We start from the raw sequence: 57,412 nt of genomic DNA on the forward strand, positions 1-57,412 counted from the left end.
GGTCGTCGTCGCTCAGCGTGGCCTTTCCGTGCTCGACGCGTCCGTACGGCTCGCGCCGCCGCCCGCCCGCACCGACCTGGGCCCCCGCCGACTCCCCAGCTACTGAGCGCTCGCCGCCCCCCGTGAGCCCCGTAGGATGGACCGCATGGCGAAGACCGGTACGACGACCCAGGGGCTGCGCTCGGCGATCGAGCGCAGCGGCTACTACCCGGCCCTTGTGGCCGAGGCGGTGGAGGCCGCTGTCGGTGGCGAGCAGATTGCGTCGTACCTGGTGCACCAAGAGACCACGTTCGACGCCAACGAGGTGCGCCGCCATGTCACCGTCCTCGTTCTGACGGCCAACCGCTTCATCGTCAGCCACACCGACGAGCAGGCCGCCGACTCCAGCTCCCCGACGCCGTACGCCACCACCTCGACCGAATCGGTCAAGCTCGGCCGGATCTCGTCGGTCGTGGTCAGCCGCGTCGTCGCCAACCCGGAGTCGTACACCCCCGGCACCCTGCCCCGCGAGGTCGTCCTCACCATCGGCTGGGGCGCCGTCTCCCGCATCGACCTGGAGCCCGCGGCCTGCGGCGACCCCAACTGCGAGGCGGACCACGGCTACACCGGGAGCTCCACCGCTGACGACCTGAGCCTGCGCGTCAGCGAGGCCGGCGACGGCCCGGACGCGGTCCGGCAGACGCTCGCCTTCGCGCAGGCGCTCTCCGAAGCCACGGCAGCCACGCGCTGATGGCTCAGCCCGCAGTCTGGCCGGACGAACCCGTCCCGCTCGCCCTCTCCACCGCGCCCGTCCCCGAGTACGGCACCGGATCGCTCGCCGATCTGCTCCCGACGCTCGCCGCCGGCCAGGGCGTACCGGGCCTGACGCAGAGCATCCCCGAGCTGACCCCCGCCGACCGGAACTGCATCTTCCTGATCGACGGCCTCGGCTGGGAGCAGATCAAGAACCACCCCGAGGAGGCCCCGTACCTCACCTCGCTGCTGGCCACCTCGCGCGGCGGCACGGGGCGGCCCATAACCGCCGGTTTCCCGGCCACCACAGCCACCTCGCTGGCCTCCGTCGGCACCGGCCTGCCGCCAGGCGCGCACGGTCTGCCCGGCTACACCGCGCGCAATCCGGAGACCGGCGAGCTGATGAACCAGCTGCGCTGGAAGCCCTGGACGCCTCCGCACATCTGGCAGCCCTACCCCACGGTCTTCCAGCTCGCCGACGCGGCGGGCGTGCACACCGCGCAGGTGTCGTCGCCGACCTTCCAGCACACCCCGCTGACCAAGATCGCACTCAGCGGTGGCAGCTTCCTCGGCCGGCTCTCGGGTGAGGAACGTATGGACCTGGCGGCCGAGCAACTGGCGCTGGGGGACAGGTCGCTGGTCTACACGTACTACAGCGATGTGGACGGCAAGGGCCACCGCTTCGGTGTGGATTCCGACGCCTGGCGCGGCCAGCTGATGTACGTCGACCGGCTGGTGCAGCGTCTCGCCGAGCAACTCCCGCCCCGCGCCGCCCTGTACGTCACCGCCGACCACGGCATGATCGACATCCCCTTCGACGAGCAGTCGCGCATCGACTTCGACGAGGACTGGGAGCTGCGCGCCGGCGTCGCCCTGCTGGGCGGCGAGGGCCGCGCCCGCCACATCTACGCCGTGCCGGGTGCCGAGTCCGATGTGCTCGCGGTCTGGCGCGAGGTCCTCGGCGAGCAGTTCTGGGTGGCGAGCCGGGATGAGGCGATCGCCGCGGGATGGTTCGGCGACCGGGTGGACGAGCGGGTGTACGCGCGGATCGGCGATGTCGTCGCCGCGGCCTGCGACGACGTGGTGATCACCGCCTCCGTCAATGAGCCGAACGAGTCGGCGATGGTCGGGATGCACGGCTCCATGACCCCCGTCGAGCAGCTCGTCCCGCTCTTCGAAGTACGCTCATAACAGCCTCCCTCGTCCAGACCCGAAAGGTCCTCAACTCCCCATGCCCGAGCTGGTGTTCTTCTCCGGAACCATGGACTGCGGAAAGAGCACCCTCGCTCTTCAGATCGAGCACAACCGGTCCGCGCGCGGCCTCCAGGGCATGATCTTCACCCGCGACGACCGTGCCGGTGAGGGCAAGCTGTCCTCCCGGCTCGGCCTGGTCACCGACGCGGTCGAGGCGGCGGAGGGCTTCGACTTCTACGCGTATCTCGTCGCCCATCTCTCCCAGGGCGGCCGCTGCGACTATGTGATCGCCGACGAGGCGCAGTTCCTCGCTCCCGAGCAGATCGACCAGCTCGCCCGTGTCGTCGACGACCTCGACCTGGACGTCTTCGCCTTCGGTATCACCACCGACTTCCGCTCCAAGCTCTTCCCCGGCTCGCAGCGGCTCGTCGAGCTCGCCGACCGGGTCGAGGTACTGCAGGTCGAGGCGCTGTGCTGGTGCGGCGCGCGGGCCACGCACAACGCCCGTACCGTCGGCGGGATCATGGTCCTCGAGGGCGCGCAGGTCGTCGTGGGCGACGTCGACCAGTCGCCCGACGAGATCGGCTACGAGGTGCTCTGCCGACGCCACCACCGGCGGCGGATGACGGCGGCCACCGCTTGCGCGGCCGCTCTCTCCCCGGACGTCCTGCCCGTCGAGGTCAGCGAGAGGCCGTCCGTACGATCGTGAAGACCGCGCCCTCCGGGTCCGCGACGGTCGCGAGCCGGCCGCTGCTGCCGTCCCTCGGCGGCTGCAGCACCTGCCCGCCGAGCTCCACCACCTGGCGTGCCGCCTCTTCGGTGTCCTCGACCTCGAAGTGGGTCATCCAGTGCGTGCCCCTGCGCGGAAGGGCCTGACCCACACCGTGGAGGGCCGCCACCGGGCGTCCGGCCAGGTGCAGCGTCAGATAGTCGAAGTCGGCCGAGACGACTGCCTCCACCTCATAGCCGAAGACCGCCTCGTAGAACTTGCCCACGAACGACGTCTCCGGGGTCACCAGCTCGTTCCAGACGGGCGTGCCATGCGTGCCGTACACGGCGGTGCCGCGGTGGGCTGCCGTCTGCCAGATGCCGAAGACCGCGCCCCCGGGGTCGGTCGCGATGGCCAGCCGGCCCGCGGGGCCCGCGTCCAGCGGGCCTACGCCGACCGTCCCGCCGCGGCTCCTGATCGTCTCGGCGGTCACATCCGCGTCGTCGGTCGCCAGATACGGCGTCCAGGCGATCGGCAGTTGCCGGCTGCTCGGGATCCTGCCGATGCCTGCGACCTCCTTGCCGTCGATCAGCGCACGGACGTACGGACCCAACTGCTGGGGGCCGGGGGAGAACTCCCAGCCGAACAGCGCTCCGTAGAAATCCTTCGTCGCGTCAAGGCCGTGCACCATCAAGCTCACCCAGCAGGGTGTGCCGGGTGTGTGCCGAGTCGCCTCGGTCATCGTCACTCTCTCCTCGGACCATCGTGGTGGCCGTGCGGGGGGACCGGGATCCGTTGTGCGGAATGGCTGTGCCCCGTGCAGATGCTTGCACCACAGGGCGGCCTGCGTGCCCCGGCCGCGCCGGATTTGGCGGGTTCTCGCCGGAGGATGCCCTTTTTGGCACGTCTCATCCGCTCCGGCGGCATTACGGGCCGGCCGGTCACTGCGCGAGGATGGCTCTCATGAACCCCACCATCTCCGCCACGGAACTCGCGAGCGAGCTGACCGGATCCCGCCGTCCGGTTCTTCTGGACGTCCGCTGGCAGCTCGGCGGACCGCACGGGCGGCCCGCGTTCGAGGCCGGGCACATCCCCGGAGCGGTCTTCGTCGACCTGGATGCGGAACTGGCCGGTCCGCCGGGTGCGGGAGGCCGCCATCCGCTGCCCGAGCCGGATGCCTTCGGCGCGGTGATGCGCCGCGCCGGAGTATCGCCCGGTGCGCCGGTGGTGGCGTACGACGGCGGCCAGGGCTGGGCGGCGGCCCGTGCCTGGTGGCTGCTGCGCTGGACGGGCCACGAGGATGTGCGGGTCCTGGACGGCGGCCTCGCCGCCTGGACCGGGCCGTTGGAGACCGGGATCCCCTCTCCCGAGGAGGGCACGTTCGCCCCGAAGCCGGGGGCGCTCCCGCTGCTGGACGCGGACGCCGCCGCGGCACTCGCCCGCTCCGGCCTGCTGCTCGACGCGCGCGCGGCGGAGCGCTATCGCGGCGATGTGGAGCCGATCGACCGCATCGGCGGTCACATCCCGGGCGCGGTCTCGGCCCCGACAGCCGAGAACGTGGCCGCGGACGGTCGCTTCCTTCCGCCCGAGGCTCTTGCTGCCCGCTTCTCCGCACTGGGAGCCTCCGCGCAGGGGGATCCGGTCGGCGTCTACTGCGGCTCGGGCGTTTCCGCCGCACATGAGGCCCTGGCCCTGGAGATCGCGGGCTTCGAGCCGGCCCTGTACGCAGGCTCCTGGTCGGAGTGGTCCAACGACCCCCACCGCCCGGTGGCGAAGGGCCCACAACCGGCCTGACGGTCCCGGCGGGAGGAGTGAGACCGGGCCGGGGGCACGCCGTACACCTGCTTCGGGGGCGGGTGGGCGGAAGAGACCCCTGAGCGCGCGCAAGGAAGGGTCCGGCACGGGATACCGTGCCGGACCCTCTGGGTAACCGGAGCCTCCGGGCAATGGGACGTGTGCCCGCTAGTCCTGCTTCTTGCGCCGGGTGCCGAAGACGATCTCGTCCCAGCTCGGGACCGCCGCGCGGCGGCCGGGGCGGACGCCGTCCGCCTCAGCCTGGCGGTCCGTGGTGCCCGTCAGACGGTCGCGGTGACCGGCCACCGAACGCGGCATCAGCACATCGGCGTACGCCGACCCCGCACCCGCCGAGGCCGCAGGGGCCACCGGCTCCTCCGCCTCGGGCTCCTGGACCGGCTCGGTGTCCGTCGGCTCCGGTGGTGCCGGGCGCTCGGGGACGACCATGTCGCCGCGGAAACTCGGCACCGCCTCCAGCAGACTCGTCAGGGAGTCCCGCTCCCCGCCGCTCTCCTCCGGTTCGGCCGACGGCGCGGTCGGCCGCTCCAACTGCCGGTCGAGGGCCCGGTCCAGCGGCCTGTCGCGCGGCAGCCGTGCGATGCGCGGTACGAACGGAAAGCTCGGCTCCTGCGTCGCCGCGATCGTGTCGTCGGTCTCGCCGATCAGCGCACGCGCCTCGTCGTCGACGGCCTGGACGAGCCGCCGCGGCGGGTCGTACGTCCAGCTCGCCGAGTGCGGCTCGCCCGCCACCCGGTAGACCAGCAGGACCTCCCAGGTGCCGTCGTCGCGGCGCCAGGAGTCCCACAGCACGGTGTCCTTCTCGGCGCCGCGCAGCGTCAGCCGCTCCTGCACCGCCTCGCCGAGCTGAGGCCCGGTGTTCTCGCCGGGACGGCGTACGGGCGTCTTGCGGGCCCGCTCCGCCATGAAAGCGCGCTCCGCGAGCACAGGCCCCTCGAAGCGGCGCACCCGGTCGACAGGAATTCCGGCGAACTGGGCGACCTCTTCCGCGGAGGCACCGGCACGTATACGGGCCTGGATGTCGCGGGGGCGGAGATGGCTCTCCACCTCGATCTCGATCTGGCCGAGGCGGGCGCGGTCATTGCGTACGGCAGCGCGCAGCCGCTCATCGATCGGAAGCGTGTATTCCGTGCTGTCCGCAGCCTTGAGCACCAGTCGTGTGCCGTCGTTGGAGACGGCCACGACACGCAGTTCGGGCATGGGGACCTCCCGGGTGGTGCCTGCCGACGTCACGTGCGTCGCTGCTTCCGCTAGTCGAGTGTGGCCTGCCCGGGTGCAGCCTGCCACAACCTTGCCGAGTTGCCCGGCGTGTCGGGCACAGGCCCTGGAACGCCGTTATGGCACGGTTACCTGTTTGCGACTCTGAGTGACTGGCCTGTCACTCTCCGCATCGGGTACCCGTGCGGTGCCGCGGCGCCGCCGGATCGAGCGCCGCTTTCGGCCCCCTACCTGGGGTCCCACCACCCGAGAGGGAGGCCGGGCCCAGGGCTCGCCACAGTACTCCATTCGGGCCACGGGGGTGGACCGCCGCGCCGCCGAACTTCTCCAGGGGTGCGGGGGGTTGGGCCTCCGGGGCATGCGTGACCAGGTGTTCTGATTCACAGAATCTGCCCAAAGGGAACTATTCGCTTCGCTCAAATGTCCCTACTGGGTGCACGGCGGGTCAGATGGGCGAGCATGGGTCGAAAGATGGATCAGAAGCGTGTCAGCGCGACAAAGCAGAAGGAACTGAACGAAGAAAGGAAAAGAGCGGAAAGCGGCTGGATCTGAGCCTCCCGCAGGTCGCGGGCAGTGCGCCGGCGGCGATCGCGGCGGCGGTGCCGGCAGGAATCCGGCCGGGGCCGGAGCCAGGACAACGACCCGACCCCCAACACCCGTACCGGCAACGGCCGGTCCGCGGATCCCGGCTCCGGGCAGGGCGATGGCGGCACATCCGCAGTCCCCACGCCCGACCCTTCGAAGTCCAGCGGCGACGACCCGACGGCGACACCCGCCCCGACGCCGTCCGGCTCCGTCGGCACGACCCCGGTCCCTCGGCCCACGCCGGAGCCGGTACGACGACCGGACAGTGAACGGTCGTCAGTCGCCCAGCACCCGGCGGAGATAGTCGTTGCCGAACAGGCGTTCCGGATCCAGCCGGTCCCGCAGTGCCGTGAACTCACCGAACCGCGGATACACCCCGGCGAAGTACTCCGCGTCCCGCGTGTGCACCTTGCCCCAGTGCGGCCGGCCGCCGTGCGAGGTCATGATCCTCTCCACCGCCGTGAAGTACGACTGGTACGGCGTGCCCTTGTAGAGGTGCACGGCGATGTACGCGGTCTCCCGGCCCGACGCCGTGGAGAGCGCGATGTCGTCCGCCGGGGCCGTACGCACCTCAACCGGGAAGCTCACACGCAGCGGTGAGCGCTCGATCATCGCCTTGACCTCGCGCAGCGCCCCGACCGCCGCCTCACGCGGAAGCGCGTACTCCATCTCCACGAACCGCACCCGGCGCGGAGAGGTGAAAACCTTGTACGGGATGTCCGTGTACGTACGGGCGGAGAGAGCGCGGCTGGATATCTTGGCGATTGCCGGAATCGTCACGGGCACGGCCCGGCCGAGCGAACAGGCAAGCTGGAACACGCCGTTGGAGAGCAGCTCGTCCTCGATCCAGCCGCTGATCTGTCCGGGCGGAGCGGCGGGACCCGCGCTGCGGTTGTTGCGCTTGGTATTGCAGTTGCCAGTGTGCGGGAACCAGTAGAACTCGAAGTGCTCGTTCTCCGCGAAGAGCGCGTCGAATTCGGCCGTGACCCTGTCGAAGGCCATCGGTTCCTCACGAGCCGTCAGCAGGAAGACCGGCTCCACGGCGAAGGTGATCGCGGCGATGACGCCGAGTGCGCCGAGCCCGATCCGGGCCGCCGCGAAGATCTCCGGATTCTCCTTCTCGGAGCAGGTCAGCAGCGAGCCGTCCGCCGTGACCAGCTCAAGTGCCTTGATCTGCGCCGCGATCGAGGCCGATTCGCGGCCTGTGCCGTGCGTGCCGGTCGAGGTCGCGCCCGCGACCGTCTGATCCATGATGTCGCCCATATTCGTGAGCGACAGGCCCTCGCGGGCGAGGGCCGCGTTCAGCCGCTTGAGCGGAGTGCCGGCCTCGACGGTCACGGTCATCGCCGTGCGGTCGATCTCCCGGATCCCGGTCAGCAGATCCGGCCGTATCAGCACCCCGTCGGTGGCGGCAGCGGCGGTGAAGGAGTGGCCCGTTCCGACGGCCTTCACCCTCAACCCGTCCTCGGCCGCCTGACGGACGGCGTCGGCGAGCTCCCGGGTGGAGGCGGGCGAGACCTCCCGTACCGGACGGGCGGTGACATTCCCCGCCCAGTTACGCCACGTGCTGCGCCCCGTCCTCGTAATCCCGCTCACGCTGCCCCTCCCGCGTCGGCACCGGCTTGGCCAGCCGGCGGTACCCCAGGAACGCCACCACGGCCGCGATTGCTCCCGCCACGGCGGGCACCACGTAACCCGCGCCCGCCCCGGACGCGTCGACCGTCCAGCCTGCGGCCGACGAGCCGAGCGCCACTCCGACCGCGAGCCCGGTACTGGTCCAGGTCATGCCCTCGGTCAGCTTGGTGCGCGGTACGTGCGCTTCGACGAGGGCCATCGTGGTCACCATCGTGGGTGCGATGGACAGGCCCGCGACAAAGAGCGCCACGGCCAGGAAGGGAAGGTTCCCGGCCAGTTGGAGGGGGATCATACTCACGGCCATCGCACACACTCCCACCAGCCACCTTCGGGAGGCCGGGCCCTGGAGGTGCAGCAGTCCGAACACAGCGCCGGCGAGGCAGGACCCGAGCGCGTACACCGCGAGGACCAGGCTCGCCGCGGCTTTGTGGCCCTGCTCCTCGGCGAAGGCGACCGTGACGACGTCGACCGCGCCGAAGATCGCGCCGGTGGCGACGAAGGTGGCCACCAGGACCTGCAGTCCGGGGGAGCGGAGGGCGGAGCCGCCGGTGTGGTGGTCGCGCGGATGCGGCACAGGCTCGGTGGCGCGCTGAGCGGTCAGCCAGAAGACGCCGACGAGCAGGAACGCGGCTGCGAGCAGCGGGCCCGCCTCGGGGAACCAGGCGGTGGAGAGCCCGATGGAGATGATCGGTCCGACGATGAAGCAGATCTCGTCGACGATCGACTCCCACGAGTACGCGGTGTGCAGCGCACGCGGCAGCCCCCGGTAGATCTCGGCCCAGCGGGCCCGGATCATCGAGCCCACGCTCGGCACACAGCCGGCGGCCGCGGCGAAGACGAACAGCGTCCAGTCCGGGGCCTCTTGGTGGGCGCAGATCAGCAGACCGGTGACCGCCGCCACCGAGACGAGCGTGGCGGGGCGCAGCACGCGCGCCTGACCGTGCCGGTCGACGAGCCGGGAGATCTGCGGACCGACCGCTGCGGCCGACATCGCCAGGGTCGCGGAGAGCGCGCCCGCAAGCCCGTAACGCCCAGTGAGCTGCGAAACCATCGTCACAATCCCGATGGCCATCATCGACAGCGGCATACGACCGAAGAAGCCGGCGGCGGAGAACCCCTTGCTGCCGGGGGCGGCGAAGATGGCGCGGTACGGACTGGGCAAGGGGCGCTCCGGTAAGGCGTATGAGTGGCGTTCACAGATTACGTCCGGATGGCAGTCCGGCGCACGGCGGTTTTTCCGCGGTCAGCGGCGGGTGGCAGGATCGGTCCCATGTCCGATCAGCGCGATCCAGCCCCTTACGACGCCCTGCTGCTCCTCTCCTTCGGAGGCCCCGAAGGCCCGGACGACGTCGTCCCGTTCCTGGAGAACGTGACGCGCGGCCGCGGCATCCCCAAGGAACGGCTCAAGGAGGTGGGTCAGCACTACTTCCTGTTCGGCGGGGTCAGCCCCATCAACGAACAGAACCGCGCTCTGCTGGACGCCCTGCGCAAGGACTTCGCCGAGCACGGCCTGGACCTGCCTGTGCACTGGGGCAACCGGAACTGGGCGCCGTATCTGACCGACACCCTGCGCGAGATGGTCGTGCAGGGCCACCGGCGCATCGCCGTCCTCGCCACCAGTGCGTACGCCTCGTACTCGGGCTGCCGGCAGTACCGCGAGAACCTCGCGGACGCGCTGGCCACGCTGGAGGCGGAAGGCCTCGAGCTGCCGCGCGTGGACAAGCTGCGGCACTACTTCAACCACCCCGGTTTTGTACGGCCCATGATGGAAGGCGTCCTGGAGTCCCTCGCGGACCTCCCCGACGAGGTGCGGGCAGGCGCCCGGCTGGCCTTCACCACCCACTCCATCCCGATGTCCGCCGCCGACGCGTCGGGCACGGCTGAGGAGCACGGCGAGGGCGGTGCGTACGTACGACAGCACCTGGACGTGGCCCGGCTGATCGCGGACGCCGTGCGCGAGGAGACGGGTGTCGAGCACCCCTGGGAGCTCGTCTATCAGTCCCGCAGTGGTGCCCCGCACATCCCGTGGCTGGAGCCGGACATCTGCGAGCACCTGGAGGAGCTGCATGCCGCGGGCGCGCCTGCCGTGGTGATGGTGCCCATCGGCTTCGTCTCGGACCATATGGAGGTCCTCTACGACCTCGATACGGAGGCCACCGCCAAGGCCGCCGAGCTGGGTCTGCCCGTGCGGCGGGCGTCGACGGTGGGCGCCGACCCGCGGTTCGCCGCGGCCGTACGGGACCTGGTCCTGGAGCGTGCGGCGACCGAACGGGGCGTGCGCGCCGAACGGTGCGCGGTGGGAAGCCTCGGCCCCTCCCACGACCTCTGTCCGGTCGGCTGCTGTCCGGCCCGGGCGCCGAAGCCCGCGGCCGCCGGTGCCGACAGCCCCTACGCGTAAGGAACACCTGTGACCGACCCCCTCCTGTCCGAACTTCTCGACCTGGCTCTTGAGGCCGCCCGCCGGGCCGGGGAGCTGCTGCGCGACGGACGCCCCGCCGACCTGGGCGTCGCCGCGGTCAAGTCCAGCCCCATCGACATCGTCACCGAGATGGACATCGCGGCGGAGAAGCTGATCACGGGGTTCCTGGCAGCTCGCCGCCCGGAAGACGGGATCCTCGGCGAGGAAGGTGCCTCCACCACCGGCACCAGCGGTGTGCGCTGGGTCATCGACCCGCTCGACGGCACGGTCAACTACCTCTACGGTCTGCCGACCTGGGCGGTCTCCATCGGTGTCGAGCGAGAGGGCGAGACGGTCGTCGGTGTCGTCGAGGCCCCGATGCGCCGTGAGACCTACCGCGCGGTGCTCGGCGGCGGCGCGTACGCCAACGACAGGCCCCTGCGCTGCCGTCCCGCGCCTCCGCTGGACCAGGCCCTGGTCTCCACCGGCTTCAACTACGTCGCGACCGTACGCACCCACCAGGCGGACGTCGCCCGGCAGCTCATTCCGCGACTGCGCGACATCCGCCGCAGCGGCTCCGCGGCAGTCGACCTCTGTGACGTCGCCGCCGGCCGCCTCGACGGCTACTACGAGCGCGGCCTCAGCCCCTGGGACCTGTCGGCGGGCGACCTGATCGCGCGCGAGGCGGGGGCGCTGACCGGTGGCCGACCGGGCGATACGGCGAACGGCGATCTGGCGGTCGCGGCGAGCCCTGGCGTATTCGAGCCGCTGCAGTCCCTGCTGGAGGAGTTCGGCGCCTGGCACGACTAGATCGGCCCGGCACCGCGCACAAGTGGGCCCCGACACCGTCCTGCGGCGTCGGGGCCCACTCGTATCGGAGGTATACGGCTTGCGTCAGGCGGCGCTGACCTCCACGCCGTGCTCTGCCGCCAGGCGGCGCAGGTCGTCCAGCTCTGCCTGCTCGACATCCGCGAGGAAGTCGTCGCCCGTCTCACGGGCCAGCGTGAGGTCGGTCTCGGCGGCCTTTATGCGCTGCAGCAATCCTGTGGTGAATGCGTCCATGGTGCCCCCTCGTCGTGGGTCGGTGGCACGGGGGTGTGCCGACGGTGGGTGGATCAACCCGGAAACAGGTCGTGATATGCCACAAACAGGGCGTGATCTCTGGGTGTGCAGTCGTCCTCCCCCAGCCTTCCCTCAGAGAAACCTCAACTGGCCGGGGAATCCGGTGAATTCCCGGGGCCGGTGATCCGCGCGATCCGCCTTACAGCCGGTTTACGCGCGTAACGGGCAGGATGGAGGCGCACAGTCAGTGCTCACACACCTGCCCTGATCACGCTTGACGGGCACAGAGGAAGGACAGCGACGTGCGCGTACTCGTCGTCGAGGACGAGCAGCTGCTCGCCGATGCGGTGGCCACCGGACTGCGCCGGGAGGCCATGGCGGTCGACGTCGTGTACGACGGCGCTTCCGCTCTGGAACGTATCGGGGTCAATGACTACGACGTGGTCGTGCTGGACCGTGACCTTCCTCTGGTCCACGGCGACGATGTCTGCCGCAAGATCGTCGAGCTGGGCATGCCCACCCGGGTGCTGATGCTGACCGCCTCCGGAGACGTCAGCGACCGCGTCGAAGGGCTTGAGCTGGGCGCGGACGACTACCTTCCCAAGCCCTTCGCCTTCAGCGAGCTCACCGCCCGGGTCCGTGCGCTCGGCCGCCGTACGACCGTGCCGCTGCCGCCCGTCCTCGAGCGCGCCGGCATCAAGCTGGACCCCAACCGCCGCGAGGTCTTCCGCGACGGCAAGGAGATCCAGCTCGCGCCCAAGGAGTTCGCGGTGCTGGAGGTGCTGATGCGCAGCGAGGGCGCGGTCGTGTCGGCCGAGCAGCTCCTCGAGAAGGCGTGGGACGAGAACACCGACCCGTTCACCAATGTTGTCCGCGTGACGGTGATGACTCTGCGCCGCAAGCTCAGCGAGCCACCAGTGATCGTCACCGTTCCCGGCTCCGGCTACCGGATCTGACCCATGGCCACTGCCCCGGCGCCACCGCAGGCGCCTCCGAAGCCGACGTGGGATCCGCGCGATCCCGTACGCCCCTGGCTGCGTCCGACGATCCGTATACGGCTGACCCTGCTGTACGGCGGCATGTTCCTGATCGCGGGCATCCTGCTGCTCTCGATCATCTATCTGCTCGCGGCGCAGGCCATCCACCAGGGCAGTGAGCTGGTCCTGAAGGTCACGGGTGTGAACGTGAACCTCGACAGCCCCACCTGCCCGGAGCTCAACGGCGCGATCAACAACGAACAGCTCAACGCGGCGCTCAAGACATGCATGTCCGTGCAGCGCCAGCACGCCCTGGACGATCTCCTGCGCCGCTCGCTCTTCGCACTGCTCGGCCTCAGCATCATCGCGTTCGCCTTCGGTTACGCGATGGCGGGACGTGTCCTCTCGCCGCTCGGAAAGATCACCCGCACCGCCCGTCAGGTGGCCGGCTCCGATCTCTCCCGGCGGATCGAGCTGGACGGCCCCGACGACGAGCTCAAGGAGCTCGCGGACACCTTCGACGAGATGCTGGACCGTCTGGAGCGGGCCTTCACCGCTCAGCAGCGGTTCGTGGCGAACGCCTCGCACGAGCTGCGTACGCCGCTGGCGATCAACCGCACGCTGCTGGAGGTCCATCTCTCCGATCCCGGGGTGCCCGCGGAGCTCCAGCAGCTCGGCAAGACGCTCCTGACCACCAATGAACGCAGCGAGCAGCTGGTCGAAGGCCTGCTGCTGCTGGCGCGCAGCGACAACCAGATCGTCGAGCGGAAACCGGTGGACCTCGCCGAGGTCGCCACGCGTGCCGTCGACCAGACCCGGGCCGAGGCCGAGGCGAACGGCGTGGAGATCCGCGGTGAGCGCGCGCTCGCCGTCGTGCAGGGCAATGGCGTCCTGCTGGAGCGGATCGCCCTGAACCTGGTGCAGAACGGCGTGCGGTACAACATCCCGGAAGGCGGGTGGGTGGATGTCGCCACCGAGGTCCGGCAGGGCGAGGCGGTCCTGGTGGTATCGAACACGGGACCGGTCGTTCCCGCCTACGAGATCGACAATCTCTTCGAGCCCTTCCGGCGGCTGCGGCAGGAGCGGACCGGCAGCGACAAGGGTGTCGGACTGGGGCTCTCGATCGCCCGCTCGGTCGCCCGGGCCCACGGAGGCCGTATCATCGCGGAGCCTCGTGAGGGCGGTGGTCTCGTGATGCGTGTCACCCTCCCGGTCTGAGATGCTGATCGACGCGAATCGTTTCTCTCAGTCCGTTCGCTTTACGCTGAATTTTCGGGACCCGTGCCCGAGGGGTCGGTGTGCGATCGATCACAGAGGCGAATTTCAGGCCATCTACTCTCCGTGATCAAGACTCTTGCCGGAAAGCCGGGAAAAGTCCGGGTTTCCGGGGGGTGAGATCACGGGAAGTACACGGGGTGGCGCCCGTGCAGTGCGACATTCGGACCGTGTACGGTCCCGATCGCCACCCAACCCCAGCACTCTTGAGGGATCCGGTTGGGTGTCGATTGAGTAACAGACCTTGATGTGAGGCAAAATCTCCGCCTCAGGTCGGGCACAAGTCCGGCCTCTCGCGCGTTACGTGCGCTGAGACACCGAAGACACCCAGAGGGGGAGAGGCACACATGGCAACGGACTACGACACCCCACGCAAGACCGATGACGACGTCGACTCGGACAGCCTTGAGGAACTGAAGGCCCGCCGGAACGACAAGACGACCTCGGCCGTCGACGTTGACGAGTTCGAGCAGGCTGAAGGCCTGGAGCTGCCCGGAGCGGACCTTTCCAACGAGGAACTGTCCGTCCGCGTGCTGCCCCGGCAGGCCGATGAGTTCACCTGCATGAGCTGCTTCCTCGTGCACCACCGGAGCCAGCTGGCGCGCGAGAAGAACGGTCAGCCGATCTGCCGCGACTGCGACTGAGGTCCGGCCGGCCGTGGCAGGCGAAACACCGTCCAGGAAGCGGCGCTTCCGGCGTCAGAAGCCGTCGGAGGCGCTCCAGGGCGGTACGGGTCCGGCAGAAGGCGCCACGGCGTCTGCCGAGCACTCGGCCGCGCTCCTGCCCCACGGTGCAGGAGACGACGACGGGCGGGGCCCGAGGGCCTCGCTCGAAGGGCTCGGAACCGAGGATCAGGCGGGGCCCCCGACCAGGGCCCCACGCCTGGCCGCGGTCAGGAACGGCGTGCGGAAGAGCGGCGCGAACGCCAAAGCGGCGCTCGCATACGTCGCCGACCGGCTCATCGAGAACGCACCACGCGTTCCGGTGCGCGATCTCGCCACGCTGCGCAAGCAGTTCCCCGGCCTCGCTCCCGAGCAGCTGGCGGACAAGCTGGTCGCGGGCGCGGCGAATGCCACTTCCACAGTGGGTGCGGGCATCGGCGCGGCCGCGATGCTGCCCGTACCGCCGGCGATGCCGGCCGAGCTGGCCACGGAGATCGTCAGTGTCGCCGCGATCGAGCTCAAGCTCATCGCCGAGCTCCACGAGGTCTACGGGATACGGCCGCACGGCTCCCTCAAGGAGCGCAGTACCGCGTATCTGACCTCCTGGTCTCAGGAGCGCGGGATCCAGGTGACCAAACCGGCGACGATCGACGCCGCACTCGGCGGCCAGCTCAAACGCGAGCTGCGGCAGCAGATCATGAAGCGCACGGTCCGCAATCTGCCGAATCTCATGCCGTTCCTGGTCGGCGCGGCCGTCGGCGCGGTGATGAACCGCCGGGACACCAGAAAGCTCGCGAAGCGGATCCGTAAGGACTTGAGAAGCCGACAGGTCCCCTGGGACGCGCTGACCGCGCTACCGCCGCTGGAGCAGCCCAAGGACCCCCTGGAGACGGTGTACATCCCCAGAGAGCTCGGGCGCTGACCCAAGTCCCCGTCAGGCCGTGCGTACGGCCGCGAGAGCGGCAGCCAGCGCCTTCGGGTCGCGGGTTGAGAGATAGAGGTACGGCGTCGGGTCGGCCGGGTCCGTGACCTCGACCCGCAGGGCCGTCGGCACATAGCTGCGCAGCAGCATGAACGCCCGTGTATCGGCTTTGTACGAGCGCCAGGCGCGCGCTTCCTCCGCGTCCAGCACCTCGGCCTTGCCGAGCGCGGACAGCGGGATCCGCGCGTCGCCCGCGACCAGTGAGCCGGCCACTACCCGGATACGGGCCGAGCCGTACGAACTCACCACGACCGCCGCGACCGCGGTGGCGGCGATCAGGCCCCCGAGCAGCGCCGGCGGACCGAACGGCAGCAGGATGAGGCCGCCCGCGACACCCACGAGGGCAGCGATGAGCCACCACGAACGGGGCGCGGTGAGACGTTCTTCGTAGTGCGGGGCGGAAGGCTGCATGAAACCAAGCTTGGCACGGTGCGACCTGCGGGTACCCGCGCGGGTAAGGTCAGCGCCTGTGAGTACTGCGAAATCCCGGGGGGCGGCCCCCGGTTCCTCGGCCCGCGCCGCGGCTCTGACCCCTCCGGCCGACGCCATACCGCCGGTTCGGCACCCCGACGCCCCGGCCCCGGGTGAGCTTCTCGGCTCGCACTACGAGCACTGCTTCGGCTGCGGCGAGGGCCAGCCCCACGGGCTGCACCTCCAGGCACGGGCCGGGGAAGGTGTCCGCATCACCGCCGAATTCACCGTCAGGCCGGCCCACCAGGGCGCGCCCGGCCTCGCGCACGGCGGCGTCCTCGCCACGGCCCTGGACGAGACCCTCGGCTCGCTGAACTGGCTGCTGCGGGTGATCGCGGTGACCGGCCGGCTCGAGACCGATTTCGTACGGCCCGTGCCCGTGGACACCGTGCTGCATCTGGAGGCCGAGGTGACCGCGGTCGCCGGCCGCAAGATCTACTCCACCGCCGTGGGCCGGATCGGCGGCCCCGGCGGGCCCGTCGCCGTCCGTGCCGAAGCCCTTTTCATCGAGGTCAAGGTCGACCACTTCATCGACAACGGCCGCCCGGAGGAGATCCAGGCAGCCATGGCCGACCCCGACCGGATCAGGCGCACCCGCGCCTTCGAGGTGAACCCCTGATGCGTAACCCTGTCGATGTCCTCATCCGCCGGGTCGACCCGGAGGTGCCGCTGCCGGCGTACGCGCACGCAGGCGACGCCGGAGCCGATCTGGTCACCTGCGAGGCTGCCGAACTCGCGCCGGGCGAGCGGGCTGTGCTGCCCACCGGAGTGTCCATCGCCCTCCCCGACGGTTACGCCGCCTTCGTGCACCCCCGCTCCGGTCTCGCGGCCCGCTGCGGAGTAGCCCTCGTGAATGCCCCGGGGACGGTGGATGCCGGGTACCGTGGGGAGATCAAGGTGATCGTGGTCAATCTCGACCCGCGCGAGAGTGTGCGGTTCGATCGGTTCGACCGGATTGCCCAACTGGTCGTCCAGCAGGTCGAGAAGGTGCGCTTCCACGAGGTGGCGGAGCTTCCCGGCTCGGCGCGGGCCGAGGGGGGCTTCGGGTCCACCGGCGGTCATGCCGCTGTGGACGGCTCAACGGGTGGGAATCGATACGCTTCGGTCGTATCCGACCGGGAAGGACAGTGACGTGTTCGGACGTCGCAAGAAGAGTGGTTCCGCCGAGGACGCGGCGGACGCAGCGGGCGAGGCCGAGCAGGTCGTCGACGAGCGCGACACGGAGTACGCCGATGAGGAAGGCTCGCCCCGCCGGGTGAACCTTCCGCCGGCGCCCCGGCCCGACGGCCCCTGGGACGTCTCCGAGGTATCCAAGCCCGGCGAGGGCCGGGTCGACCTGGGCGGACTTTTCGTGCCCGGAGTCGACGGCATGGAGCTGCGCGTCGAGGTCGCGGGTGACGCGATCGTCGCCGCCACCGTCGTACTGCGCGACAGCGCCGTACAGCTGCAGGCCTTCGCAGCGCCCAAGAAGGAAGGCATCTGGAGCGAGGTCCGCGAGGAGATCGCTTCCGGCATCACCCAGCAGGGCGGCATCATCGACGAGGTCGAGGGTCCGCTGGGCTGGGAGCTGCGGGCCCAGGTGCCCGTACAGCTTCCGGACGGCACCGGCGGCGTGCAGCTGGTGCGATTCATCGGCGTCGACGGGCCGCGGTGGTTCCTGCGCGGAGTGATCTCCGGACAGGGCGCGGTGCAGCCGGAGGCCGCCGGACTCCTGGAGACGATCTTCCGGGACACCGTCGTCGTACGTGGCGAGGGGCCGATGGCGCCGCGCGACCCGATCGTCCTCAAGCTGCCGGAAGACGCCCAGATGGTGCCCGAGGGCGTCCAGCAGGAGGAGCAGGAAGGCTCGCGCTTCTCCGGAGGCATGGGCCAGTTGCAGCGCGGACCTGAGATCACCGAGGTGCGCTGACTCCTCGACCTGAAATCGACCCGGCCGGTGGGCCGTACTCCCCTGAAGGGAGTACGGCCCACCGGTCTTTTTGCAGGTCACGCCGGGCCGGCGCGGATTCCGTATGAGAGTCGTCAAGGAGACGCCCATGGCCGTAAGGGAGCCGTCAACGGTGGCGGAAAAGAGGTCAGGAGGAGGTTTCCTCGAGAGGTCCGAGAATCCGTACCTCATCTAGGAGCACACGATGGCCGACGTGGCCTTCGTCGTCACGACGATCGCGGTTTTCGCGCTGGTGGCGTTCATCGCCAGGGGGGTGGCGAAGCTGTGACTGCCGAGAACATTGTCGGGCTGGTCGTGGCCGTCGCCCTGCTGGGTTACCTCGTCCTCGCCCTTGTGTACCCGGAGAGGTTCTGAGTACAGCTATGAGCCCCCTCCTCGCCGGTGTGCTCCAGATGCTCGCGCTGATCGCCGCGCTCGCTCTCGCATACCGTCCGCTCGGCGACTACATGGCCGGTGTCTACTCCTCCACGAAGCATCTGCGGGTGGAGAAGTGGATCTACAAGGCCATCGGCGCCAACCCCTCGGCCGAGATGCGCTGGCCCGCCTATCTGCGCGGTGTCCTCGCCTTCTCGGCAGTGAGCGTCCTGTTCCTCTATCTGCTGCAGCGGCTGCAGGGCAGCCTGCCCGGCTCGCTCGGCTTCTCCTCGATCGACCCTGATCAGGCGTTCAATACCGCCGCGTCGTTCGTGTCGAACACCAACTGGCAGTCGTACTACGGCGAGCAGGCCATGGGTCACGTCGTGCAGACCGGCGGCCTGGCGGTACAGAACTTCGTCTCCGCCGCCGTCGGTATCGCCGTCGCGGTGGCCCTGGTACGCGGTTTCGCCCGCTCCCGCACCGGTGAGCTGGGCAACTTCTGGGCGGACCTGGTGCACGGCACCGTCCGGATCCTGATCCCCATCTCCGTGATCGGCGCGATCGTGCTGGTCGCGTGCGGCGCGATCCAGAACTTCGCAGGGATCCACGAGGTCGGCCAGTTCATGGGCGGCTCGCAGCAGTGGAACGGCGGCGCGGTGGCCTCGCAGGAGGCGGTCAAGGAGGTGGGCACGAACGGCGGCGGTTACTTCAACGCCAACTCGGCCCACCCCTTCGAGAACCCCAACGGGATCTCGAACCTCTTCGAGATCTTCCTGCTCCTGTTGATCCCCTTCGCGCTGACCCGCACCTTCGGCCGCATGGTCGGCAGCCTCAAGCAGGGTTACGCGATCCTCGCGACGATGGCGACGATCTGGATCGGGTTCACGGCGCTGATGATGTGGACCGAGTTCCACCACGGCGGCCCGGCGTTCGACATCGCCGGTGGTGCGATGGAGGGCAAGGAGACCCGGTTCGGAGTCGAGGGTTCCTCGATCTTCGCGGTGGCCACGACGCTCACCTCGACGGGAGCGGTGAACAGCTTCCACTCCTCGTTCACCGGCTTCGGCGGCGGCATCACGCTGCTGGGCATGCAGCTCGGCGAGATCGCGCCTGGTGGTACCGGTTCCGGCCTCTACGGCATGCTGATCCTCGCGATCATCGCGGTGTTCATCGCGGGCCTGATGGTGGGGCGTACGCCCGAGTATCTCGGCAAGAAGATCGGCACCCGCGAGATCAAGCTGGCGGCCTGCTACATCCTCATCACGCCGGCGCTGGTGCTCTGCTTCACCGCCGCCGACATGGCCCTGCCCACCCCGGTGCACTCGATGACCAACTCGGGTGCGCACGGCTTCTCCGAGATCCTCTACGCGTACACCTCGGGCGCCAACAACAACGGCAGCGCGTTTGCCGGCCTGAACGCGGACACGCAGTGGTTCAACACCACCATCGGTCTCGCGATGCTGCTCGGCCGCTTCCTGCCGATGGTGTTCGTGCTGGCGCTGGCCGGCTCGCTCGCCGAGCAGAAGCCTGTCCCGGCCACCGCGGGCACGCTGCGTACCGAGAAGCCGCTCTTCACCGGTCTGCTGGTCGGCACGATCCTGATCATCACCGGTCTGACCTACTTCCCGGCCCTGGCGCTGGGCCCGCTCGCCGAAGGGCTGGCGTCATGACCATCGACGTAAAGAAGCAAGACGACTCCATGTCCACTGCAACGCCCACGCCCACGCCCGCACCGCACTCGGACGTGCCCACGGGCCACAAGACGGACGCCGGTCGGGTCGGCGCGGGGTTGTTCGACCCCAAGCAGCTGATCAAGTCCTTCCCGGACGCGATCAGGAAGCTCGACCCGCGGGTGATGGTGAAGTCCCCGGTGATGTTCGTGGTCCTGGTCGGCTCCGTGCTGACCACGATCTTCGCGATCAAGGACCCGACCGACTGGTTCGGCTGGGCGATCGCCGCCTGGCTCTGGCTGACCACGATCTTCGCCAATCTGGCGGAGGCGGTGGCCGAGGGCCGCGGCAAGGCCCAGGCAGACACCCTGCGCAAGGCGAAGACCGACACCGTCGCGCGGCGGCTCGCCGGCAGGACCGAGGAGCGGGTGCCCGGCACCGAGCTTCGTATCGGCGATCTGGTGGTCTGCGAGGCCGGCGACACCATTCCCGGCGACGGTGACGTCGTCGAAGGTGTGGCGTCGGTGGACGAGTCGGCCATCACCGGTGAATCGGCCCCGGTCATCCGCGAGTCGGGCGGCGACCGGTCCGCGGTCACCGGCGGCACCAAGGTGCTCTCCGACCGGATCGTCATCAAGATCACGACGAAGCCGGGCGAGACGTTCATCGACCGGATGATCGCCCTGGTCGAGGGCGCCGCCCGGCAGAAGACGCCCAACGAGATCGCGCTGAACATCCTGCTCGCGTCCCTCACGATCGTCTTCCTGCTCGCCGTCGTCACGCTGCAGCCGTTCGCCAAGTACGCCCACGCCGAGCAGACCATGATCGTGCTGACCGCCCTGCTGGTCTGCCTGATCCCGACCACGATCGGCGCCTTGCTCTCCGCGATCGGCATCGCCGGCATGGACCGCCTGGTGCAGCGCAATGTGCTCGCGATGTCCGGCCGTGCGGTCGAGGCCGCCGGCGACGTCTCCACGCTGCTGCTCGACAAGACCGGCACGATCACCCTCGGCAACCGGCAGGCCGCCGAGTTCGTCCCGGTCGAGGGAGTCACCGAGGCAGAGCTGGCGGACGCCGCCCAGCTCTCCTCGCTCGCCGACGAGACCCCCGAGGGCCGCTCCATCGTCGTGCTGGCGAAGGAGAAGTACAGCCTGCGCGAGCGACACCAGGGCGAGCTGAGCGGCGCCGAGTGGGTCGCGTTCACCGCCCGGACCCGTATGTCCGGCGTCGACCTCATCGAGAACGGAACGGGCCGAAAGGTCCGCAAGGGCGCGGCCGGCTCGGTCATCACCTGGGTCACCGAGCACGGTGGCCAGGTGGCCGAGGACGCCGACGTCACCGCCAACAAGATCTCGCAAGCGGGCGGTACGCCGCTGCTGGTCGCCGTCGAGGACGACAAGGGCGCCCGGGTACTGGGCGTCATCCACCTCAAGGACGTCGTCAAGGAAGGCATGCGGGAGCGGTTCGACGAGCTGCGCCGTATGGGCATCAAAACGGTCATGATCACGGGCGACAACCCGCTGACCGCGAAGGCGATCGCCGAGGAGGCCGGTGTCGACGACTTCCTCGCCGAGGCCACCCCCGAGGACAAGATGGCGCTGATCAAGCGGGAGCAGGCCGGCGGCAAGCTTGTCGCGATGACCGGTGACGGCACCAATGACGCCCCGGCGCTGGCCCAGGCGGACGTCGGGGTCGCCATGAACACCGGTACCTCGGCCGCCAAGGAGGCCGGGAACATGGTGGACCTGGACTCCAACCCGACCAAGCTGATCGAGATCGTCGAGATCGGAAAGCAGCTCCTCATCACCCGGGGCGCGCTCACCACGTTCTCGATCGCCAACGACGTCGCGAAGTACTTCGCGATCATCCCGGCGATGTTCGCGGTGGTCTACCCGGGCCTGGACAAGCTCAACATCATGAACCTGTCCTCCCCGGAGTCGGCGATCCTGTCGGCCGTCATCTTCAACGCGCTGATCATCATCGCGCTGGTGCCACTCGCCCTGAAGGGCGTGCGGTACAGGCCGACCAGCGCGGACAGGATGCTCCGGCGCAACCTGGGGATCTACGGCCTCGGCGGCCTGATAGCGCCCTTCATCGGCATCAAGATCATCGACCTGCTCATCTCCCTCATCCCTGGCATCGGGTGACGACCATGAACAACTCTGTAGGAAACACAGCACGGTTGATCTGGGCCGGGCTGCGTGCCCTGCTCGTCCTGACCGTCGTCTGCGGCGTCATCTACCCGCTCGCCATCACCGGGGTGGCCCAAGCCCTCTTCCACGACAAGGCCAACGGCTCCGAGATCAGGGCGGACGGCAAGGTCGTCGGCTCCGAGCTCATCGGGCAGACCTACAACCTGCCGCCGAAGAAGGGCCAGAAGACCCCCGCGCCCGACCTGAAGTGGTTCCAGCCCCGCCCCTCCAACGGTCTCGGCGTCAACAGCGTCAACACCCAGTACAGGCTCATCCTCTCCGGCGCGACCAACCGCTCCGGCGACAACCCGGAACTCATCAAGTGGGTCACCGACGCCAAGGCCGCCGTCGTCAAGGACAACTCGGTGGGTGGCTACAAGGTCAAGCCCTCGGACGTGCCGGCCGACGCCGTCACCTCCTCGGGCTCCGGCCTGGACCCGCAGATCTCACCCGAGTACGCAAAGCTCCAGGTGCACCGGGTCGCCGAGAAGAACCACCTCTCCGTGGCCCAGGTGGACAAGCTCGTCCAGGACCACACCGACGGCCGCACCCTCGGCTTCATCGGCGAGCCGCGCGTCAACGTCCTCACACTCAACATCGCACTGAAGGAGCTCGCCGCGAAGGGCTGATCCGCGGGCACACGGCTGCGGCCCGCTCCATCCGGCGGACCGTGCCCCCGAAACGCCGGGGGTGGGCGTCAGAATCGCGTCAATACGCGGCTGAGGCCCGTCCCCGGCCCGATGCGACCGGATCTCCGGCCGTAGGGTCGACGCAGCGTACACAGCTGTTCCTGAAAGACAATGAGGCCATGGGACGCGGCAAGCTACGGATATATCTCGGGGCTGCACCGGGCGTCGGCAAGACGTACTCGATGCTGTCGGAGGCGCACCGACGTGTGGAGCGTGGCACCGACTGCGTCGTCGCCTTCGTGGAGCACCACGGACGCTCCCGCACCGAAGTGATGCTGCACGGCCTGGAGCAGATCCGGCGCCGCGAGATCGAGTACCGCGGCACCGTCTTCACCGAGATGGACGTCGACGCCGTCCTCGAACGGCATCCCACCGTCGCCCTCGTCGACGAATTGGCCCACACCAACGTGCCCGGCTCCCGCAACGCCAAGCGCTGGCAGGACATCGAGGTACTGATCGCGGCCGGTATCGATGTCATCTCCACTGTCAACATCCAGCACCTCGAGTCCCTCGGCGACGTCGTCGAGTCGATCACCGGCGTACGCCAGCGGGAGACCGTCCCCGACGAGGTCGTCCGCCGCGCGGACCAGATCGAGCTCGTCGACATGTCCCCACAGGCGCTGCGCCGCCGCATGGCCCACGGCAACATCTACACGTCCGACAAGGTCGACGCGGCCCTCTCGAACTACTTCCGCCCCGGAAACCTCACCGCCCTGCGTGAGCTCGCCCTGCTCTGGGTCGCCGACCGGGTCGACGAATACCTCCAGCAGTACCGCGGTGAGCACGACATACGCTCCACCTGGCAGGCCCGCGAGCGCATCGTGGTCGGCCTCACGGGCGGGCCCGAGGGGCGCACCCTCATCCGCCGCGCGTCCCGGATGGCCGCCAAGGGCTCCGGCGGCGAGATCCTCGCCGTCTACATCGCCCGCAGCGACGGTCTGACCTCCGCCTCGCCCAAGGAGCTGGCCGCCCAGAGGACCCTGGTCGAAGATCTCGGCGGCACCTTCCACCACGTCATCGGCGACGACGTCCCGTCCTCGCTGATGGAGTTCGCGCGTGGGGTCAATGCCACTCAGATCGTCCTCGGCTCCAGCCGCCGCAAGGCCTGGCAGTACATCTTCGGCCCCGGCGTCGGCGCGACCGTCGCCCGCGAATCCGGCCCCGACCTCGACGTCCACATCGTCACTCACGACGAGGCCGGCAAGGGCCGCGGACTGCCGGTGGCCCGCGGCGCACGCCTGGGCCGCTCCCGCATCATCGCCGGCTGGCTCGTCGGAGTCGCCGGTCCCGTCCTGCTCTCACTGATACTGACCGGCCTCGACGACAGTCCGGGACTCGCCAACGACGTTCTGCTCTTCCTCTTCCTGACCGTGGTGTCGGCGCTGCTCGGCGGACTGCTGCCGGCGCTGGCCTCGGCCGCCGTCGGCTCACTGCTGCTGAACTACTACTTCACCCCGCCCACCCACACTCTGACGATCAGCGACCCGAAGAACATCGTCGCCATAGTGATCTTCTTCGCGGTGGCCGTCGCGGTCGCGTCCGTGGTGGATCTGGCCGCCCGCCGCACCCACCAGGCCGCCAGGCTGCGCGCCGAGTCGGAGATCCTCTCCTTCCTTGCCGGCAGTGTGCTGCGCGGCGAGACCACGCTGGACGCCCTGTTGGAGCGGGTCCGCGAGACCTTCGCCATGGAGTCGGTGGCGCTGCTCGAGCGGGAGAGTGACGTCGCGCCCTGGACCTGCGCGGGCAGCGTCGGCCCCAGTTCCGTCGTACGTCCCGAGGACGCGGATGTGGACATGCCGGTCGGCGACCACATGGCACTGGCCCTCTCCGGCCGCGTACTGCCAGCCGAGGACCGCCGGGTGCTGGCCGCCTTCGCGGCCCAGGCCGCAGTCGTACTGGACCGGCAGCGGCTGGTCGGACAGGCGGAGGAGGCCCGTCGGCTGGCCGAGGGCAACCGCATCCGTACGGCGCTGCTCGCCGCCGTCAGCCATGATCTGCGGACCCCGCTGGCCGCCATCAAGGCCGCCGTCTCCTCGCTCAGGGCCGACGACGTGGCCTGGTCCGAGGAGGACGAGGCCGAACTGCTCGAAGCCATCGAGGACGGCGCCGACCGCCTCGACCATCTCGTCGGCAACCTCCTCGACATGTCCCGGCTGCAGACCGGCACCGTCGCTCCGCTGATCCGGGTGACCGACCTCGACGAGGTCGTTCCGATGGCGCTCGTCGGAGTGCCCGTGGAGAGCGTCGAGCTGGACATCCCGGAGACGCTGCCGATGGTGTCCGTCGACCGGGGACTGCTGGAGCGGTCGGTCGCCAACATCGTCGAGAACGCCGTCAAGTACAGCCCCGACGCCACGCCGGTCACCGTCGCGGCGAGCGCGCTCGGCGACCGCGTCGAGGTGCGGGTCGCGGACCGCGGCCCCGGCGTCCCCGATGACGAGAAGGACCGGATTTTCGAGCCGTTCCAGCGTTACGGTGACGCTCCACGCGGTGCCGGAGTGGGCCTCGGTCTCGCGGTCGCCCGCGGCTTCGTCGAGGCCATGGGCGGCACGCTCACCGCCGAGGACACCCCCGGCGGTGGCATGACCATGGTCCTCACCCTCAGGGCGGCGCCGGGGGTCGTTCCGGTCGCCTCCGACCTTCCCGCCCAGGTGACCTCATGACCGGGACGGCAGCGCGGAGACGGGTGGCAGTACGGACGCCGACGGCAGTACAGACGCAGGCAGCAGTACAGACGCAGACGGCAGTACGGACCCAGACGGCAGCGCAAGGACAACAGTGCGGAAAGGCAGGCCGGCGAAAATGACCCGGGTGCTCGTGGTCGACGACGAGCCGCAGATCGTACGTGCCCTCGTGATCAATCTGAAGGCGCGCAAGTACGAGGTGGACGCGGCCTCCGACGGGGCGACCGCGCTTCAGCTTGCCGCGGCCCGTCACCCCGACGTCGTCGTCCTCGACCTCGGTCTGCCCGACATGGACGGCGTCGAGGTGATCAAGGGTCTGCGTGGCTGGACGCGCGTCCCGATCCTGGTGCTCTCCGCCCGTCACACCTCCGACGAGAAGGTCGAGGCGCTGGACGCCGGCGCCGACGACTATGTCACCAAGCCCTTCGGCATGGACGAGCTGCTGGCCCGGCTGCGTGCCGCGGTCCGGCGGGCCGAGCCGGTCGGCGGCGGGGACGACGATCTCGTGATGGTAGAGACGGAGGGCTTCACCGTCGATCTCGCCGCGAAGAAGGTCCAGCGGGACGGCCGTGATGTCCGGTTGACCCCGACCGAGTGGCATCTGCTGGAAGTTCTCGTACGCAACACGGGCCGGCTGGTAAGCCAGAAGCAGCTGCTCCAGGAGGTCTGGGGCCCCTCCTACGGCACGGAGACCAACTATCTGCGGGTCTATATGGCCCAGCTGCGCCGCAAGCTCGAGGCCGATCCCTCGCACCCCAGGCATTTCGTCACCGAGCCGGGCATGGGATACCGCTTCGAGCGTTGATCCGGCGCTGTTCGTGGCCGGTAGGCTTTCTGTATGAGTGCCGTACCCCGTTCCGAGAAGGCCGAGAGGCCGGCGAAGCCCGCCGGCCGCTTCCGCCGCATGCTCGACCGGCTGTCCACCTCCCAGGAGGAGCTCGAGTCGGAGGAGCTGCAGGAGGACGCGCAGGCATCGGGGTGCACCCGCATCGCCGAATGCAACGACCGCCAGATAGTACGGGTGACTGGTACCTTGCGCACGGTCACCCTGCGTCCGCGGGCCGGAGTGCCCGCGCTGGAGGCGGAGCTCTTCGACGGCACGGCCCCGCTGGACGTCGTCTGGCTCGGCCGCCGTTCCATCGTGGGCATAGAGCCGGGCCGGAAGCTCATCGCCTCGGGCCGGATCTCCATGAGCCACGGCCGCCGGGTGCTGTTCAACCCCAAATACGAACTCCGACCGCTCGGACAGGAGTAGCCGGTGACGTCTTTCGACAAGCCGACCACCACGACGAACGACCAGCAGGACAGTGACGCCAAAGCCGTCACGGAGGCCGCACTCTTCGAGGCCTTCGGCGGCGTACGCGGCATGGTCGAGACGGTCCTGCCCGGGCTGCTCTTCGTCACGATCTTCACGGTCAACAAGGACCTCCACATCGCGGCCATCGCGGCCCTGGCGGTCTCGCTGCTGCTCGTCGCGGTCCGGCTGATCCGCAGGGACACCCTCAAGCACGCCTTCAGCGGGGTCTTCGGAGTGGCTTTCGGCGTCGTCTTCGCGATGATGACCGGCAATGCGAAGGACTTCTATCTGCCGGGCATGATCTACACGCTCGGCCTGGCGGTGGCGTACATCGCGACGACGATCGCGGGCGTCCCGCTGATCGGCCTGATCCTCGGCCCCGTCTTCAAGGAGAACCTCTCCTGGCGGACCCGTAACCCCGGCCGCAAAAAGGCGTACTCCAAGGCCAGCTGGGCCTGGGGCCTGATCCTGCTCGCCAAGTGCGCGATCCTCTTCCCGCTCTACTGGTGGGCCGACACCGCTCAGCTCGGCTGGGTGCTGGTGGCGCTGAAGATCCCGCCGTTCCTGCTCGCGGTGTACCTGACCTGGGTCTTCCTGGCCAAAGCGCCGCCGCCGATCGACGTCTTCGCGGAGATGGAGGCGGAGGAGCAGGCCGAGAAGGAGCGCCGGGACACCGGGGAGCGGCTCGGCGAGGCGGTGCAGAGCCTCGCGGACGGCGCCGATTCCCAGCGCCTGACCGACGGTCCGGCCAAGCACCGCAAGCCGTAGCTCTTCCCGCTCGTACGCGGATGGGGCGCCCGGATCATTCCGGGCGCCCCATCCGCGTACTGCCTGCGAGACCGTACTGCTTGCGAGACTCAGCTCGAAGCGTCCTCCCGGCGTACCGAGAGCAGGTCCTCCAGCTGCTCCTCACGCGCCTGTGCGGCCACGAACAGCAGCTCGTCGCCCGCCTCCAGAGTCTCCTCGGAGCCCGGCGTCAGCACCCGCGAGCCGCGGATGATCGTGACCAGCGAGGTGTCCTCGGGCCAGGCCACATCGCTGACCTGGGTGCCGGCCAGCGCCGACTCCGGGGGCAGCGTGAGCTCGACCAGGTTGGCGTCGCCATGGCTGAAGCGCAGCAGCCGTACGAGATCGCCGACGCTCACCGCCTCCTCGACCAGGGCCGACATCAGACGCGGCGTGGAGACCGCGACGTCGACACCCCAGGACTCGTTGAACAGCCACTCGTTCTTGGGGTTGTTGACCCGGGCGACCACCCGCGGCACCCCGTACTCGGTCTTCGCCAGCAGCGAGACGACCAGATTGACCTTGTCGTCACCGGTCGCCGCGATCACGACGTTGCAGCGCTGAAGCGCCGCCTCGTCGAGCGAGGTGATCTCGCAGGCGTCGGCCAGCAGCCACTCCGCCTGCGGCACCCGCTCCACCGAGATGGCGGTCGGCGCCTTGTCGATCAGGAGGACCTCGTGCCCGTTCTCCAGCAGCTCGCCCGCGATGGAACGGCCCACCGCGCCGGCGCCCGCAATAGCGACGCGCATCAGTGACCGCCCTCCTCAGGGCCCTCGGCGAAGGCCGCCTCGACCTTCTCGATCTCGTCCGTACGCATCATCACGTGGACGAGATCGCCCTCCTGCAGAACCGTCTGCGACGTCGGCAGAATCGCCTCGCCCAGCCGGGTGAGGAAGGCGACGCGCACGCCGGTCTCTTCCTGCAGGGTGCTGACCTTGTGGCCTATCCAGGAGGCCGAGGTGTGCACCTCGGCGAGCTGCACCCCGCCGCTGGGGTCGCGCCACAGCGGCTCCGAGCCGGACGGCAGCAGCCGCCGCAGCATCTGGTCGGCGGTCCAGCGGACCGTGGCGACGGTCGGAATGCCCAGGCGCTGGTACACCTCGGCGCGCCGAGGGTCGTAGATACGGGCCGCGACGTTCTCGATGCCGAACATCTCGCGCGCCACCCTCGCGGCGATGATGTTGGAGTTGTCGCCGCTGCTGACAGCGGCGAACGCGCCGGCGTCCTCGATCCCCGCTTCGCGCAGGGTGTCCTGGTCGAAACCGACTCCGGTGACGCGGCGGCCGCCGAACCCGGAGCCCAAGCGGCGGAAGGCCGTGGGGTCCTGGTCGACCACGGCGACCGTGTGCCCCTGCTGCTCCAGGGTCTGCGCGAGAGCGGCTCCCACTCGCCCGCATCCCATGATGACGATGTGCACGACCGTCCTTCCGGCTGTCAATGGTTTTCTGCTCAGGCTTAACACGGTCAGGGTCTCAGACCGCGGCCCAAGCTACACACGCGCAGTCCGCCCAGGGACCCCTTGGGCGAGGGGAGCGGAAGATTCCGCATCGGTAGGGGGTGGGCGGGTGAGCGCCGTTCATACGGAGCGCTTACGATCCTCTGCGTGCCCAAACTGACCGACGTGCCCAAGCGGATCCTGATCGGGCGGGCGCTGCGAAGCGACCGACTGGGAGAAACGCTCCTCCCCAAACGCATCGCGCTTCCCGTCTTCGCCTCCGACCCGCTGTCCTCGGTGGCGTACGCACCGGGCGAAGTTCTCCTGGTGCTCTCCATCGCGGGTGTGTCGGCCTACCACTTCAGCCCCTGGATCGCGGTCGCGGTCGTGGTGCTGATGTTCACCGTCGTCGCCTCCTACCGCCAGAACGTGCACGCCTACCCGAGCGGCGGCGGCGACTACGAGGTCGCCAACACCAACCTCGGGCCCAGGGCCGGCCTCACCGTCGCCAGCGCCCTGCTGGTGGACTACGTCCTCACGGTCGCGGTCTCGATCGCCTCCGGAGTGGAGAACCTCGGCTCGGCGATCCCCTTCGTCGTCGAGCACAAGGTTTTCTGCGCCATCGCGATCATCATCCTGCTGACGCTGATGAACCTGCGCGGTGTGAAGGAGTCGGGCAAGCTCTTCGCCATCCCGACGTACGTCTTCGTCGCCGGCGTCTTCATCATGATCGCCTGGGGCGCCTTCAAGGGCCTGGTGCTCGACGACACCATGAAGGCTCCCACCGCCGATTTCGAGATCAAGGCCGAGCACCAGGGACTGGCCGGCTTCGCCCTCGTCTTCCTGCTGCTGCGGGCCTTCTCCTCCGGCTGTGCCGCGCTCACCGGCGTCGAGGCGATCAGCAACGGCGTGCCCGCCTTCCGCAAGCCGAAGAGCAAGAACGCCGCGACCACGCTGGCCCTGATGGGCGGTCTCGCCGTCACCATGTTCTGCGGCATCATCGCCCTGGCCATGGCCACCGACGTGAAGATGGCCGAGCAGCCCGCGCAGGACCTGCTGAGCAACGGCAGTCCGGTCGGCGAGAGCTATGTCCAGAACCCGGTGATCTCGCAGGTCGCGGCCGCCGTCTTCGGCGACGGCACATTCTTCTTCGTGGTGCTCGCCGCGGCGACCGCGCTGGTCCTGTTCCTGGCCGCCAACACCGCGTACAACGGCTTCCCGCTGCTCGGCTCGATCCTGGCCCAGGACCGCTATCTGCCGCGCCAGCTGCACACCCGCGGCGACCGGCTCGCCTTCTCCAACGGCATCGTGCTGCTGGCGGGCGCTGCGGTACTCCTGATCTGGCTGTACGGCGCCGACTCGACCAAACTCATCCAGCTCTACATTGTCGGCGTCTTCGTCTCCTTCACGCTCAGCCAGACCGGCATGGTGCGGCACTGGAACCGTCATCTGAAGACCGAGAAGGACCAGGCCAAGCGCCGCCGTATGATCCGCTCCCGCGCGATCAACACCTTCGGTGCGTTCTTCACCGGTCTGGTGCTGGTCGTCGTGCTCGCCACCAAGTTCACGCACGGCGCGTGGGTCGCGCTGCTCGGCATGGTGATCTTCTACGGGACGATGACCGCGATCCGTAGGCACTACGACCGGGTCTCCGAGGAGATCGCGGCCGCGGAGGAGCGTCCCGACGACTATGTGCGCCCCTCGCGCGTGCACTCCATCGTCCTGGTCTCCAAGATCCACAAGCCGACCCTGCGCGCCCTCGCGTACGCCAAGCTGATGCGCTCCGACAAGCTCGAGGCCATCAGCATCAGCGTCGACCCGGCGGAGACCAAGGCACTCAAGGAGGAGTGGGAGCGGCGTGGCATCAATGTGCCGCTGAAGATCCTCGACTCGCCGTACCGCGAGATCACCCGGCCTGCCATCGAATACGTCAAGGGGCTGCGGCGCGAGAGCCCGCGGGACGTGGTCAGCGTCATCATTCCCGAGTATGTGGTGGGGCACTGGTACGAGCACCTGCTGCACAACCAGAGCGCGCTGCGGCTGAAGGGCCGGCTGCTGTTCACGCCCGGAGTGATGGTGACCTCGGTGCCGTACCAGCTGGTGTCCTCGGAGGCCGCGAAGAAGCGGGCGAGGAAGCGCCAGGAGTGGAACGCGCCCGGTTCGGTACGGCGCGGGCCCGTGGACGAGCGGCCCAAGGAGCCCACCGGGAAGAGCTGAGGCTCGCGCCCTCGCGGCTTCGGGGGACTCGCGTCGTCGACGCCTCCGGTCTTCGGGCTTCGCACTGGAGCCGAGGTTCCGCTCGAACGTTCGTGGCAAGCGGCCGGTCGACACCCACGTACAGTGGTGGGTTGTTGTCCGGCCGTTTTCCTTTGATCCTCTGGAGTCACCCCACCATGCAGAACGCACCTGAGTCTTCGCTGGTCGGGGAGGAGTACGAGGTCGAGGTCGGTCCCGTCGCACACGGCGGCCACTGCATCGCGCGCACCGAGGAGGGGCGGGTGCTGTTCGTACGGCACACGCTGCCCGGTGAGAAGATCGTGGCCCGTATCACCGAGGGCGAGGAGGACTCCCGCTTCCTGCGCGCCGACGCCGTCAAGATCCTCGAGGCGTCCAAGGACCGCGTCGAGGCGCCGTGCCCGTACTCCGGCCCCGGGAACTGCGGCGGCTGCGACTGGCAGCACGCCAAGCCGGGCGCCCAGCGTCGGCTCAAGGGCGAGGTGATCACCGAGCAGCTGCAGCGGCTCGCGGGCCTCACCCCTGAGGAGGCCGGCTGGGACGGCACGGTCATGCCCGCGGAGGGCGACAAGCTGCCGAAGGGCGAGGTGCCGGCCTGGCGCACGCGCGTGCAGTACGCGATTGACACGGAGGGCCGCGCGGGGCTGCGCAAGCACCGCTCGCACGATGTCCAGCCGATCGACCACTGCATGATCGCCGCCCCGGGGGTCACCGAGCTCGGCATCGAGAAGCAGGACTGGGCCCAGATGGCCACGGTCGAGGCGATCGCGGCGACGGGATCCAGCGACCGCCAGGTCATCCTCACCCCGCTGCCCGGCGGCAGGCTGCCGCTGGTCGAGCTGGACAAGCCCGTCTCGGTGCTGCGCGTCGACGAGCGCGACGGCGGAGTGCACCGGGTGCACGGCCGCGCCTTCGTCCGGGAGCGCGCCGACGGGCGCACCTACCGCGTCGGCATGGGCGGCTTCTGGCAGGTGCATCCGCAGGCCGCGGACACCCTGGTCAAGGCCGTGATGCAGGGTCTGATGCCGCGCAAGGGTGAGATGGCGCTCGATCTGTACTGCGGCGTCGGCCTGTTCGCCGGCGCGATCGCGGAACGGATCGGCGACAGCGGCGCGGTGCTCGGTATCGAGTCCACCAAGCGCGCCGTCGAGGACGCCCGGCACAACCTCCAGGATCTGGAGCGGGTACGGATCGAACACGGCAAGGTCGATCAGATCCTGCCGCGCACCGGCATCACCGAGGCGGACCTGATCGTCCTCGACCCGCCGCGCGCGGGGGCGGGCAAGCAGACGGTGAAGCGCCTGGCGGGCCTGGGCGCGCGGCGTATCGCGTACGTGGCCTGTGACCCGGCGGCGCTCGCGCGCGACCTGGCGTACTTCCGCGAGGGCGGCTACAAGCCGCGCACGCTGCGGGCGTTCGACCTCTTTCCGATGACGCATCACGTGGAGTGCGTGGCGATCCTGGAGCCTGCGGACAAGGGTGCCTGAACTGCGGTTTCGCGACGTGTGGTAGTCGTGTGACCTGTTTCCCTCCGGGCATGCGATCGGGCGGCCAGTTCGGCCCGAGAACCCGTTCCGCCCTGGGGATTCGCGGTCGGACGCACGATGGGGACGGCGTCGGTGGCGGGGTTTGTTCACGATTCTTGACGCTCGAATGACGCTTGCGGGTAAGCCGGAATCGGTGGAGTTCCGGCGCCCGGAGGTGAGCTCCGTGCACCACTGACAGGGCCAAAATTCGCGGAGTGTTGACCCGCGGACTGTCCGACCGCGGTTTGCCGCGACCGCATTGTTGGGCAGTGTTGCCGCGCGCACCCGTACATCTGACGTCCCGGCCATGTCGGCGGGCGGCAGCGGGCAGTTCTCGTGGGCGCGGCATCGCGGTTGCGGCGGGGGCGACATGCCGTAGGCCCCGACGGGGAGGCGCATCGCATCTGTTGGATGGTCTGCGACGGTGTGCGGCGGGTAGTGCACGCGCTCATCGGCCCGCGCGGTGGTGGCCGCGACCATGCCGTTTCGGACCTGCCCGCGGGAGCCGAGATACTGACGGGATACATAGGCCGTGGCGTGCCCGGACTTACGGTCACCGGAGTCGTCCGGGAACAACGCCCCGCCGTCGTGGGGCGCGGTCGGAAACAGGAAGGCGCTGATTCATGGCTGCCCACCGGTCCGATGAAGGGCCGCACCCTCACCCTGCCTCGACAGGTCGAGACCCGGAACACCATCCACCGATCACGGCAAACCACCGCGGGTCGACCGGACGCGGTGGGCGTGTGACCGGTCGGCCGGCGCCCGCGGTGCTGCCCCCATCGCCGCGCGCGTGGCTCGGGCCGATCGCGGCCCTCGCCGCGCTGGTGGTCGTCGTGCTCGGGGTCCTGTACGCCGGCCACAGCGAGCCCGGCAGGGTGGACCGGTGGATCATCCAGCCGACGGCGGACAGTGTGCGGGCGCCGTGGCGGCACGTCGCTCTGGCCATGGATTTCTTGGGGGAGCCCGCCGGATCGGCGATGTTGGTCGTGACCGCCGTGGCAGGCTGCCTGCTGCTTCGGCGTCCTCGCGCGGCAGTGCTCATCGTTGCCGGCGTCGTCATGACCGTGGCGACGACGACGCTGCTCAAGTCCCTGGTGGGACGCACCATCCACGGCGACGACAACCTGTCCTACCCGAGCGGGCACACCGCCTTCTTCACCGCGCTCGCCCTCGTGGTGGCGCTGCTCGCGACCGGTCGGCTCGGCCTGGGCAGGACGGCCGGCACGTCGTTCGTGCTCGCCGCGGCGCTGGTTGCCGGCACCGCCATGGGCTGGGCGCAGGTCGCCCTGGGCGCGCACTACCCGACCGACGTCCTCGGCGGCTGGTGCACCGCGCTGGCGGTGATACCGGCGACCGCGTGGCTGGTCGACCGGCTGGCCGACCGGCTGGTCGACCAGCTGGCCGACGCCGGTCGGCGGGAGCGTCGCTGACGTCACGTCACGTCAGGCCAAGCGGCGGAATACGGGCTTCACCGGCCGCCCGGCCAGCCAGGGCGTGGGGTCAGCGGCGTCAAGTGCCTTCCGGTACACCGCACATGCCTGGGCCACCACGTCGACGGTGCGGTCGATGTCGGCGTCGTCGAGCGCGCTGCTCACCACGAACGACGGGGCCAGCACTCCACCCGCGAGGAGCCGGCGCAGGAACAGGGTGCGGTACGGCTGCGACGGCTGCCGGTTCTCGTCGAGGGTGGCGAAGACCAGGTTGCTGGCCCGGCCCCGGACGACGATGTGGTCGCCGACGCCCATGCCTGCCGCGGCGTCGCGCACACCGGCGGCCAACCGCTCGCCGAGGGCATGCAGCCGTGCGGTGACGCCCTCCTCGACGTAGGTGGTCTGCACGGCCATCGCGGCTGCCAGGGAGTGCGTTTCCGCACCGTGCGTGGTGGACAGCAGGAACACCCGGTCGCCGGAGTGACGCAGCCCGCCCCGCTCCATCAGTTCGCGGCGCCCGGCCAGCGCGGAGACGGCGAACCCGTTGCCCAGCGCCTTGCCGAATGTGGAGAGGTCGGGGACGACGCCGTACAGGCCCTGGGCGCCCGCCTCGGACCAGCGCAAGCCGGTGATCATCTCATCGAAGATCAGTACGCAGCCGTGCCGGTCGGCCAGCTCGCGCAGGCCGGCGAGGTACCCGGGCGGCGGCTCGGTGTGGCCGGCGGGTTCGAGGATCAGGCAGGCGACCTCGTCCTGGTACCGGGTCAGCAGCTCCTCCGTGGCGGCCAGGTCCCCGTAGGGGAACGCCACGGTGAGCTCGGTGGTCGCCGCCGGAATGCCGGCGGACATCGGCGTGGTGCCGATGAACCAGTCGTCGACGGAGAAGAACGGATGGTCGCCGCAGATGGCCACCCGCGGGCGCCCGGTGACTGCGCGGGCGAGGCGCACCGCGGCGGTGGTGACGTCGGAGCCGTTCTTCGCGAACTTCACCATCTCCGCGGTCGGCACGGTGGCAAGGAAGCGTTCCGCGGCCTCGACCTCCACGATGGACGGCCGGACGAAGTTGCTGCCGCGGTCGAGTTCCCGCCGCACCGCCTCGATCACGCGTGGGTGGGCGTGGCCGAGGCTGACCGACCGCAGGCCGGAGCCGTACTCGATGTAGCGGTTGCCGTCGATGTCCCACACATGGGCACCGCGGCCGTGGCTGATGACCGGGGCCAGGTTCTCGGGGTACTGGTCGTCGCCCTTGGCGTAGGTGTGCGCGCCCCCGGGGATCATGGCGTGCAGCCGCTCGTTCGCCAGCCGCGAGCGGGGCAGGAGGAACTCTTCGGTGTCTTCGGTGTGCACGCCGACCTCAACTCTCCTGTTGTTTAAGGACCTCGGCGAGGCTCGGCGCCTCCCGGTCCCGCTGGGACATCGATATGACCGGCAGCGGCCAGGGAATGGCGAGTTCCGGGTCGTCGAAGGCGATCGTCACGTCCTCGGCCGGATCGTGCGGGCGGTCTATCCGGTACGAGGTGTCGGCGGTTTCGGTCAGCGCCTGGAAGCCGTGCGCGCACCCCGCCGGGATGTACAGGGTCACCTGCGTCTCGCCGAACAGCTCGAAGAAGGCCCGGTTGCGGTAGGTCGGTGAGTCCGGCCGCAGGTCCACGACGACGTCGAAGATCTTCCCGTACGAGCAGCGCACCAGCTTGGCCTCGCCGGCGCCGGAGCGCAGGTGCAGGCCGCGCAGCACGCCCCGGACCGAGCGGGACAGGCTGTCCTGGACGAAGGCGTCCGGGTCGAGGCCCACCGAGCGGACCACGTCGGCGTCGAAGGTGCGGCAGAAGAAGCCGCGTTCGTCGGCGTACGGCGTCGGCTCGAAGAGGTACGCGCCGGTGATCTCCGGTACTTCGGTCGCCTTCATGGAGCCTTCCGCAAGGTGTGGGCGTGGTCGGCCGCGGGGAACAGGGCCGCGGTCAAGGAGTTGAACTGGTGCTCGAGTCGCCGGGCGGCTGCCAGGTTCCGCTCGCTGAGGGTCTGCCGCAGCTCGGCCGAACGCTTCTCCAGCGCACGGAACTGCTCGAGCAGCCGGTCGGCGTCGATCTCGCGCGCCGGGTGGCAGTACGCGCCGAGGCCCATCTCCGCCATGAGCGCGTCGCTCTTCGCCGCGTAGCAGAGAGCGAGCACCGGCGTACCGGTCTTCAGCGCACAGATCAGGTTGTGGTACCGGATCGCCACCACGGTGTCGGCAGCCGACATCTCCTTCATCAGGTCGGCCAGTGAGGACGGCTCGGCAGCGGTGACCAGCGGCGAGTCCACCGCGTCGAGGATCGCGGCGACCACCGACGCGTCGCACTCGTCACCGGTGAGCAGCCGGACTGCCCTGCCCTCCTCGACCAGCGCGCGGACGAACCGGACCGTCCCGTCGAGGTAGCGCCGGTATATCTCATCGGCCCGGGCGCGATCGTCGTTGCCGCCGTGGAAGTCCATGACGCCGACGCAGACCGGGCCCGGCGGGGCCGACGGGACTGAGAGCTTGTCGGGTCCGCTCGCCCGCGGCGCCGGCAGGGCGAACGCGAGGTCCGGGTAGACCTCGTCGCGCGCGGTGTCCACGCCCATCGTCCGCATCGCGTCGCGGGACTGCGCGTCCCGGTACGACCGGTAGGCGGCCAGCCGCGCCGACCAGCGCACCAGGGCCCGGGTCGGCCGGTTGCCGATCGTCGCGGCGCCGACGCCGACCAGCGCCACCCGGGTGCGCAGCAGCCGGCCGCTCGCGCAGAGCAGGAACAGCGAGTACGGGAAGCCCCACGGCCGCAGCGGCAGGGTCGCCTCCAGGACGCCCATGCCCGGCACGATCACCACGTCGTGCCGGCGCACCCAGGCGGCGGTGCGGAAGACGTCGACGAGTTTGCCCAGACCCTTCGCCGCGATCGCGCCCGTACGCGACGCGGTCCGGTACTCCCCGCGGTACCAGTGCAGCCGCGTCGCGGGGATCCCGAACCGGGTCGTCACGGCCTCGGGTCCGCCGCACAGCGCGTCCACGACCGCCTCCGGGTGTTCGGCGCGGAGGTACCCGAGTACGGCTTCGAGCGATCCGTCGTTGCCGAGGTTTCCGGAGCCGAGCAGGCCGAACACCCCGACGCGCACCGGAGTTTCGTCGGCGGACGTCATGCCTGCCTCCCCTCACGGCCGGCGACAAGGGCGTCGACGGAGACCGTGAGCAGGGCCGGGTCGACCGGGGCGCGGTCCTCGATCCGCTCGCCGGCGCCCGGCCGGACCCGGCTGGTCATCCACGCGGCCAAGTGGCGGTAGCACGCGCGCCGGTCGGCCGGGGACAGCGGCGCCCGCCGGATCGCCGAGGCGAAGCCCCAGATGTACTCGGCGAGCAGCCGGGGCGTCGGGTGCAGCAAGCCGGCCCGGCGCGGGTCCAGGTTGACGCACCGGGAGCGCTTGGACGGGTTCGCGCGCTCGGCGCGGGTGGGGTGGTCTCGGCGGAAGTACAGCAGCTCCGGCACCTGGTGGAAGGGCCCGTGCAGGGTGATCTCGGCGACGTACGTGCGGTCCGCGTGGTGGTAGCTGTCCATCGGTTTCACCCGGCGCAGCATGTCGGCCCGCATCACCCCGTAGAAGTCGTCGCCACCCGGCTCGAACAACAGACTGCGGAAGCGCTCCGGCGCGTGCGGGGAGTCGGTGGCGAGCCCGTACTCGTAGGGGACCTTCACCTGGCCGTCGCCGTCGATGACCGCCTGGCCGGTGTGCGCGAGGATCACGTCCGGCCGCTCGTCCAGCGCCTGGACGCAGCGCCGCAGCAGGTCTCGGCCGTACAGGTCGTCGTGCGAGGCCCACTTGAACAGCTCGCCGCGGGACTCGGCCAACACATGGTTGTGGTTCGGCGTGGCGCCGATGTTCCGGGGCAGCCGGAGATACCGGATGCGCGAGTCCCGCGCGGCGTACTTGCGGCAGATCTCCTGGGTCCGGTCGGTCGAGGCGTTGTCGGAGATGACCAGCTCGAAGTCCTCGTAGGTCTGGCCGAGCAGGGCGTCGAGGGACTCGGCCAGGTACTCCTCGCCGTTGTACACGGGCAGGCCGATGCTCAGCCTGGGTTGGGCGGTCATGAGGTCCTCACTTCGGGGATGGGATCGCGATGGCGCTCGCGCAGGGCGGACCGCAGTTGCAGCCACCAGACGGCCGAGCCGCTGACGGTCGCGGCGGCGACGCCCCAGGCCGAGCCGACCGTGCCGGCGGCGGCCGCCCCGCCGAGCCCGCCGCCGACATAGCAGGCGGAGGCGAACAGCTGGCAGCGCAGGCTGCGCCGGGCCGCGCCGAGCGCGCGCAGCCCGGCCGCCGCGCCGGTGCCGAGGCCCGCGCCCGCGACGCCGAGGGTGATCGGCACGATGAGCTGCGAGGCGGAGTGCCAGACGCCGCCGAGGACGAGCTCGCCTAGCCGGTCCGGCACCAGCAGCAGCGCCGTGCCCCAGAGCAGCGCGGCGGCGGCCTGCCCGCCGCCCAGCAGGAGGCAGAACCTGCCCAGCCGGTGCGGGGCCTGCCGCAGCACCCGTGCCGCCTCCGGGACGGTGACCAGCGAAAGCCCCATGAGCACCGCCAGGAACGGGCCGAGCAGGAGCTCGGCGCCCCGCACCGCACCCACCGCTCCGAGCCCGACGATCGCGCCGAGTCCGTATGCCCGCAGCTGGCTCGCGCCGCTGAGGCTGACGTTCTCGACCAGGTACCGGTAGCCGAGATCGCGCTGCTCGCGAAGCCACCCGCGCGCCTCGGTCATCCGGGGCCGGATGCCGGACTGGATGCAGCCGTACGCCCCCGCCACCGTGGCGGACGCGCCCCAGGCGAGCACGAAAGCGGCCACGCTGCCCACATGGGCCGCCACCACCATGACCGGGACGAGCGCGACACCCCACACGACGTCGTTGACGAACGCCTTTCGCCCTGCGCCGGCGGCGAAGAACGAGAACCGCCAGGCGTCCTGGAGCAGCAGCCCCGGCAGCATGACACCAAGGGCGGCGAACGCGGGCCCCACGCGGCCGCCGAGGCCGAGCCCGGCCACCAGACACGCGGCGCCGAGTGCGGCACCGACGCCGAGTGCGGTACCCGTCGACCGGGCCACCGCCCCGCGCCAGGACGCGTCCGGCACGCCGCTGAAGCGCACCACGAGCGGATCGGTGGCCAGCCCGCGGGAGACGTTGAGCGCCACGCCGTAGGTCACCCAGGCGAGACTGAACACACCGAACGCGGTCACCCCCAGCGAGCGGGCCACGTAGATGCCCACCACGAAGTTGCTCACGCTGGAGGCCGCCTGGTCGGCCAGTCCCCAGGACAGCCGGCCGACGAGGGCCCGCCTGGCGGTCGCCGCCTTTGGCCTCGCCTTCTCCCCCTCGGTGGTCATCGGCGTCATGCCTTGATCAATTCGGCGCCGCACAGGGCGCCGGCCGCGGCGGCGACGGTGTCGAACGGCAGCCCGGACCGCTCGGCGACGTCCAGCAGACTGTGCTCGCCGTCGGAGAGGCTTAGCACCCAGAGCATGGCCATCTGGGCCTGCTTCGCGTCGCTGCGGCCGCCGAGCGAGTCGTACAACCCACGCCGCCCCAGCTGTGGTTCGCCGTAGGGGCTGAGATTGAGGTACCGCCGGTTGCGGTCAAGGACGACGAATGCCTCGCGGCAGACGGCGAGCGTGTCCGCCATCGCCTCCGGGGAGACGAAGTCCGGGTTGTCCGCCGAGGTGTGGTACTCGGGGTAGCCGGCGTACGGGGTCCGGCTGAGCGAGCCCACGCCGAGATCGAACCCGGGCGAGCAGAACTGCCGCTCGTCGTAGCCGTACGGAGTGAACTCGGCGACGTGGTGCGGGCGTTCGGAGGCGGCAAGAACATGCCGCATCACCCGGTCGATCTCCGCGTCGCCGCGCCTGCTCTGCTTGTACGTCAGTTGGCCCGGGTCGCCGGCACAGGCCAGCACCAGCCCGTGCTTGACCCGGTCCACCCGCTCCGCGTTGCGGGCCAGCCAGGTGATCGCCCCGATGGTGCCGGGCGCGTAGATGAACCGGTAGGTGTAATACGGCGTCTCCTGCGCCAGCGCGCGGGCCAGGAACGTCGCCACCGCGATGCCTGCCAAGTTGTCGTTGGCCAGTGACGGGTGGCAGACGTGGCAGGAGACGATCACCTCGTCGGCGACCTGCCCGGGGACCACGTGCTCGGCGTAGGTGAGGTGGCCGTCGGCGAGTGTGGAGTCGATGCGCACCTCGTACTCGCCGTCCGGCAGCGCGTCCAAGGTCTCCTGGGCCAGGCAGAACCCCCATTCCGGCGTGTAGTAGCTGGTGCGGTACGGCACCCAGGCCGGGTGGTCCGGAAGGGTGTGCAGGTGTTCACGCAGCTCGGCCAGCGGCATGGTCGCCGACACCGGCACGCTGTAGCCGAGCACGTGCAGGCTGGACGCGGCGAAGTCGACGACCCGGTTGCCGGCGGTGTCGGCGACGTACGCGTCCCGGATGTTCCACTCCTGCGGCACCGTCCAGTCGAGCACCTGAGTCCCGGTCGGCACCTCGTGCACCTGCAGTGGAACGTATTCGCCGATGATCTCCAGGGTGGCGCGCACACCGTCGCCGGTGATGCTCCGGCACAGCGGATACAACCGCTCCACCAGCGCGTACATCTCTTCGCCGGCCGCCGTCATCGGCGCCACCGCAGGGTGTCGTCGACGGAGCCGGCGTCGGACGCCGCGCGCAGCACGGCCAGCCGGGTGAAGCGTCGCTCGAAGTCCTCCCGGGTCAGCCCGTATTCCCGGTAGGCGTCGGCGAGTTCGAGCGCGCCTCGCTTCACCGTCCACTCGCAGTCGAAGCCGGGCACCGCGGCGCGGAACCGGGAGAAGTCCACCCGGTACGACCGCGGATCGGCACCGGACTCCCCGGTGATGACCACCCGCGAGCCGGGTACCACCTCGGCGACCTGCTCGGCGATCTCGGCGACCGTGACGTTGTTGATCTCGCTGCCGATGTTGAACGCCCGGTCGTGCACCGATTCCCGCGGCGCGGTCAGCGCGGCCGCGAAGGCCCGTGCGATGTCCGCGGCGTGCACCAGCGGGCGCCAGGGGGTGCCGTCGGAGAGCACCAGCACCTCGCCGGACAGGAGCGCGTGGCCCACCAGGTTGTTCAGCACGATGTCGGCGCGCAGCCGGGGTGAGTAGCCGAAGGCGGTGGCATTGCGCATGAACACCGGGGTGAAGTCGCCGTCGGCCAGCGCGTGCAGGTCGTCCTCCACCCGCACCTTGGACTCCGCGTACGGCGTCACCGGGCGCAGCGGGGCGTCCTCGGTCACCAGGTCGTCACCGCCTGCGGCACCGTAGACCGAGCAGGTCGACGCGTACAGGAAGCGCCGCACTCCGGCGTCGCGGGCCAGCCGGGCGAGCCGTACGGAGGCATGGTGGTTGATGTCGTAGGTGAGGTCCGGCGCCAGCGATCCCAGCGGGTCGTTGGACAGCGCGGCCAGGTGGATCACGGCGTCGACCCCGGCCACGTGGTCGGCCGTGACGTCGCGCAGGTCCACCCGCTGCCCCGGCGGGTCCGCGGGCGGCGGGCCAAGGACGCAGTCGGAGAACAGGCCGGCGTCAAGACCGACGACCTCGTGCCCGGCGGCCGCGAGGACCGGGGCCATCACGGTGCCCAGGTAGCCCTGATGTCCGGTCAGCAGTACGCGCATGGTTCATTCCCCCAGATTGAGAGTGAGTTTGGTGACGGCGAACGCCTCGGCGTAGCGCGCATGGCATTCGATGCCGCGGATCCGCGCAAGACCGAGGAAGGCCTCCCGGTCGTACCAGGGCCGGTGCCGTTGCGAGGGGTAGTGCTCCTGCAACAGCCGCACTTTCTGTTCGGCGATCTCCGGCGACAACGGCTGGTACGCCGCCGGACGGCCGAGATCGCCGTCCCACTTGACGATCTCGTAGCGGAGCACGAGGTGGTCGCGGAATGCGGTGGTCATCAGCTTCGCCAGGCCGCGGTGATCCTGGTGCGCGTCATCGGTACGCGGCGCCAGCACCAGATCCGGTTCGCTCTGCAGGCGCAGTTCCTCGACCGCGGCTTTGGCCTCCTCCCAGTGCGCGGGCAGTCGGCCGTCCGGCAACTTGAGCACGGTCAGCCGCAGTTCGGCGCCCGGGCAGAAGGCGGCGAGCGCGGCCCGCTCCTCCTGCTCCCGCTCGCTGCCACCGCCGGAGAGCACCAGCGCGTCGATACGGATACCCGGCCGAGCGAGGCACATCGTCAGCAGCGTGCCGCCGGCGCCGATGGCGATGTCGTCGCAGTGCGCGCCCACCGCGACGATCCGGTCCAGGGGTCCGGCCCCGAGCCGGATCACGCCCTCGCTCCGGCGCCGTCCCTGCCGGCGGTCGCGCTTGCCCCCGCGCCGTCCCGTTCCCACACGGCCCACGGGCGGTCGCCCCGGGTGTAGGCGTCGTCGAGCGCGGCCCGCTCCTTCACGGTGTCGGTCGGCTTCCAGAAGCCGCGGTGCTGGTGCGCCACCAGCCGTCCCTGCTTGGCCAGTTGGGCGCATCCGTCGGCGACCAGGTCCCCGTTCTCCGGAATGTGGTCGAAGACCTCCTGGCGGAGCACGAAGTAGCCGCCGTTCTCCCACAGCGGCATGTCGCTCACCGCGGTGATGCCCCCCACCAGGCCGTCCTCGCCCAGGTCCACGCAGTGGAACGACGACTGCGGCGGCACCACCATCATCGACGCACCGGCGTCACGCCGGGCGAACCGGTCGATCATCTCCGGCAGCGGGGCGTCGGTGAGCACGTCGGCGTAGTTGGCGAGGAACATCTCGTCGCCGTCCAGGTGGTGCCGCACCCGGCGCAGCCGCTCCCCGATCGGCGACTCGATGCCGGTCTGCACGAACGTGATCGTCCAGGAGGCGATGTCGGTGGACAGCAGCTCGGTCCGCCCGCCCCGCAGCACGAAGTCGTTGGACGTCGTCTCCTCGTAGTTGAGGAAGAAGTTCTTGATGTGGTGCGCCCCGTACCCGAGGCAGAGGATGAACTCCGTGTGCCCGAAGTACGCGTAGTAGCGCATGACATGCCAGATCAGCGGCCGCGGGCCGACCATCGCCATCGGCTTGGGCATGTCGTCGGAGGCTCCGCTGCGCATCCGCAGCCCGTAACCGCCGCAGAACAGAACGACCTTCACGACTTGACCTCGACAATGCTCAGTTCCGGGATGGGAAAGACCAGGCGGCCCCCCCAGTCGTGCACGAAGGACAGCTGCTCGACCAGCTCGGCCCGCAGGTTCCACGGGAGAACGAGGACGTAGTCCGGCTTGTCGGCGGCTATCTGCTCGGGCGGCAGGATCGGGATGCGGGTGCCCGGGGTGTACCTGCCGTGCTTGTAGGGGTTGCGGTCGACCGTGTACGGGAGCAGGTCGGGCCGGATGCCGCAGTGGTTGAGCAGGGTGTTGCCCTTGCCCGGGGCGCCGTAGCCGACGACCGTCTCGCCGCGCTCGGCCGCCTCGATGAGGAACCGCAGGAGGTCCCGGCGCACCTTGGCCACCCGGGCGGAGAACTCGCTGTACCCGGACAGCTCCTGCAGCCCGGCGGCCTTCTCCCGGGCGAGCACGTCGGCCACCCCCTGCGTCGGCTCGCCGGCCACCTCGGCCGGCCGGGCCCACAGCCGGATGGAGCCGCCGTGCGTGGGCAGCAGCTCGACGTCCACGAGCGTGAGTCCGCCGCTCGCCAGTGCCCGGATCGCGGACGCGACCGTGTAGTACTGGAAGTGCTCGTGGTAGATCGTGTCGTACTGGTTCTCCTCGATCAGGGTCAGCAGGTGCTGCACCTCGATGGAGACCCAGCCGTCGTCGGCGACCAGGGCGCGCAGCCCCTTGGTGAACCCGACCACGTCGGGGATGTGCGCGTACACGTTGTTGGCCACGACCAGGTCCGCCGGGCCGTGCTCGGTGCGGACGGCCGAGCCGGTGTCCGGGTCCAGGAACGCCGTGAGCGTGGGCACGCCCGCGTCCCGTGCCGCGGCGCCGACGTTCACCGACGGCTCGATGCCGAGGCAACGGATTCCCCGGTCCACCACATGCCTCAGCAGGTACCCGTCGTTGCTCGCGACCTCGACCACGAAGGCGTCGGGGCCGAGCCCCACCCGCTGTACGGCGTCGCCGACGAACGTGCGCGCGTGCTCCACCCAGGAGGTCGAGTAGGAGGAGAAGTACGCGTACTCGCTGAACGTCTCCTCCGGCGTGATCAGCGGAGGGATCTGCGCGAGCCAGCAGTCGGTGCAGACCCGCAGGTGCAGCGGGTACGCCGGTTCCGGCTGGTCCAGTTGGTCCGCGGCGAGAAAGCTCTCACACGGCGGGGTCGCCCCCAGATCGACGACGCTCCCCAACGCCGCCGAGCCGCAGAGTCGGCATCGTGTCATTTACTGCCCCCATCCCTGCTCGCGCGGGTGCCCCGCCGCGAGCCAGTGTTTCCATTACCTACCGACGGCACGGTGTCCCCGCCGCCGGACCGAACCGCGATCGCGGTGCGGTACCCCTCCACCAGGCGTTCGAGGCCGACGGCCGGGCTGAAGCCCTGCTCGTATCGGCGCCGGGCCGCCTGGCCCATCTCCTGGTTGCGGTGCGGATCGTTCGCGATCCGGCGCACGCAGGACGCGAGCGAGGCGGGGTCGCCCGGCTGGTGCAACAGCCCGGCCACCCCGTCCTCGACGAGTTCGACGAAGGCGCCGTGACCGGCGGCGACGGCCGGGACCCCCGCCGCCATCGCCTCCACGACCACCAGGCCGAACGCCTCCAGCCACGTCGAGGGAGCCACCACGGCGACCGAGCGCGCGATGGCCTGCCGACACTGGGCGGGGTCGTACAGGCCGACGTACCGCACGTCGTCCCGGCCCGCCGCCCAGGCGGTCACCTCCGGCTCCAGCGGCCCCGCGCCGGCGATCACCAGCGGCACGCCCACACCGCCGCTCGCTGCGATCTCGTCCCACGCGGCCATGAGCAGCCGCACGCCCTTGGCCTCCGCGAGCCGGCCGAGATAGAGCAGCTGCTCGCCGGCCCCCGCTCGGCGGGCGTCCGGGTCGGGCACGAAGTTGTGCTTCACCGCCAGCCGCTCGGCCGGCATGCCGGACCGCACCAGGACGTCGCGCTGCGCCGCGGAGATACAGAAGAACCGCTCCACGCCGGACCACCACCGCCGCCGGTTGACCGACAGGCTGACCGCGAGCGGCACCGTCGCAAGGCGGGAGTTCCGGTAGCAGCCGTGCCGGACGGCGGGCAGCGGCGCGGACCCGACGCACTCGGTGCACGGCCGGCCGTCCCGCTGCAGCGTGCCGGGCGGGCAGACCTGGGTGTAGTTGTGCAGTGTGGCGACGGCGGGCACGTCGGCGTCGGCGCAGGCGGCAAGGACCGCGGGGGACAGGAGCGGGAAGACGTTGTGCACGTGCACGACGTCCGGTCGCTCGGCGCGAAGCCGGCCGGCGAGCTCCGTGCGGACCGCCGGGTTCCACGGCACGAGGAGCGGCACCGCGGCCTTGGAAAGCAGGGACCGGGCGGCGATGTCGTCGCTGCGTCGCTCGAACACCTCGACCCGGTGGCCGGCCTCGCGCAGCAGCGCCACCTCCTGGTCGACGACGTTGTTCTCCCCGCTCGGCTGCGCCGAGGCGTAGCGGTTGTGGACTACGAGGATGTGCATGCTCAGGTCACCTCCGATCGACGGGCCCATTGCGGTATGCGCCGTCGAGGGACTTCGGGCTTCGAGAGGGGAGCGGCCGCGGCAGGTGCCGCCAGCAGCGAGGCGGCCAGGGCCAGATGCAGCAGATACGGCGAGGCGTCGCCAAGGCCGGCCTCGGTGTACGACGCGATCGCGCAGTAGCTGATCAGGAAGATCGCGCAGGCCCTCGGAAGGGACGGTGGCCGCAGCAACGCGACGCCGCCCAGCACGATGATGATCGCCGCCACCAGGGCGACGCCGGTCAGACCCTGCTCGTGGTAAACGGCCAGCCAGCTGTTGTCGATCGGCAGCCCGCCGAACGACTTGTCGCCCAGGCCCGCGCCGAACAGGTACTCCGAGGTGGTCCGGGGGGCTGCCAGCAGGGCGTCCCAGACCTTGGCCCGACCGGTGAGGTTGGAGAAGTTCTCCTTGCTCTGTCCGCGCAGGAACCACGCCTGCAGCGCGGTGCTGAACGCCACCGCGGCCACGGCGGCGCACAGCACCGCCCGGGCGAAGAACCGGCGGGCGGCGGCGCTGCTCAGGATGAGCGAGCCGATCGCCAGCACCAGCCCAATGAGCAGGCCGAGCGTGGCAGTCCTGGTATGGGTCAGCGCGAGCAGGACGAGTGCCGGCACGATGACGACCGCCGCGCTGCCCCTGGTGGTCCGGCGGCCCAGGAGGAGCAGCACGGTGAGCCCGATGATCACTGCGGCGTACTGTCCGATCTGCGGCGGGGTGAGCGGCCACAACGCGCCGACCAGGCGCCCGCCGTAGAGCTCGGGCATGGCGGCGCCCGGTGAGATGACCAGGCCGGCGGCCACTGACCCGAGCACCGCGAAGTACATCCGGATGTGGTGCCGGACGAATGTCAGGCTGCCGTCCCACCAGCGGCTGAGCAGCCACAGCGTGCCGACGAAGAGAGCCAGCCGGGCGCAGCGGAACAGCGCGCCGAACCCGGACTCCAGGTTCACGCTGGAGATCACGCTCGGAACGAGCAGCAGGGTGAGCAGGAACACGAAGGCGCTGGCCCGGATGCGCAGCCGGGGATTGACGGCGAGTGCCAGCACGAACGCGGCGACCAGCGCGCCCATGGTGGCCATCTGGATGAGGGATCGGGGCAGCGGAATGATGGTCTTCGCGCCGGCGGAGCCGAGCGTGTTGAGGATCAGCAGCCCCCAGGCCGTCCCGACGATCTTCGATGTGTGGTCCGCGGCCATCTCAACCACCGTCCCGTGCGCGGAAGGTGCTGCCCGCGTCCTGCTGGTACGGCGCGCCCTGCCACTGCCCGACGTCGAGCTCCCGGCTCGGGTCGTGGGCGATGAAGCTCCATGGTCCCCGGTACTCGTTGTCGTGCCAGCGGTTGTGCTGCTTGTGGGTGATCGCCTCGGCCACCTGTTCGCCCGGGTAGGGCGACCAGTCCGGATAGGTGCCGTAGTTGGCAAGGACCGCCATGCGGCCGCACTTCACGGTGCAGCCGACGACGGAAGTGTCCAGCACGAAGCGGTTCTTGTGGATGTCCACCCGCTGGGTCTTCCACCGGCAGTCGGCGTAGAGCGGTGCGGTGGCGATCCCCGGCTGTGCGCAGCGCTCCGTCTTCTTCACCAGCAGCGTGCAGTCTCCGGACGAGGTGTTGGCCGGGCTGTGGCAGAACCGGTCGGCGTTCTCCCACAGGGTGATGCCGGACCAGTTGTTCTCCAGTACGTTCCGGTAGATCTCGATCTTGTCCGTGCGGGCCTGGATGCGTGGTTCGCCGCCGGACTCGGACAGGTAGATGGTCGCGAACGGGAAGGTGTCGCCGCGGTCGGCGTACTTGCGGCCCTCGACCCAGTTGTTCCGCCGGATCGTGTTCTTCCGGATGACCGCGTTGTAGCTGGTCTCGTAGATCAGCGCGGCACCGTCGTTGGCCTCGATGACGTTGTCCTCGATGCGGAAGTCGTTGTTGTTGGTGTCCGCCCACAACCCGGCTCCGTGGTTGGCGTGCACCCAGTTGCCGCGTATGTCGGCGCCGTTGACGGCCCAGAACTTGACGCCTCCACTGCAGCCGCAGCCCGGCCGCCGCCGCTCCCAGTCGTCGTTGTTGTTGCCCACGATCTCGTTGCCCTCGAGCACCAGGTCACTGATGGGGTCGCCGGCCTTGTACGCGTTCATTCCGTACTGTCCGTTGCCGCGCAGGCAGCTGGCGCGGACCTGCTGGCGGGCACCGGCCATCAGCCCGGCGCCGGAGTTGTGCTGGATCGTCGCGTGCTCGATCACCCACCCGTCGGCCGAGTCGTGGTTGACCACGCCCTCGTTCTGCGGCGCGACGAAACCCTGCACCGTCAGGTAGTGGATGGTGACGTCGCGGGCGGCACCACCGAACGCGTACTGGTTGGTCTTCCGGCCGTCGAGCACCGCGCCCGGCGCGCCGAGGTAGGTGTTCCCCTTCTTGGGGATTATCTGGGCGTAACGGTCCGATTCGAGCCTGTGCTTCCCGGGCCGCAGCCAGAACGTGGTGTTCGGCGGGCTCTTCTTGGTCTTCGCAGCCAGGTCACCGACCACCGCGGGGTCGACCGTCACCGCACCCGCCGGCGCCTTCGCCGGCCCGGCCGCGGGCTTGGCGCACACCCGGGCCAGGGACCGGGCGACGGACGTGGATGGCGCAACGGTCGGCTCCGCCGGGGCGCTCGGTGCGCTCACGCAGCCGGTCGCCGCCAGCAGGACCAGCACCAGCGGTGCCGTCGGCAACGCCAAGTGCCGTTTCTTGATCACCACGCGTCCTCCCTAGCCGCGGAACCTGAGCACGGTGGTGAACCCCTCCACGCCGTCGGCGAAACCGGTGCCGACCAGCGTGGTGGAGGGTTCCTTGCGTCCGAATCCGGCGGAGTACCAGCCCAGCGGCGGGTCACTCTCGCCGCGATGCGCGCGCCAGCGCAGCTGCCCGGGCAGGTCGAGCACCGCGGAGCGGTCCTCGCCGTCCCGGGTCCAGGTGAGCACGGCCCGGTTCTCCGCCAGATCCGCGGTGATCGCCGGGCCGAGGTGGAACGCGAGGCGCATGTCCCGGCGCGGGCCGCGCACCTCGTCGACCACCCGCAACTCCTTGCTCGTGGCGGTCAGTTCCACCCGGCGGCGGTGCACGGAGCCCTGGTAGCCGTCGTGTTCGGCGCACCAGCGGGCCGTCCCCCCGTCGGATGTGTCCGCGACCAGTACGCGGCTGCGGGCATGGCGGGTCCACAGGAACGGGCCGCCGGATGCGGACTGGTCACCGCCGTCCAGCTGCAGGGTGTTGTGGCCGAGGGTGGACCGGAAGTACTCACGCCACTCGGGCTGTCCGTGGTAGCAGTACGTCCCCGGGTCGGCGAGCACGTCGACTCCGTCGTGCCGGACCTCTATGGACAGCGCGTCCGCGTGGGCATGCGCGGCGATGGACAGGAATCCGTGCGGGCCACCGTCGCAGCGGCACCAGATCTCCTCCGGACCGCGCAGGATGGTCATGCCCGCGTCAGCCAAGTGGGCCGGTCGGCTTGCCGGGCGGGTCACGGCCGGTGCAGTTCCATTCTTCGAGTACGGCCGGATGAGCGCGGCAAGCAGCGGGGTGCGCACATCGGTGCCGGTCACTGCCGGCCACCAGTCGAGCCGGCCGAACACGGCGTCCCCGGTGGCCAGTAACGAGCCCCAGCGGTCGGTGCCCGCGCCGTCCACGATCAGACCGTGCCCGTCGTCCGCGTCTCCCTGGCGCGGCGGCCGCAGCCGGTTGTCCACGATGGCCGCGAGGGCGTCGGTCATCCGCAGCAGCACCAGCCGGAGCGATGCGGGGACCGGCACGTCGGCGGCATCCGCCTCGGCCACCGCGGCCAGGCCGAGCTCCAGCACGAGTCCGTGATACTCGGTGGCCAACTCGCGGTTGAGGCCCGAGTGGAAGGTGTTGCCGCGCAGCTGCCGCTCCAGCGATCGCAGCGCGCCCGCTCGCCAACGCGCCGAGGAGGGGAACCAGCCGAACGCGCAGGCTGCGGCTAACTGCCCGGCGGCCTCGGCGATGACGTGGTTGTTCGCAGAGGACCCCCGGCTGGGGAAGGCGGCCAGCCAGCGCTGGTGGTGCCAGATCTGGTTCAGCGCCACCGGGTTGTCCTCGAACAGCCCGGCCGCGCCCGGCCAGCCGTCGAGCAGCCGGCGGATCCACACCCAGGACAGGAGCCGGATGCCCAGCTCGATGCCGCTGACCCAGTGCACTCCGCGCAGCGGCGCGTTGGCCGCCCACCACAACCGCAGGTGCTCGGCCACCCGCTCGGCGTACCGCTCGTCCCCGGTGATCGCGTAGGCGGCGGCGAGCACGGTGAGGTACTGATGCCGGGACGGCTCCCAGATCTGCTTGATGTCCCCGACCGCGTCCTCGTTCCGGTACGGCACGTCGAAGGCGTACCCCCACGGAGCCCGGCGCCCGGTCTTCGGGTCGTACCACCAGTCGGGGTTGACCATGTCGTCGCGGTCCACCCCGAAGTACTCGGCGTGCCCGGCCATCAGCCGGTCCGCCTCGGCGATGAGGCGTTTCGCTGCGTCCGGCGGCACTGCGGCGATCGTCCCGGCGGGCAGTACCGCGGTGAACCGGGCGCCGTTCACGCTCGGGCAGTCCGGCGGCGCAGACCGCCACCGCCGCCTGCGCACCGCGTCGCCCACGCGGCCGCCGACCTCCCGCGGTCCCATCCGGGACAACCGCCGCAGGTACCAGCCCGCGCTCATGGTCATCGTGCCCTCGCCAGCGTCACCGGCGTGCTGCCGGCCAGGCCTGCCTGTACGGCGAGGGTGGCCGCGGTGGTGGCGACCAGCGACTCCAGCGGCACCGGCATCGGCCCGCCGGTCCGCACGGCCTTGATGAACGCGGCCAGCTCGGCGGACTGGCCCTTGTCCCGGGCCTTGGGCAGCCGCGAACTGACCCACCGCTTGCGGCGGCCGTCGTAAACAGCGGCACGGACGAAGTCGTCGAGCCGCAGCACCTTGCCGTCCGCGACGAGGTCCAGCGTCTCCTTGGGGAAGCTGGGCGCGCCGGTGGTGACGTAACTGATGGTGGCGGTGGACCCGTCCGGGTAGCGCAGCACGACCTGCAGGTCCTCGTTGCCGGCCGTGGCGGTCGCGTACACCGAGACCGGGTCGGCCTCGAGCAGCCAGCTCGCCGTGTCGATGAAGTGTCCGCCCTCGCCGGCGAAGCGCGAGCCCTCGGTGCCCTGTTGGAGGTACCAGCTGCCGTGCTGCAGCCGGCCCGCGTTGACCAGGTAGCGCAGGCTCGCCGGACCGGTCCTGGCGCCGAACCGCTTCCTGGCCTCCTGCAACAGCGGCGCGAACCGGCGGTTGAAGCCGACCTGTAGCCGGTCGTTGCCGGACTCCTCCACCGCCGCGAGCACACCGGCCAGGTCGTCCTCGGTGAGCGCCAGGGGCTTCTCCACGAACACCGCCTTGCCGGCCAGGAGCGCCCTTCGGGTCAGTTCGGCGTGCGAGCTGTGGCGGGTGACCACGAACACCGCGTCGATGGACTTGTCGCCGAGTACGGCGTCGAGATCGGTGGTCGCCTCGGCGAAGCCGAACTTCCGCTTGGCGTTGGCCGCGGACAGCGCCGTCGTGGTGACGACCGTGGACAACTCGACGCCGTCGCGCTGTGCCAGGTGCGGCAGCAGCATCGACGTCGCGTAGTTTCCCGCGCCGACGAACGCCAGCCGCACCGGTGCCTTGGCGGAGCGGGCCGGGGTGGACGCTCTGCCACCGCGTCGCACCGCGGGCACCGCGACCGCCGGGGCCTCCGCTTCCTCCTTCTGTTCGGGGTACCGGAACAGCACGGCCACCGCCTTCAGGTCGCCGTCCTTCAGGCTCTGGTACGTCTCGACGGCGTCGTCGAAGTCGGCGATGTGGGAGACCAGGGGCTCCACGTCGACGCTGCCGCGGGCGAGGAGATCGAGGAAGCACGCCAGGTTGCGGCGCTCGGTCCAGCGCACGTAGCCGATCGGGTAGTCCCGCCCCTCGAGCTCGTACTCCGGGTCATAGCGCCCGGGGCCGTAACTGCGCGAGAACCGGACGTCGAGCTCTTTCTCGTAGTACGCGTTCCACGGCAGGTCCAGGCGGCACTTGCCGATGTCGACGACCCGGCCACGGTCCCGGCACAACCGGGCGGCCAGCTCGACGGGCTGGTTGCTGCCGCCGCCGGCGGCCAGGTACACCTGGTCCACGCCGTGACCGCCGGTGAGTTCGGCGACGGCGGCTTCCACGACCGCGGACGCGGGATCGCCGCAGGCCGCGGCGCCCAGGCCCTCGGCGAGCTCGCAGCGCACCGGGTCGGGGTCGACCCCGACGACGCGGACCCCCGAAGCGGCGAGGAGCTGCACCACCAGTTGCCCGATCAGCCCGAGGCCGATGACCAGCGCCGCGTCGCCGAGTTGCGGCTCGCCTCGGCGCACGCCCTGCATCGCGATCGACCCGACGGTGCCGAAGGCCGCGTGCCGCGGCGCGAGGCCGTCAGGCACCGGGGCGTAGAGGTTCTTCGGCACCCAGTTCAGCTCGGCGTGCAACGCGTGCTCGTTGCCGGCGCAGGCCACGAGGTCGCCGACCTTCACATCGTCGATCCCGGCGCCGACCTGCTCGACCACCCCGCACAGCGAGTAGCCCAGCGGCGTGTAGGAGTCCAGCTTGCCCATCACCTTGCGGTACGTGGCGGGCACCCCGTTGGTGGCCACGCTCTGCATGACCTTGGCCACTTGATCGGGACGGGAGCGGGCCTTGCCCAGCATCGACATGCCGGCCTCGGACACCTTCATGAGCTCGGTCCCGGTGGATATCAGCGAGTAGGCGGTGCGGACCAGCACACCGCCCGGCTTGCACCCCGGCACCGGCACGTCGAGCACCGCCAGCTCGCCGCTCTTGTAGTTCTGCACAACCTGCTTCACAAAGTCCCCTTGTTTCTACGCCGTCTTCTACGCCGCCGAGCGAGCGCTCCGGCCGGACCCGGAGATCGCGTCGCGGTACCAGTACTCGAGGGTCAGCACATGCCACAGATGCTTGGAGAAGTCCCGCTGCCCGGCAGCGTCCTCGGCGACCATGCGCGCCAGCGCGTCGCGGCGCAGGAACCCGGAGTTGACGAGCACGCCGTCGTTCACCACCTCGCGCACCAGCGGTGCCAGATCCCGGCTCATCCAGGCGCGCAGCGGGGCGCTGAACAGGCCCTTGGGCCGGTACACGATCTCCCGGGGCAGGATCGAGGTGGCCGCCTCCTTGAGGACGGCCTTGCCCTGCCGTCCGACGATCTTGCGATCGCCGGGCACGGCGAACGCCGCCTTGACCACCTCGACGTCCACGTACGGCACCCGCACCTCGGTCGACGCGGCCATGCTGGAGCGGTCCGTGTAAGCGAGGTTCAGCCCCGGCAGGAACATCCGGGCGTCGCCCAGGCACATGCGGTTGACGAAGTCGTCCAGCTCGTTGTCCTCGTAGATGTCCGCGTGCTCGGTCAGCACGTCGTCCACCGTCCCGGCCAGGTCCGGATCGACCAGGGCGAGCAACTCGTCCTGGTCGTACATGGTGTAGCTGCGCCGGAACGCGGTCTCCTCCGGCAGCTCGGCGAAGGAGAGGAACCGCTTCGCGAAGCGCACCGACCGGTACCCCCGGCGGGCCGTTGCCACCGGCAGCCGGTCCACGGCCCGGGACACCCCGCGCCGCAGGAGCCGCGGGACGCGCTGATAGCGCAGCGCGATCAGGTTGGCCAGGTGCTTGCGGTAACCGGCGAACAGCTCGTCGGCACCCATCCCCGAGAGCATCACCTTGACCCCGGCCTCCCGGGCGGCCTCGCAGATCAGGAACGTGTTGATCGCGGCGGGGTCGCCGATCGGCTCGTCCAGGTGGTACGTCATCTGCGGCAGCAGGTCGAGCACGTTCGGAGCGATCTCGATCTCGTGCAGGTCGACGCCGAACCGCTCGGCCACCTGCCGGGCGTAGCGAAGGTCGTCGGGCATCGCCTCGAACTTGGCGTCCTCGGCGCGGAACCCGATCGTGTAGGCGGAGATCCCGGGTTGGTCGCGGGCGGCCAGCGCGGTCAGGTAGCTGGAGTCGAGGCCGCCGGAGAGGAAGGTCGCCACGGGTACGTCTGAGAGCAGGTGGCGGCGAGTCGACTCCTCGACGATGGCGGCCAGGTCCGGCTGCTCGCCGCCCCGGGCCCGCTCCCGGCCCTCGGCGGCGACGTCCTTCAGATGCCAGTACCGGCCGCGCTCCACCCGGCCGTCGGGCCGGCACCGCAGCCAGCTCCCCGGCGGCAGCTTCTCCGCCTCGCGGTACGCGCACCGTGAGTCCGGCACCCAGTAGTACAGCAGTGACGCCACCAACGCCGCCTCGTCCACCTGCAGCGATCCGCCGGTGGCGGCGGCGAGCGCCTTGAGCTCGGAGGCGAACACCAGCCCCGCACCGCGCCGGAGCAGGAACAGCGGCTTGATGCCGAGCTGGTCGCGGGCGAGCACCAGCTCACCGGTTCGCTCGTCGAAGATCCCGAACGCGAACATGCCGCGCAGCCGGGGCAGACAGTCGGTGCCCCAGCGCCGCCAGGCCTCAAGCAGCACCTCGGTGTCGGAGGTACCGCGGAAGCGCACCCCGGCCGCTGCCAGTTCGGCACGCAGCTCGGGCGCGTTGTACAGCTCCCCGTTGTACGTCAGGACGAGGCCGTCCGAGACCATCGGCTGGGCGCCGGTCTCGGACAGGTCGACGATGGCCAGCCGACGGTGCCCGAGGTGCACCTCGCCGTCACCGACGGAGTGGCTGTACCGGCCCGCCCCGTCCGGACCGCGGTGGGCGAGGGTATCGGTGAGCCGGTCGGTCACGACCTTCCCGTCCGGCCATCGGTAAGTCCCTGCGATGCCACACATGTCCTACCGCGCCTCCTGGTCGTTGTCCGGGACCTGTGCGGCCCACATCGGCAGCCGCTCCGTCCGCCGCCGGCCCGTCCCGTTCTGCCGGGCGGGCCGCTCGTTCCGGCCGCGCAGCGCGGTGTGCAGCCCGTCCCACAGCGTGCCGTCGGTCCGGTCCCGCGGATCGGGGTCGATCAGCACCACGCCGATCACCGGAATGCTCTGGTCCGCGAGCTGCCGCGCCACGGTGTGCAGCCATGCGGCGCTGCCGTGCCCGGCACGCACGACGAGCACGGTCTGGGTGCCGAGGTGCTGCAGGTCGGTCCACGCCGCGCCGGGTGCCACCGAGCCGACGCCGAGCCGGCGCTCCTGCTGCGATCCGGTCGCGGCGCTCTCGCCGCTGACCACGGTGGGGTCTCCTGGCTTCGGGCGGCGGTTGGCGAGCTGCCGGCGTGGCAGACCATCGACGATGACCACCGGCTCCTCAGCCGTCGCCAGTGCCCGTGCCAGGTCCAGGGCGATCACACTCGTGCTGCGCGCACAGCCCAGTTCCAGCAGCGACACCGGTTCCGCGGAGTCGCGCACGGTGCGGGCCAGGGACGAGGTGAGCCTCGTCCGTGCCGCCCGGGTCCGTCGGCGCTGCCACAGCTTGACCGACCAGCGGGGCACGCGGCGCAGCTCCGCGATGACCGAGGCGCCCAGGTTCGCCGCGATCTCCCGGCGCAGCACGGGGCGGTCCGCCACCACCGAGCCGACCGCGGCCACCGCGAGCCCGAGGAAGAGACCGAGGACGAGCCCGATCACGGCGTTGGTGGCAGCGGTCTTGGGCAGGGAGTGCCGCACCGCGCGCGGGGCGTCCACGATCTGTGTGCCGGCGATCAGCCGGGGCGTGCTGGTGCGTGCCTCTCCGGCGCGCTGATCGAAATCGGCTGTCCGCGAGGTGAGTTCGGCCCGGCGGGCGAAGAGAGACTCGAGGTTCGCCGAGTCTTCCGGGCTGCTCTCCGGGGTTCTGTCCCCTATCTTCTTGTTGACCTGTGCCAGTTCGTCCCGCATCCGGTCACGCTGCTCGAGCAGGGTCTTGGACTCGGCGTTCGCGGCTTCCTGTATCCGCCGCACATGGTCCGCGACGAACGCGTCGGCCAGCGCCTTGGCGCGGGCCACCGCTTCCGCGTCGCTGTCACCTGTCACATCGATCTGCAGCAGGTTGTTGGTCAAGCCGATGCCCCCGTAGTCCTGCATGAAGTCCTCCGGTTTTTCCGGGGACTTGAGGGACTGCAGGGCCTTGCTCGCGATCCGCGTGGTCTGCAGCAGCGCGACGTCGGTGCGGATCAGCGTTCCGGGGTCGTTCGGCTGGTCCGCCTGGTGCGCGACCAGCACCTTGGTCACCGCGGTCGGCGGTGGCGGCATCAGGACCGCCACCGCCGCGCCGACGAGCAGCCCAAGCAGTGCCATGGCGGACCAGAGGCGGCGCCGCCTCCGTACCGCCACCACCAGCGACTGCAGGTCAATCAGTGGAGTGGCGGCCGATGACTCCGAACTCGTACTCGTCGTCACCCTGAGCCTCCCCTTGCGTCGTTGCCCACCGCGAGCGCCAGCGTGGCGGCATCCCGAGGCCGGCCGGCGGACCGTGCCGGCCGGGTCCAGACCGTGCCGGCGAGGACGATGCCGACGACCTCGTGCTTGGCATCCGCACACGCCTCGGCGATGCCGGCGAGTTCCCCTGCGGTCCAGCTGCCCGCGCTGACCACGACCAGGGCACCGGACTCGTCGTCGCTGTCCGGCACCATCGGCTGGGACACCGAGACCTCCACCACCCGCAGCATGGGGTATCCCCTGCTCGAAGAGCTTGGGGAAGGATCGCTCCCGGCCTCGGCGACGAGCTGCCCGGCGGCCCGGCGGGCGATCTCGTCGCCGTCCGGGACGACGACCAGCAGCCGTCGGGGGGCGGGCAGTTGGTCGCGGAGGCGGGCGCACACCCGCCGGTAGCGGATCTGCCTGCCGGCCTCGTCGCCGGAGGTCTGCGGGGTCGGTACGTCCCACCGGATGTCGAGGCCGAGGAGCCGGCGGATCCGGGGCCGCAGAGCACTGTCTTCCGGTCGGTGCGCGGGCCGTTCACCAGGTACGTCGACGGTGCCGAGGAGCGCCGAGTCCAGCGCCGCGGCGATCTCCGGTTCGGTGCGCAGTCGGCGACTCACCCGCGCGGCGGTGAGATGGCCGATGACCGAGACCAGGAAGAACAGCAGCGCCCCGGCGACGATGAGTTGCATCCTCGTCGGCGGTGCCTCGCCGGTCGGCCGGGCGGACGGCCCCATGACGACCATGTTGGCCTTGTTGGTCGCCGGGTCGGCCTGGTCCAGCTTGTCCATGGCCTCCTGCAGCGTGGTGCGCAGCTTCTCGAGCTCGGTGCGGCCCTGCACGCTCTCCACGGTCTGCCCGGGATCGGCCGCCTCGGCCAGGTCGGTGATGCGGCGGCTGGTCTGCACCACCATCTTCCGCAGCGCCTCGGGCCCCGCCGCCGCTTCGGGGTCGGTGTTGTCGCCGGCGATCCGCGCGGCGAATGTGACGTACTGCTGGGCCACTTGGTCGGAGAGCCGCTGCGCACGCTCCGGGGTGTCGGCCGTACCAGAGATCTTGATGATGTTCCCGTCCGAGGCCTTGGCGCTCACCTGGTCCCGCAGCTCGCGGCCGCTGACCCCGCTCCAGTCGAGCGCAGCGGCCGCGCGGTCGACCACCACCGAACTGGTCGCGATCTCCGACTGAGTCAGCAGCTCGCGCTCCTCCCACGCGCCCGGCAGCAGTACCGATGCCGATGTCGTGTAGCGCGGCGGAAACAGCAAAGAGGTGCCGAAACCGACGAGCGCACCCACCACGGCGAGGACGGTGAGAAGCCGCCAGCGCCGACGGATGATCCGGCCGATCGTGAC

The 57,412-nt window shown here is 70.3% G+C and carries 51 protein-coding genes (2 of these 51 cut by a window edge); 25 read left to right on the forward strand and 26 right to left on the reverse strand.

Annotated features, from left to right (window positions below; all coding sequences use genetic code 11):
* The 4 genes in view from ACWDZ6_RS14120 to ACWDZ6_RS14135 are tightly spaced (at most 40 nt apart) and all read left to right on the forward strand, a layout consistent with a single transcriptional unit that may run on beyond the window.
* Positions 1–106 carry the final stretch of a bifunctional acetate--CoA ligase family protein/GNAT family N-acetyltransferase gene (locus ACWDZ6_RS14120; protein ID WP_451503033.1) on the forward strand. It extends 2,780 nt beyond the left edge of the window, so 106 of the gene's 2,886 nt are visible here — the last part of the coding sequence; its start codon lies off the left edge, out of view; it ends in the stop codon at positions 104–106.
* A 30-nt stretch (positions 107–136) separates the two neighbouring features.
* Positions 137–730 carry a DUF5998 family protein gene (locus ACWDZ6_RS14125; RefSeq protein ID WP_366730299.1) on the forward strand — a complete coding sequence of 198 codons (594 nt, stop codon included), beginning with the start codon at positions 137–139 and terminating at the stop codon, positions 728–730.
* Positions 730–1,923, forward strand: a complete 1,194-nt coding sequence (locus tag ACWDZ6_RS14130; protein WP_451503034.1) for an alkaline phosphatase family protein — start codon at positions 730–732, stop codon at positions 1,921–1,923. Before ACWDZ6_RS14125 ends, ACWDZ6_RS14130 begins: the two co-directional genes overlap by 1 nt.
* A gap of 40 nt (positions 1,924–1,963) precedes the next feature.
* Positions 1,964–2,635 (forward strand): thymidine kinase, encoded by a 672-nt coding sequence (locus tag ACWDZ6_RS14135; RefSeq protein WP_451503035.1) that lies wholly within the window; start codon positions 1,964–1,966, stop codon positions 2,633–2,635.
* Here the strand turns inward: ACWDZ6_RS14135 and ACWDZ6_RS14140 are convergent.
* The gene (locus tag ACWDZ6_RS14140; RefSeq protein WP_451503036.1) at positions 2,607–3,377 is read right to left on the reverse strand and encodes a VOC family protein; all 771 of its coding nucleotides are present in this window, start codon (positions 3,375–3,377) and stop codon (positions 2,607–2,609) included. The genes ACWDZ6_RS14135 and ACWDZ6_RS14140 overlap by 29 nt on opposite strands.
* A 221-nt stretch (positions 3,378–3,598) precedes the next feature.
* Here ACWDZ6_RS14140 and ACWDZ6_RS14145 point away from each other — a divergent pair, with 221 nt between their 5' ends.
* Complete coding sequence (locus ACWDZ6_RS14145) at positions 3,599–4,429, forward strand: sulfurtransferase (RefSeq protein ID WP_366730302.1); 831 nt, start codon at positions 3,599–3,601, stop codon at positions 4,427–4,429.
* A 168-nt stretch (positions 4,430–4,597) separates the two neighbouring features.
* Here ACWDZ6_RS14145 and sepH read toward each other — a convergent pair whose 3' ends face one another.
* From sepH to ACWDZ6_RS14160, 3 genes are all read right to left on the reverse strand, one after another.
* The gene (gene sepH / locus ACWDZ6_RS14150) at positions 4,598–5,647 is read right to left on the reverse strand and encodes a septation protein SepH (protein WP_451503037.1); all 1,050 of its coding nucleotides are present in this window, start codon (positions 5,645–5,647) and stop codon (positions 4,598–4,600) included.
* Positions 5,648–6,526: 879 nt separating this feature from the next.
* Positions 6,527–7,846 (reverse strand): D-arabinono-1,4-lactone oxidase, encoded by a 1,320-nt coding sequence (locus tag ACWDZ6_RS14155; protein ID WP_451503038.1) that lies wholly within the window; start codon positions 7,844–7,846, stop codon positions 6,527–6,529.
* Positions 7,806–9,047 (reverse strand): MFS transporter, encoded by a 1,242-nt coding sequence (locus ACWDZ6_RS14160; protein WP_366730305.1) that lies wholly within the window; start codon positions 9,045–9,047, stop codon positions 7,806–7,808. Before ACWDZ6_RS14160 ends, ACWDZ6_RS14155 begins: the two co-directional genes overlap by 41 nt.
* 108 nt (positions 9,048–9,155) lie before the next feature.
* On the opposite strand from ACWDZ6_RS14160, the gene ACWDZ6_RS14165 reads away from it, so the two are divergent.
* Complete coding sequence (locus ACWDZ6_RS14165; protein ID WP_451503039.1) at positions 9,156–10,283, forward strand: ferrochelatase; 1,128 nt, start codon at positions 9,156–9,158, stop codon at positions 10,281–10,283.
* A gap of 9 nt (positions 10,284–10,292) precedes the next feature.
* Positions 10,293–11,093: an inositol monophosphatase family protein gene (locus ACWDZ6_RS14170; protein WP_451503040.1), complete on the forward strand. Its 801-nt coding sequence runs from the start codon at positions 10,293–10,295 to the stop codon at positions 11,091–11,093.
* A gap of 84 nt (positions 11,094–11,177) precedes the next feature.
* On the opposite strand, the gene ACWDZ6_RS14175 is transcribed toward ACWDZ6_RS14170, so the two are convergent.
* A complete protein-coding gene (locus ACWDZ6_RS14175; protein ID WP_326653102.1) occupies positions 11,178–11,345 on the reverse strand; it encodes a hypothetical protein in 168 nt (55 codons plus the stop codon).
* 302 nt (positions 11,346–11,647) lie between these two features.
* Between ACWDZ6_RS14175 and ACWDZ6_RS14180 the strand changes: the two genes are divergently transcribed.
* From ACWDZ6_RS14180 to ACWDZ6_RS14195, 4 genes are all read left to right on the forward strand, one after another.
* Positions 11,648–12,301: a response regulator transcription factor gene (locus tag ACWDZ6_RS14180; RefSeq protein WP_451503041.1), complete on the forward strand. Its 654-nt coding sequence runs from the start codon at positions 11,648–11,650 to the stop codon at positions 12,299–12,301.
* 3 nt (positions 12,302–12,304) lie between these two features.
* The gene (locus ACWDZ6_RS14185; protein WP_451503042.1) at positions 12,305–13,540 is read left to right on the forward strand and encodes a sensor histidine kinase; all 1,236 of its coding nucleotides are present in this window, start codon (positions 12,305–12,307) and stop codon (positions 13,538–13,540) included.
* 404 nt (positions 13,541–13,944) lie between these two features.
* Positions 13,945–14,241, forward strand: a complete 297-nt coding sequence (locus ACWDZ6_RS14190; RefSeq protein ID WP_108153055.1) for a DUF4193 domain-containing protein — start codon at positions 13,945–13,947, stop codon at positions 14,239–14,241.
* A gap of 13 nt (positions 14,242–14,254) precedes the next feature.
* The gene (locus ACWDZ6_RS14195) at positions 14,255–15,181 is read left to right on the forward strand and encodes a hypothetical protein (protein WP_451503043.1); all 927 of its coding nucleotides are present in this window, start codon (positions 14,255–14,257) and stop codon (positions 15,179–15,181) included.
* 12 nt (positions 15,182–15,193) lie between these two features.
* On the opposite strand, the gene ACWDZ6_RS14200 is transcribed toward ACWDZ6_RS14195, so the two are convergent.
* On the reverse strand, positions 15,194–15,652 hold the full coding sequence (locus tag ACWDZ6_RS14200) for a DUF3093 domain-containing protein (protein WP_451503044.1): 459 nt from the start codon (positions 15,650–15,652) through the stop codon (positions 15,194–15,196).
* Between the two features lie 58 nt (positions 15,653–15,710).
* Here ACWDZ6_RS14200 and ACWDZ6_RS14205 point away from each other — a divergent pair, with 58 nt between their 5' ends.
* The 11 genes from ACWDZ6_RS14205 (at position 15,711) to ACWDZ6_RS14255 (ending at position 27,317) form a co-directional block, all read left to right on the forward strand.
* Positions 15,711–16,331, forward strand: coding sequence for a PaaI family thioesterase (locus ACWDZ6_RS14205; RefSeq protein ID WP_366730310.1), 621 nt, complete (start codon positions 15,711–15,713; stop codon positions 16,329–16,331).
* Positions 16,331–16,843 carry a dUTP diphosphatase gene (gene dut, locus ACWDZ6_RS14210; RefSeq protein ID WP_366730311.1) on the forward strand — a complete coding sequence of 171 codons (513 nt, stop codon included), beginning with the start codon at positions 16,331–16,333 and terminating at the stop codon, positions 16,841–16,843. Before ACWDZ6_RS14205 ends, dut begins: the two co-directional genes overlap by 1 nt.
* Position 16,844: 1 nt before the next feature.
* A complete protein-coding gene (locus ACWDZ6_RS14215) occupies positions 16,845–17,621 on the forward strand; it encodes a DUF3710 domain-containing protein (protein WP_366730312.1) in 777 nt (258 codons plus the stop codon).
* Positions 17,622–17,924: 303 nt separating this feature from the next.
* On the forward strand, positions 17,925–18,014 hold the full coding sequence (gene kdpF / locus ACWDZ6_RS14220; protein WP_175264873.1) for a K(+)-transporting ATPase subunit F: 90 nt from the start codon (positions 17,925–17,927) through the stop codon (positions 18,012–18,014).
* A gap of 8 nt (positions 18,015–18,022) precedes the next feature.
* Positions 18,023–19,687: a potassium-transporting ATPase subunit KdpA gene (gene kdpA / locus ACWDZ6_RS14225; protein ID WP_451503045.1), complete on the forward strand. Its 1,665-nt coding sequence runs from the start codon at positions 18,023–18,025 to the stop codon at positions 19,685–19,687.
* Positions 19,684–21,834 (forward strand): potassium-transporting ATPase subunit KdpB, encoded by a 2,151-nt coding sequence (gene kdpB, locus ACWDZ6_RS14230; RefSeq protein ID WP_451503046.1) that lies wholly within the window; start codon positions 19,684–19,686, stop codon positions 21,832–21,834. The genes kdpA and kdpB overlap by 4 nt, the downstream gene beginning before the upstream one ends.
* Positions 21,835–21,839: 5 nt before the next feature.
* Positions 21,840–22,508, forward strand: coding sequence for a potassium-transporting ATPase subunit C (locus ACWDZ6_RS14235; protein ID WP_451503047.1), 669 nt, complete (start codon positions 21,840–21,842; stop codon positions 22,506–22,508).
* Positions 22,509–22,687: 179 nt separating this feature from the next.
* Positions 22,688–25,231, forward strand: a complete 2,544-nt coding sequence (locus ACWDZ6_RS14240; protein ID WP_451503048.1) for an ATP-binding protein — start codon at positions 22,688–22,690, stop codon at positions 25,229–25,231.
* A gap of 139 nt (positions 25,232–25,370) precedes the next feature.
* Positions 25,371–26,057, forward strand: coding sequence for a response regulator (locus ACWDZ6_RS14245; protein WP_451503049.1), 687 nt, complete (start codon positions 25,371–25,373; stop codon positions 26,055–26,057).
* A gap of 33 nt (positions 26,058–26,090) precedes the next feature.
* Positions 26,091–26,507 carry an OB-fold nucleic acid binding domain-containing protein gene (locus ACWDZ6_RS14250; protein ID WP_366730319.1) on the forward strand — a complete coding sequence of 139 codons (417 nt, stop codon included), beginning with the start codon at positions 26,091–26,093 and terminating at the stop codon, positions 26,505–26,507.
* 3 nt (positions 26,508–26,510) lie between these two features.
* Complete coding sequence (locus tag ACWDZ6_RS14255) at positions 26,511–27,317, forward strand: DUF3159 domain-containing protein (protein ID WP_451503050.1); 807 nt, start codon at positions 26,511–26,513, stop codon at positions 27,315–27,317.
* An 89-nt stretch (positions 27,318–27,406) separates the two neighbouring features.
* Here the strand turns inward: ACWDZ6_RS14255 and ACWDZ6_RS14260 are convergent, their stop codons facing one another.
* Complete coding sequence (locus tag ACWDZ6_RS14260) at positions 27,407–28,084, reverse strand: potassium channel family protein (protein WP_326653121.1); 678 nt, start codon at positions 28,082–28,084, stop codon at positions 27,407–27,409.
* Positions 28,084–28,752 (reverse strand): potassium channel family protein, encoded by a 669-nt coding sequence (locus ACWDZ6_RS14265; protein ID WP_451503051.1) that lies wholly within the window; start codon positions 28,750–28,752, stop codon positions 28,084–28,086. Before ACWDZ6_RS14265 ends, ACWDZ6_RS14260 begins: the two co-directional genes overlap by 1 nt.
* Positions 28,753–28,938: 186 nt before the next feature.
* Here ACWDZ6_RS14265 and ACWDZ6_RS14270 point away from each other — a divergent pair, with 186 nt between their 5' ends.
* The 3 genes from ACWDZ6_RS14270 (at position 28,939) to ACWDZ6_RS14280 (ending at position 33,961) form a co-directional block, all read left to right on the forward strand.
* Positions 28,939–30,987: an APC family permease gene (locus ACWDZ6_RS14270; RefSeq protein ID WP_451503052.1), complete on the forward strand. Its 2,049-nt coding sequence runs from the start codon at positions 28,939–28,941 to the stop codon at positions 30,985–30,987.
* A gap of 176 nt (positions 30,988–31,163) precedes the next feature.
* The gene (locus tag ACWDZ6_RS14275; protein ID WP_451503053.1) at positions 31,164–32,492 is read left to right on the forward strand and encodes a class I SAM-dependent RNA methyltransferase; all 1,329 of its coding nucleotides are present in this window, start codon (positions 31,164–31,166) and stop codon (positions 32,490–32,492) included.
* A gap of 782 nt (positions 32,493–33,274) precedes the next feature.
* Positions 33,275–33,961, forward strand: a complete 687-nt coding sequence (locus tag ACWDZ6_RS14280) for a phosphatase PAP2 family protein (RefSeq protein WP_451503054.1) — start codon at positions 33,275–33,277, stop codon at positions 33,959–33,961.
* Positions 33,962–33,973: 12 nt separating this feature from the next.
* Here ACWDZ6_RS14280 and ACWDZ6_RS14285 read toward each other — a convergent pair whose 3' ends face one another.
* The 18 genes in view from ACWDZ6_RS14285 to ACWDZ6_RS14370 are tightly spaced (at most 27 nt apart) and all read right to left on the reverse strand, a layout consistent with a single transcriptional unit that may run on beyond the window.
* Positions 33,974–35,308 (reverse strand): glutamate-1-semialdehyde 2,1-aminomutase, encoded by a 1,335-nt coding sequence (locus tag ACWDZ6_RS14285; protein WP_451503055.1) that lies wholly within the window; start codon positions 35,306–35,308, stop codon positions 33,974–33,976.
* A gap of 7 nt (positions 35,309–35,315) precedes the next feature.
* Complete coding sequence (locus ACWDZ6_RS14290; protein WP_451503056.1) at positions 35,316–35,867, reverse strand: dTDP-4-dehydrorhamnose 3,5-epimerase family protein; 552 nt, start codon at positions 35,865–35,867, stop codon at positions 35,316–35,318.
* The gene (locus ACWDZ6_RS14295; RefSeq protein WP_451503057.1) at positions 35,864–37,114 is read right to left on the reverse strand and encodes a polysaccharide pyruvyl transferase family protein; all 1,251 of its coding nucleotides are present in this window, start codon (positions 37,112–37,114) and stop codon (positions 35,864–35,866) included. The genes ACWDZ6_RS14290 and ACWDZ6_RS14295 overlap by 4 nt, the downstream gene beginning before the upstream one ends.
* Positions 37,111–38,058, reverse strand: a complete 948-nt coding sequence (locus ACWDZ6_RS14300; RefSeq protein WP_451503058.1) for a glycosyltransferase family 2 protein — start codon at positions 38,056–38,058, stop codon at positions 37,111–37,113. Before ACWDZ6_RS14300 ends, ACWDZ6_RS14295 begins: the two co-directional genes overlap by 4 nt.
* Positions 38,055–39,353, reverse strand: coding sequence for a hypothetical protein (locus ACWDZ6_RS14305; protein ID WP_451503059.1), 1,299 nt, complete (start codon positions 39,351–39,353; stop codon positions 38,055–38,057). The genes ACWDZ6_RS14300 and ACWDZ6_RS14305 overlap by 4 nt, the downstream gene beginning before the upstream one ends.
* Positions 39,350–40,633, reverse strand: a complete 1,284-nt coding sequence (locus ACWDZ6_RS14310) for a DUF4910 domain-containing protein (protein ID WP_451503060.1) — start codon at positions 40,631–40,633, stop codon at positions 39,350–39,352. Before ACWDZ6_RS14310 ends, ACWDZ6_RS14305 begins: the two co-directional genes overlap by 4 nt.
* Positions 40,621–41,646, reverse strand: a complete 1,026-nt coding sequence (locus ACWDZ6_RS14315) for an NAD-dependent epimerase/dehydratase family protein (protein ID WP_451503061.1) — start codon at positions 41,644–41,646, stop codon at positions 40,621–40,623. The genes ACWDZ6_RS14310 and ACWDZ6_RS14315 overlap by 13 nt, the downstream gene beginning before the upstream one ends.
* 3 nt (positions 41,647–41,649) lie before the next feature.
* A complete protein-coding gene (locus tag ACWDZ6_RS14320; protein ID WP_451503062.1) occupies positions 41,650–42,297 on the reverse strand; it encodes a PIG-L deacetylase family protein in 648 nt (215 codons plus the stop codon).
* Positions 42,294–43,121, reverse strand: a complete 828-nt coding sequence (locus ACWDZ6_RS14325) for a glucose-1-phosphate cytidylyltransferase (protein WP_451503063.1) — start codon at positions 43,119–43,121, stop codon at positions 42,294–42,296. The genes ACWDZ6_RS14320 and ACWDZ6_RS14325 overlap by 4 nt, the downstream gene beginning before the upstream one ends.
* Positions 43,118–44,353: a class I SAM-dependent methyltransferase gene (locus tag ACWDZ6_RS14330; RefSeq protein WP_451503064.1), complete on the reverse strand. Its 1,236-nt coding sequence runs from the start codon at positions 44,351–44,353 to the stop codon at positions 43,118–43,120. Before ACWDZ6_RS14330 ends, ACWDZ6_RS14325 begins: the two co-directional genes overlap by 4 nt.
* On the reverse strand, positions 44,350–45,624 hold the full coding sequence (locus ACWDZ6_RS14335) for a glycosyltransferase (protein ID WP_451503065.1): 1,275 nt from the start codon (positions 45,622–45,624) through the stop codon (positions 44,350–44,352). Before ACWDZ6_RS14335 ends, ACWDZ6_RS14330 begins: the two co-directional genes overlap by 4 nt.
* Positions 45,625–45,626: 2 nt before the next feature.
* Positions 45,627–46,859 (reverse strand): O-antigen ligase domain-containing protein, encoded by a 1,233-nt coding sequence (locus ACWDZ6_RS14340; protein ID WP_451503066.1) that lies wholly within the window; start codon positions 46,857–46,859, stop codon positions 45,627–45,629.
* A 1-nt stretch (position 46,860) separates the two neighbouring features.
* Positions 46,861–48,393, reverse strand: a complete 1,533-nt coding sequence (locus ACWDZ6_RS14345; RefSeq protein ID WP_451503067.1) for a right-handed parallel beta-helix repeat-containing protein — start codon at positions 48,391–48,393, stop codon at positions 46,861–46,863.
* Positions 48,394–48,402: 9 nt separating this feature from the next.
* The gene (locus tag ACWDZ6_RS14350; RefSeq protein WP_451503068.1) at positions 48,403–50,361 is read right to left on the reverse strand and encodes an alginate lyase family protein; all 1,959 of its coding nucleotides are present in this window, start codon (positions 50,359–50,361) and stop codon (positions 48,403–48,405) included.
* Positions 50,358–52,544 carry a bi-domain-containing oxidoreductase gene (locus tag ACWDZ6_RS14355; RefSeq protein WP_451503069.1) on the reverse strand — a complete coding sequence of 729 codons (2,187 nt, stop codon included), beginning with the start codon at positions 52,542–52,544 and terminating at the stop codon, positions 50,358–50,360. The genes ACWDZ6_RS14350 and ACWDZ6_RS14355 overlap by 4 nt, the downstream gene beginning before the upstream one ends.
* 27 nt (positions 52,545–52,571) lie before the next feature.
* On the reverse strand, positions 52,572–54,506 hold the full coding sequence (asnB, locus tag ACWDZ6_RS14360; protein WP_451503070.1) for an asparagine synthase (glutamine-hydrolyzing): 1,935 nt from the start codon (positions 54,504–54,506) through the stop codon (positions 52,572–52,574).
* Positions 54,507–54,509: 3 nt separating this feature from the next.
* Positions 54,510–56,042: a Wzz/FepE/Etk N-terminal domain-containing protein gene (locus ACWDZ6_RS14365; RefSeq protein ID WP_451503071.1), complete on the reverse strand. Its 1,533-nt coding sequence runs from the start codon at positions 56,040–56,042 to the stop codon at positions 54,510–54,512.
* A protein-coding gene (locus ACWDZ6_RS14370) for a Wzz/FepE/Etk N-terminal domain-containing protein (protein ID WP_451503072.1) crosses the window boundary here: on the reverse strand, positions 56,039–57,412 show its 3' portion. It continues 24 nt past the right edge of the window; only the last 1,374 of its 1,398 coding nucleotides appear in the window; its start codon lies beyond the right edge, outside the window; the stop codon is at positions 56,039–56,041. The genes ACWDZ6_RS14365 and ACWDZ6_RS14370 overlap by 4 nt, the downstream gene beginning before the upstream one ends.

Source organism: Streptomyces sp. NPDC002926, from assembly GCF_053591755.1.

Excerpts from the sequence above, each read along its gene's own strand:
- dut (WP_366730311.1), top strand. The coding sequence starts at position 16,331 with ATGCGTAACCCTGTCGATGTCCTCATCCGCCGGGTCGACCCGGAGGTG.
- ACWDZ6_RS14140 (WP_451503036.1), bottom strand. The coding sequence starts at position 3,377 with ATGACCGAGGCGACTCGGCACACACCCGGCACACCCTGCTGGGTGAGC.
- ACWDZ6_RS14200 (WP_451503044.1), bottom strand. The coding sequence starts at position 15,652 with ATGCAGCCTTCCGCCCCGCACTACGAAGAACGTCTCACCGCGCCCCGT.
- ACWDZ6_RS14240 (WP_451503048.1), top strand. The coding sequence starts at position 22,688 with ATGGGACGCGGCAAGCTACGGATATATCTCGGGGCTGCACCGGGCGTC.
- kdpA (WP_451503045.1), top strand. The coding sequence starts at position 18,023 with ATGAGCCCCCTCCTCGCCGGTGTGCTCCAGATGCTCGCGCTGATCGCC.
- ACWDZ6_RS14245 (WP_451503049.1), top strand. The coding sequence starts at position 25,371 with ATGACCCGGGTGCTCGTGGTCGACGACGAGCCGCAGATCGTACGTGCC.
- ACWDZ6_RS14295 (WP_451503057.1), bottom strand. The coding sequence starts at position 37,114 with ATGACGTCCGCCGACGAAACTCCGGTGCGCGTCGGGGTGTTCGGCCTG.
- ACWDZ6_RS14130 (WP_451503034.1), top strand. The coding sequence starts at position 730 with ATGGCTCAGCCCGCAGTCTGGCCGGACGAACCCGTCCCGCTCGCCCTC.
- ACWDZ6_RS14290 (WP_451503056.1), bottom strand. The coding sequence starts at position 35,867 with ATGAAGGCGACCGAAGTACCGGAGATCACCGGCGCGTACCTCTTCGAG.
- kdpB (WP_451503046.1), top strand. The coding sequence starts at position 19,684 with ATGACCATCGACGTAAAGAAGCAAGACGACTCCATGTCCACTGCAACG.
- sepH (WP_451503037.1), bottom strand. The coding sequence starts at position 5,647 with ATGCCCGAACTGCGTGTCGTGGCCGTCTCCAACGACGGCACACGACTG.
- ACWDZ6_RS14135 (WP_451503035.1), top strand. The coding sequence starts at position 1,964 with ATGCCCGAGCTGGTGTTCTTCTCCGGAACCATGGACTGCGGAAAGAGC.
- ACWDZ6_RS14335 (WP_451503065.1), bottom strand. The coding sequence starts at position 45,624 with ATGCACATCCTCGTAGTCCACAACCGCTACGCCTCGGCGCAGCCGAGC.
- ACWDZ6_RS14275 (WP_451503053.1), top strand. The coding sequence starts at position 31,164 with ATGCAGAACGCACCTGAGTCTTCGCTGGTCGGGGAGGAGTACGAGGTC.
- ACWDZ6_RS14315 (WP_451503061.1), bottom strand. The coding sequence starts at position 41,646 with ATGCGCGTACTGCTGACCGGACATCAGGGCTACCTGGGCACCGTGATG.
- ACWDZ6_RS14305 (WP_451503059.1), bottom strand. The coding sequence starts at position 39,353 with ATGACGCCGATGACCACCGAGGGGGAGAAGGCGAGGCCAAAGGCGGCG.
- ACWDZ6_RS14250 (WP_366730319.1), top strand. The coding sequence starts at position 26,091 with ATGAGTGCCGTACCCCGTTCCGAGAAGGCCGAGAGGCCGGCGAAGCCC.
- ACWDZ6_RS14340 (WP_451503066.1), bottom strand. The coding sequence starts at position 46,859 with ATGGCCGCGGACCACACATCGAAGATCGTCGGGACGGCCTGGGGGCTG.
- ACWDZ6_RS14190 (WP_108153055.1), top strand. The coding sequence starts at position 13,945 with ATGGCAACGGACTACGACACCCCACGCAAGACCGATGACGACGTCGAC.
- ACWDZ6_RS14330 (WP_451503064.1), bottom strand. The coding sequence starts at position 44,353 with ATGACACGATGCCGACTCTGCGGCTCGGCGGCGTTGGGGAGCGTCGTC.
- ACWDZ6_RS14125 (WP_366730299.1), top strand. The coding sequence starts at position 137 with ATGGACCGCATGGCGAAGACCGGTACGACGACCCAGGGGCTGCGCTCG.
- ACWDZ6_RS14145 (WP_366730302.1), top strand. The coding sequence starts at position 3,599 with ATGAACCCCACCATCTCCGCCACGGAACTCGCGAGCGAGCTGACCGGA.
- asnB (WP_451503070.1), bottom strand. The coding sequence starts at position 54,506 with ATGTGTGGCATCGCAGGGACTTACCGATGGCCGGACGGGAAGGTCGTG.
- ACWDZ6_RS14300 (WP_451503058.1), bottom strand. The coding sequence starts at position 38,058 with ATGACCGCCCAACCCAGGCTGAGCATCGGCCTGCCCGTGTACAACGGC.
- ACWDZ6_RS14175 (WP_326653102.1), bottom strand. The coding sequence starts at position 11,345 with ATGGACGCATTCACCACAGGATTGCTGCAGCGCATAAAGGCCGCCGAG.
- ACWDZ6_RS14350 (WP_451503068.1), bottom strand. The coding sequence starts at position 50,361 with ATGACCATGAGCGCGGGCTGGTACCTGCGGCGGTTGTCCCGGATGGGA.
- ACWDZ6_RS14260 (WP_326653121.1), bottom strand. The coding sequence starts at position 28,084 with ATGCGCGTCGCTATTGCGGGCGCCGGCGCGGTGGGCCGTTCCATCGCG.
- ACWDZ6_RS14185 (WP_451503042.1), top strand. The coding sequence starts at position 12,305 with ATGGCCACTGCCCCGGCGCCACCGCAGGCGCCTCCGAAGCCGACGTGG.
- ACWDZ6_RS14165 (WP_451503039.1), top strand. The coding sequence starts at position 9,156 with ATGTCCGATCAGCGCGATCCAGCCCCTTACGACGCCCTGCTGCTCCTC.
- ACWDZ6_RS14235 (WP_451503047.1), top strand. The coding sequence starts at position 21,840 with ATGAACAACTCTGTAGGAAACACAGCACGGTTGATCTGGGCCGGGCTG.